Here is a 48,081-nt window from a genome sequence, read left to right as displayed (position 1 = left end):
CACACCCTCCCGGTCGGTGGTGTGGTCGTCCGCGAAACGACGGTCACCCGTCGCGTCCGGCACGTACTTCACACAGACAACGATCCTCAAGCTCATGAGCGGTTCTCCTGATACGGGTGCACTGGTCCATGGCCTCAGGTCATGCCCAGGGTACTGAGTGCCAAGTCCGGCCCGGCCGCGCCGCACGCGGAGCGGGCGCCACCTGGACCGGCATGCCGTGTCGGCTCTCTTCGACTGGCGTCAGAGGCTCGCCTCAGAGAATACGGCACTCAGTACCCCGCGTAAAGGAACTCAGTACCCTTCGCCCGTCGCCGGGGAGCCCCGGGCGCCCGCGAGCATCGTCCAGGACCCCGCGCGGAATCCACCGGACCCTCCGGGCGGGCCTGTCGCCGGGGCCACCCGTCCGGCGGCCCCGACCGGGCCGGGCGCTCGCGGCGCGCTGCGGCCATGGCGACGCTGCTCGCGCTCTCGCCCGTCCTGGTCCTCCCGGTGGTCGCGGCAGTGCTCTCGGTGGTGCTCGGCGGCCTGAGCGCGCGCACGGTGACGGTCGCGCTCCTGGTGACCCTGGCCCTCCCGGTGGTGGCGGCCGCCCGGCTGGTCCGCTCGGCCGCCCGGCTCCGCTAGGGCAGGTCGGACAGGCTCCGGCCGACCAGGGCGACGGCGGCCTCGGCCGTGTAGAGACGGAAGGTCAGCGACTCCTGGAGGTAGAGGTCGACCGAGTCGGCGGTGTGGGAGAGGTAGCCGACCGAGATGTCCTGGCCTAGGACGAGTTCGAAGTCGCCGCCGCGGGCCGACAGCAGGAAGGCGCCCTCGATGGCCGGGGCCCAGATGATCTCGCCGTCGAGGAGCCGGGCGATGTGCGCCGCCACCGGGTAGCCGTGGTCGCTGGTCTCGCTGACCGCGGTGAAGGCGTCGGCGCCGAGCAGCAGCGCGTAGGGCCCGCCGACTCCGGCGAGGCGCAGCGCGGAGAGCGCCCTCGCCACCGCGTTCGGGTATTCGCGGACGTCCGCCGGGAGCTGGATCGCCGGGTTGCTCGCACCGGCGCGGATGCCCTCGATGGCGGCGGCCCGGTACCCCTCGAAGACGGCGCGGTCCTCGGCGAGGGCGATGGTGCGGGCCGCGTCCTTGACCGGCTGCCAGTCGGAGTCGCGGGAGCCGCGCTCGACGTCGTCGACGGCGGCGCGGCTGACGGTGAAGGGCACCCGGAGCTCGACGACGGGCTGGGAGTCGCGGGCGTGGGCGAGCACCCCGTCGGCGGGCGGGGTGATGCCGGTCAGGTGGCCGGTGCCGACGGCGGCGAGGGTGGTGCCCTCGGGGCCGCTCAGGTCCACCACCCGGCGGCCGGCGATGTGGAGCTTGAAGGTCTGCCGGGCCTCCTCCTCGATCTCCTCCCAGGCCGCGGCGGAGACGGGGGCCAGGTCGCGGTGCAGATTGCTCATGACGAAGGGGTCCCTTTCAGGCTGCCGATGCCGAGCGAGCCGTCGGCGGCGGAGGGGGCGGTGGCGGTACTGGCGGTGGCGGCACTGGCGGCGGTGACCTCGGCCGGGGCGCCGGCGGGAGCGGGCGCGGCCGGCGGCCCGTCGAGGAACTCGGCGGTCGGGACGTAGAAGAGCGAGCCGGTCACCGCCGTGGAGAAGTCGAGCAGCCGGTCGTGACTGCCCGGCGGGCGGCCGACGAACATGTTGCGCAGCATCTCCTCCGTCACCTCGGGCGTGCGCGCGTAACCGATGAAGTACGTCCCGAACTCGCCGCCGCCGTCGAAGGATCCGAACGCCATGTTGAAGCGCATGATCTGCCGCTCCTCACCGTCGGGGCCGGTGATCGTGGTGAGGGCGACGTGCGAGTCGGCGGGCTTGGTCGCGTCGTCCAGCTCGATGTCGGTGAGCTTGGTGCGGCCGACGGCCCGTTCCTGCTGCTCCACCGGGAGCGTGTTCCAGGCGGTGAGGTCGTGCAGGTACTTCTGGACGACGACGTAGCTGCCGCCGGCGAACCCCGGGTCCTCCGCGCCGACCACCACGGCCGCCGCGGCCGCCCGCCCCTCGGGGTTCTCGGTACCGTCGACGAAGCCCAACAGGTCGCGGTCGTCGAAGTAGCGGAAGCCGTGGACGGAGTCGACGACGGTGGCGGCACCGGCCAGCCGGCGGGTGAGCTGGCCGGCCAGTTCGAAGCAGAGGTCCAACCGGGTGGCCCGCAGGTGGAGCAGCAGGTCGCCGGGGGTGGCGGGGGCCCGGTGACGGGCGCCCGCCACCTCCCGGAACGGGTGGAGCCCGGCGGGTCTGGGGCCGGCGAAGAGGCGGTCCCAGGCGTCGGAGCCGATGCCGGTGACGCAGGTCAGCCCGGCGTCGGGGGCCCGGAAGCCGACCGAGCGCCGCAGGCCGGCGAGGTCGGGCAGCAGGTCGCGGACGGCCTGCTCCCCGCCGGGGTCGATGGTGAGCACCAGGAAGATCGCGACGTTGGTCAGCGGCGTGAGGACGGCCTGCGGCTCCCCGGCCGGCGCGTTCGGGCTCTCGGGCGGCACGACGGTCTCCACTTCAGGGTTCCCGCGTGCTTCCCCGCCCGGTCCGGCGGTCCGCGACCGGACGGCCGGTGGGGCGGAGCGGCTCCGCGCTCGGAGCATGTCGGAGCGGCAGTGATCTGATCATGTGTACGATTACACCGCATAGTGGACATTCGGGCGCGATCAACACGCACCCGTCCGGCCCAGCGCCACGGCCCGGCGGACGCCCCCGTGAGGGGCGGGCCACCCGGCCCGCCCCTCGTCCCGCTCCGGCTCTCGTCCCGCTCCGGCCGTCGCCCGTTCGTGCCGTCAGGCCCGGAGGGCGGCCAGTTGCTCGGCGAACGGCACCACGGCCGCTGTGTCGGCCGGTGACGGCGCCGCCGTCGGCGGGCGGCCGGCCAGCAGGGTGGCCAGCTCGCCGGCTGCCCGGTCGATCCGGCCCGGCAGGCCGTCGGTGTGCCGGTCCCCCGTCGCGCCCCAGTCGTCCGTCGCCGCGTACACCGCGGTGGGCACGACCACCGAGCGCAGGTAGGCGAAGAGCGGCCGGACGGCGTGCTCCAGGGCGAGCGAGTGCCGGGGAGTGCCGCCGGTGGCGGCGATCAGCACCGGCTTCCCGGCGAGGACGTCGTGGTCGATCACGTCGAAGAAGGACTTGAACAGGCCGCTGTAGGAGGCGGTGAAGATCGGCGTCACGGCGATCAGGCCGTCGGCGCGCGTCACCGCCTCGACCGCCTCGCGCAGGGCCGCGCCCGGGAACCCGGTCACGAAGTTGTGCGCGATGTCGGTCGCGAGGTCCCGCAGTTCGATCACCGTGACGTCCACCGCGCCGCCTGCCGCGCCGAGCTGACGGGCCGTCGCCTCGGTCAGCCGGTCGGCCAGCAGGCGCGTGGAGGACGGCTTGCTCAACCCGGCGGTCACCACCGCCAGTCGGTACGTGCTCACTCGGCCACCTCCGTCGTCTCCTCCTGCGCGGCGAGTGCGGCCGCGACCCGGGCCGCGTGCGTCGGCCCGTCCGGGGCGCCCGCCGGGCGGCCCTTGGCGAACTCCTCGCGCAGCACCGGCACGACCTCCTCTCCCAGCAGGTCCAGCTGCTCCAGCACGGTCTTCAGCGGCAGGCCGGCGTGGTCCATCAGGAACAGCTGGCGCTGGTAGTCGCCGAACGACTCGCGGAAGGTCAGCGTCTTCTCGATGACCTCCTGCGGACTGCCCACGGTGAGCGGGGTCTGCTCGGTGAACTCCTCCAGCGAGGGGCCGTGGCCGTACACCGGCGCGTTGTCGAAGTACGGGCGGAACTCGCGCACCGCGTCCTGCGAGTTCTTCCGCATGAACAGCTGGCCGCCGAGCCCGACGTAGGCCTGCTCCGCCGTGCCGTGCCCGTAGTGGGCGTAGCGCTCGCGGTAGAGGTCGACCAGCTTCTGGAAGTGCTCCTTGGGCCAGAAGATGTTGTTCGCGAAGAAGCCGTCACCGTAGTAGGCGGCCTGCTCGGCGATCTCCGGGCTGCGGATCGAGCCGTGCCAGACGAACGGCGCGACGCCGTCCAGCGGGCGCGGGGTGGAGGTGAACGACTGCAGCGGGGTGCGGAAGCGGCCCGACCAGTCCACCACGTCCTCGCGCCACAGCTGGTGCAGCAGCGCGTAGTTCTCGACCGCCAGCGGGATGCCCTGGCGGATGTCCTTGCCGAACCACGGGTACACCGGGCCGGTGTTGCCGCGGCCCATCATGAGGTCGACCCGGCCGTCCGCGAGGTGCTGGAGCATCGCGAAGTCCTCGGCGATCTTCACCGGGTCGTTCGTGGTGATCAGCGTGGTCGAGGTGGAGAGGATGATGCGTTCGGTCCGCGCGGCTATGTAGCCGAGCATGGTCGTCGGCGAGGACGGCACGAACGGCGGGTTGTGGTGCTCGCCGGTCGCGAAGACGTCCAGGCCGACCTCCTCGGCCTTGCGGGCGATGGCCACCATCGCCTTGATCCGCTCGTGCTCGGTCGGGGTGCGGCCGGTGGTCGGGTCGGGGGTGACGTCGCCGACGGTGAAGATTCCGAACTGCATGCTGCTCACCACACTCCTGGTGAATCCCGGGGCGCGGGATTCGATCGTCAAAGTTTCAACCATCTTAGCACCGGCCGTTCCGCCGGTATTCCCCTGCGCGCCCCGCGGGCCGCCCAGGACCGCACGGGTGCGGGGCCGTACCGGCACACGGGCCGGGCAGGCCTTGAGGGCCCCGGGGCGGACCGGGCGGTTTCCCGGGCCGGCGGGACAATGGGAGGAGCAAGGACGGCCGACCCGGAGTCCCGGAAGGGCGGCGAGCCGATGGCGGCCTACATCGCGGTGAGTGCGCTGAGCCACGAGGGCCTGGTGCGCGAACACAACGAGGACAGCCTGACGGTCGGGCCGTGGACGCTCTGCGCGACCGTGACCGGCAACCCGCAGACCCTGCTCTTCCCGACCGGACCGCCCTGCGTGGTCGCGGTGGCGGACGGGCTCGGCGGGCACCCTGGGGGCGAGGTGGCGAGCGCGCTGGTGGCCCGGCGGCTGGCCGCCGCCGGGCCGGGCCTGGAGGGCGAGGAGACCGTCCGGGAGGCCCTGCAGTCCTGCAACCAGGCGGTGTACGCCGCGGCGGCCGAGGATCCGGAACTCGCCGCGATGGGCACGACGGTGGCGGGCGTGGTGCTGCTCCCCGAGCGGATCGTCGCCTTCAACGTCGGCGACAGCCGGGTCTACCGGGTGGAGCGGGACGGCCTGCGCCGGATCAGCGTGGACGACAGTCCGCCGCCGGCCCCCGGGCGGCGGACCACCTCGCTGATCACCCAGTCGCTCGGCGGCTCGTTCGGCCTGACCTTCGTCGAACCGCATGTGCGCGGCATGCCGCTGGCGGTCGGTGACCGGTACCTGGTGTGCAGCGACGGCCTGACCGATCCGGTGCCGGAGGAGGAGCTGTCGGCGCTGCTGACGGGCTCCGCCGAAGGATCGGAACGGGCCGACGGGCGCGCGGTCTACGACCTCTGGAGGGCGGCGATCGAGGCCGGCGGGCCGGACAACATCACGATGGCCCTGGTCCGGGTCGCCGGGTAGCCCCGGCGCGAGCCGCCGCCGGGGCCACGCGGGAGGCCCCGGCGGAGCGCCGCACGCGCTCCCCCGGGGCCTCCGGTCATCCGGGGCCGATCAGAACTCGGCCTTGATGTTCGCGCCGCCGAAGCCCTGCTGGGCGTAGAGGCTGGCGTAGACGTAACCCGCGGGCGGGTTGTCGATGGTGAGGGTCTCGGTGTTGTTGGAGGCGTTGACCGACCGGGCCGTGTAGGCGTTGGTGTACGCCCACGAGGCGGTGTTGAAGTAGAGGTCGGCGTTGCCGGTGCCGCCGGTGCTGGTCAGCTTCAGCTGCTTCGTCCCGGCCGGGATGTAGAGGTAGAAGTGGGCGTAGTTGCCGGTGGTCGCCGCCAGGTTGCTCCGCCGGCAGTTCCGGTCGAGCAGTCGGGTGTCGGCGGCGGAGCACTCGGGCATCCGCGAGACGGTGACCGCCCGGCTGGTGCTCGCGGTGGCGCCCTTGTCGTCGGTCACGGTCAGGGTGACGGTGTAGGTGCCGTCCGCGCCGTAGGTCTTGGTCGGGTTGGCGGCGGTGGAGGTGGTGCCGTCACCGAAGTTCCACGCGCGGGAGGCGATCGTGCCGTCCTTGTCGGTGGAGCGGTCGACGAAGGTGACGCTCAGCTCGCCGGTCGCGGTCGTGAAGGCCGCCGTGGGCGCCTGGTTGCCGCCCGGGTCGGTGCCGGTGCCGCAGGAGCCGGCCGCGCAGGCGGTCAGCCAGGCGTCGAAGTCGGCGTTGTAGCGGGTGCCGATGGTGGAGGTCAGGTAGCCGCGGGCGCCGTTCCAGTCCCCGGCGCGGTACTTGGCGAGCACCGCGTCCATGTCCGCGCGGTGCTTCTCCAGCATGTAACGGACGGCCAGGTAGCCCCAGTTGTAGACGCGGGTCTGGTCGGCGTTGTCGTACGTGGTGTCGAAGAGCGTGCTCAGGCTGTAGGTGTGCAGGCCGGCGGCGGACATCGCCGCGTCGTACGACACCTTGCGGTACGAGTAGGAGACGTACTCGGCGAAGCCCTCGACCCACCAGACGGTCGGCGTGGTCATCCCGGCGTTGAAGTCGCCGGCCATGTCGAACCGGCCGTCCAGGTAGTGGGTGTACTCGTGGTTGAGGTTCCAGACCTGGAAGTCCGGACGCACCCACTCGGCCTCGTAGGCGAGGAAGCGCGGCTGGTTGCCGACCGCGGCCGGGTCGCCCTCCAGGTACATGCCGCCGTTGTTGGTGTTGATGCCGTAGATGATCGCGGCGAACACGCCGTAGTCGAAGCGGCCGTGGAAGACCACGACCTCGATGGTGGTGTTCCGGTCGTTGGCCACCGGGCCGCCGTCGCGGACGACGGAGTGGAAGTAGGCGTCCTGGCCGGTCAGGCTGGTGCAGGCGGTGGACAGCTGGGTGGAGTCCAGGGCCTGGGCGAGGATCTTGATGCTCGGGCTGCAGGTGTAGCTGACCGTCAGATTGGCCGCCTTGAGGCGGTTGGCGGCGTCGCAGGTGCCGTAGTACGAGCAGTTGGCGGCGTCGTAGGCGGCCGTCATCTCGGCGGCGGCGGCCCACTGGTAGGCGGTGCGGCCGCCGACCGAGGCCTGGTCGACCAGGCCCTTGACCAGCGGGCGGTCCTTGGCCTGCAGCGGGGCGTACTGGAGGAAGCGGCCCATCTCGCGGGTGGCGTTGTAGACCAGGAAGCCGTAGTCACCGCCGAGCAGGGCGTTGTTGGCGCCGGCGAAGCCGTACAGCGAGTCCAGCACGCTCGGGTCGGCCTGGACGGCCGAGACGAACGCGGGGATCTGGTGGCCGCGCCACAGCACGGTGAAGACGCCGTTGAGGGCGTTTCCCATCCCGGCCGGGTTGTGGGTGGCGGCGTTGTAGTCGGCCAGCATGCGCTTGACGACGTACAGGTAGCGGACGTTCTCCTGCGCGCTGTCGATCAGTACGACGGCCTCGCCCAGCGTGCCCGAGTTGTCGGAACTCACGTCACGCGAGTGGGAGTTGGCGAAGAAGGTGTCCAGCGCGCCACGGATCGCGGCCTGCAGGGCGGTGCCGTAGGTGCCGACGTCGGCGGGGTGGTACCACTGCACGAAGTAGCCCGCGCGCAGGAAGAGCACCAACTGTCCGGCGGAGGTGGTGTTGTTGCCCGGGTAGGCGGCGGCGGTGTCGCGCAGGGCGTTGGCCACGGTGACCATCTGCGCCTCGCGGAAGGCCTTGTTGGCGTCGGTGCCGGTGAGCGTGAACAGCTGGTTGACGCAGCCGAGTTCGGCGGACTTGATCTGCTGGACCAGGGCGCTGCCGGTGCGGCTGGTGAAGTCGCCGACGTTGCAGGCCGCGGCGGTCGCGGCGGCGGACTGCTGCCCGGCGGACTTGGCCGACGTGGCGGCCGCCCCCGTCGAGGCGGCGTCCGCGGGCGCGGTGGCCGAGAGCGGGGCGCGGTCACTGGCGGGGACGGACCGGTTCTGGCCGTCGCCCTGCGCGGCGGCGCCGATGCCGGGCTGCGGGGCCGGACCGGCCGCCGTGGCGGACGGGGCGCCGCCGGGCTGCGGCGGGACCGGGGCAGGGGCGGCCTGGCCGCGCGGGGCGAACAGGCCGAGCGCCAGGAGCATCGCCAGGGCGATCGTCACCAGCCTGGCCAACTGAGGCAGTGGTGAAAGAGGTCGTGCGGTTCTCACGTGGGGGCCTCCGGGCCTTCTTCAACCGCGCTGGGGAGACGCGGCCTTGACGGGAGTGAGGACCGTTGCGACGGCGCCGTGGGGCGGCTCCGTCGTGCACACGGTGGGGAGTGTGACATGTACAATGGCATACATCACATGACGTGTGAAGCCCCTGGACACCGGCCTTCGGGCCGGACCCCGGGGCAGGCTCCCCGGACCGGTGACGACGAACGGCCGTTGGGCCGAGGAATCGACTTCCTCGGCCCAACGGCCGTTCTCCTACCGGGAGCTGAGCGGCCGGCAGCCGCGCACGTCACCGTGCGGACCGGACGGCCCCTCGGGTCCGGGCAGGTCAGGCAGGTCGGGCGGATCGGGCGGTCCGCCCCCCGGACCCCGGACCCGGGCGGATCACGTGCGCAGCAGCAGGATGACGCCGGCGGTGACCAGGCCGACCACCACCGCGGCCGCGCCGTACGCGAGCCGGTGCGCGCGCAGGACGGGCAGGAAGCGGTCCACGGCGTACCGGCCGGGCCCGGTCAGGGCGAGCGCGGCGGCGCCGGCGGTGAGCAGCAGCTCGTACTCGCTGCCCTTGGGCGCGAAGAAGCCGCCGCCCCAGGTGACGGCGAGCGCGTTGACCATGGTGCCCAGGATGGCGGCCGCGGCCAGCGGGGTCAGCAGGCCGGCGGCGAGCGCGAGGCCGCCGAAGGTCTCGGTGAGACCGGCGACCACGGCCATGGCGTCGCCGGCCGGGTAGCCGCTCATGGTGAAGAACTGACCGGTGCCGTCGAGGCCACCGCCGCCGAACCAGCCGAACAGCTTCTGACTGCCGTGCGCGGCCATGGTCAGGCCGAGCGCGAGGCGCAGCAGGAGCAGGCCCGCGTCATAGGCGTGCGGCGAGGTCAGCGCGGGCTCGGGGGCTGCCCGGCCCGGGAGGACGGTGGCGGTGGTGGGGGCGGTCGTGCTCGGGCTGGTGCTCGGCATGCGCGTCTCCATCGATCGGGGTCGGTCGAAGCAAAAGGGGTCACGGACGGTTACGAACGAACCGGTCGTTCAAATTCGAACCGCCGCCGTTCGACCGTACCTGGGAGTTCGAATTTGAACAACCGGCGCGAGTGCGGGGAGTGAGCGAACGGGCACGCGGACCGGCCGACCGGTACGTGGCAACCGGTCGCGCCCGGCCGGGCACCGGGGCAGGGTGGAGGCATGGCTCACACGGAATTCCAGCGACCGGCCCGGCCCGGCACCCCGTACGCCGAGGCGCTGGCGGCCTTCGGCGAGCGCGTCCGGCTGGTCGGGCCCGACCGGTGGGACGCGCCCACTCCGTGCACCGACTGGTCGGTGCGGGACCTCGTCAACCACCTCACCGGCGAGCAGCTCTGGGTGCCCGAGCTGCTGATGGGCTCGACCGTCTCCGAGGTCGGCGGCCGGTTCGACGGCGATGTCCTCGGCGCCGACCCGGCGGCCGCCTGGACGGCCGCCGCCGAGGCCGCCCGCACCGCGTTCGAGGTGCCCGGCGCCACCGAGCTGACCGTCCACCTCTCGTTCGGCGACGCCTCCGGCCAGTACTACCTGGACCAGCTCACCGCCGACACCGTCGTCCACACCTGGGACCTCGCCGAGGCGATCGGCCACGGCACCCGGCTGCCGGACGGCCTGGTGGAGTTCGCGCTCGGCGAGCTGGCCGGGTACGGGGACCTCTCCGGCAGCGGAGTGTTCGACCCGCCGCTGCCGGTGCCGGACGGCGCGAGCCCGCAGACCCGGCTGCTCGCCCTCGCCGGCCGCCGCGACCGCCCCTGACCCGTGACACCCAGGGTCCCCGGCCGGTCACCCGGGGTGGTACGACCGGCCCGACCGGTGCCGGACGCCGGATACTGGAGGTGTTCGGGGGGATCACCGGACGAGAGGCGGGCGCGCCATGAGCCGCAGGCCTGACATCCTCGGCGAGTTCACCGCCGACCACCGGGCGGTGACGGAGCTGCTCGCCCGGATCGAGGCCGCGCCGGACGGCGCGCCCGAGCGCGGCGAGCTGGTCGGGCAGCTGACCGACCTGCTGTTCGCCCACTGCGCCGCCGAGGAGGAGTACCTGTTCCCGGTCGTCCAGCACGATGTGCCGGACGGCGGGGCGGTGGTGTTCACGAGCATCCACGAGCACCTCGCGATCGGCCAGTACCTCTCCGACCTGCAAGGGGTCGGACCGGGCGAGCCGGCCTTCGCCACGCTGTACCAGGGCCTCGCCGACGCCGTCCGCCGGCACCTGGCGGTGGAGGAGGAGCAGGTCTTCCCGCTCGCCCGGAAGGCGCTGCCGGCCGCCGCCCGGGCCGAACTCGGCGAGCGGCTGCGGGCCGGGCGGCGGGAGGCCGCCGAGCCGGGGCCGTAGCCGCGCCGGCCGGTCAGGGCCCGCCGCAGGCCCGAGGGCGCCCGGCGGTCCTACGGCGGCGCGGGCCTCAGGCCTTCGGACTGATCACCGCGAAGCGGCCGCCCTCCGGGTCCCGGAGGCGGGCCACCCGCCCGTACGGCGAGTCGAAGGCCGCCCCGAGGGCCGAGCCGCCGAGTTCCTCCGCCCGGGCGAGCGCCGCGTCGGTGTCCGGCACCGAGAACGACACCTCCCAGTGCGGTGACAGCCCGGTCGGGCCGCCCGCCTGCTCCCTGGCGAGGGCCGCCACGCTGTGGCCCTCGGCCCGCAGCACCACCCGGTCGTGCTCCCAGCGCACCTCGAAGTGCTCCGGATCGCGGCCGTCCCAGCGGAACACCTCGCCGTAGAAGAGCGCGGCCGCGAACGGGTCCGGCGTGCGCAGCTCGATCCAGACCGGCGCGCCCGGCAGGTCCAGGCGCCGGGCCCGGCCCAGCGGGCCCTCCCAGATTCCGAACACCGCGCCCGCCGGGTCCGCGGCGAACGCGACCCGCCCGGCGTCGAAGGCCAGCGGGCCCACCGCCAGGGTCGCGCCGCGCTCACGGACGGCGTCGGCGGCGGCATCGGCGCTCTCCGTCCCGAAGTAGCTGGTCCACGCCACGGGCATCTGCCAGGCACCGCCGGCGACCCCCAGACCGGCCACCGCCTCGCCGCCGGCCACCGCGTGCACGTACGGGCCGAAGCGGTCCGGTCCGGGCTCGAACTCCCAGCCCAGCAGCGGCCCGTAGAACGCCTTCGCCGCGTCGAGATCACGCGCCATCAGGCTCACCCAGCACGGAACGGCCGCCACGCAGCGCACCTTGGCGGTCTCACCGCTGCCCATCGCGCACCTCCTCGGCGCCCGGCCGCCGGGCCCCTCCCGACTCCCACGGCCTACCGGCCGCCCGGGCGGGTTCAGCCTAGGCCGACATGCCGACCCGGGCACGCCGCGGCGCGCAGGGACGGCGGCGCTCGCGCCGCCCGCCGGGCGTGCGGCTACCGCCCGGGCACGGGCGGCTACCCGGCGTAGCGGCGCCGCTCGGGTCCTGCGGGCCGGGTCGGCCGGAGGGCGGGTGCGGTCACCGCCACCTCCCCCGCCGGTCGCCGACCGAGCCCTGGAGCCGGGCGACCAGGTGGAGGCGGTCGCCCGCCGCGGTGTCGGCGGGCCGGGCCCCCTCGGTCCAGGGCGGTTCGGTGCGCGGACCGGGCCGGTCGTACAGGTCGAGGACGGTGAAGCCGTGGGCGGCGAGCAGACCGCGCAGCTCCTGCGGGAAGAGCAGCCGCCAGGCCGAGTGCTGCACGACGGCCGGGGCGCCGTCGTCGCTCGTCCAGGTCCGGGTGCGGCGCAGCAGCTGGGCGGCGTGGTCGATCCGGAGCACGGTGTGCGAGGTGTGGGTGACGCCGTCGTGCGTGACGCGGTCGGTGCGCGGGGCGTCGAGGAGGTCGGTGCGGCCGAGGAAGAAGGCACCGTTGCGCAGCTCGGCGACCAGCAGGCCGCCCGGGCGCAGGTGGCGGCGGAGCCGGCCGAACAGCGCGTCGAGGTCCTCGTTGGTGTGGCAGTAAAGGAGGGCGCTGTCCAGGCAGAGGACGGCGTCGAAGCGGCCGGGCAGGCGGAAGGTCCGCATGTCGCCCACGTGGTAGGCGGGCCCGGGGTGGTGGGTGCGGGCGTGCCGGATCATCGCCTCCGAGCTGTCGACGCCGGTCACCGCCCGCCCGGCGGCGCGGTGCAGCCAGCCGGCGTCCCGCCCGGTGCCGCAGCCGAGGTCGAGCACCTCTGGCCCGGCGCGGTGCTCGCGGAGCACCGACTCGGCCCACCGGGCGGCGACGAACCCCGGGTCGGGGAAGCGGAGTTCGTAGAGCTCCGGGGTGTCGGTGAGCAGGTTGTGGCCGGTCATCGGGCCTCGCTGGGGAGTGGGCGGGCGGGGGGCGGGCGGCGTCCGGTGGCGCGTCATCGCCCGGCGGCCGGGGCCGGGCGGACGCCGAGCCCGGCCCGGGCCGGGGTGCGGACGATGCCGTCGCTGCCGCCGATGCCCTGCCAGGGGTCGTGGGCGAGCAGCAGGTGCCCGTCCAGGTCGATCCAGCGGGCCCGGTCGGCGAGGTGGACGGCCGGGGCGATGCCGAGCGAGCTGGCGACGAGGCAGCCGAGCATCAGCTCGGTGCCGCTGCCCCGCAGGGCCGCCCGGATGCGCAGCACCTGGTGCACGCCGCCGCATTTGGCGAGCTTGAGGTTGACCCCGTGGACGCGCCCGGCGAGCCGGCAGGCGTCCTCGTAGCCGACGGCGTCCTCGTCGGCGATCACCGGGACCGGTGAGCGTTCGGCGACGGCGGCCAGCGCGTCCGGACGGCCGGGGGCGATCGGCTGCTCGACGGCCTCGACGCCGGCGGCGGCGAAGTCCGGGAGGAGCCGGTGGGCCTGTTCCTCCGTCCAGGCGCCGTTGGGGTCGAGCAGCAGCCCGGCCCCGGGGGCCGCCTCGCGGACGGCGCGGACCCGGGCGAGGTCGTCCGCGGGATCGGCGGAGCCGGCCTTGACCTTGAGCACGGTGAACCCGGCGGCGGCCAGCCGGGCGGCCCGGTCCGCGGCCCGGTCGGGCGGCTCGATGCCGATGGTGCGGGCGGTGGCGACGGCCACCGGCTCCGGCCGGCCGAGCAGCCGGTGGACGGGCTCACCGGCCCGCCGGCCGGCCAGGTCGAGCAGGGCGGCCTCGACGGCGGCCAGCACCCCGGCCGACAGCTCCTTGAACGGGGCGGCGCCGCGGCGGAGTTCGGCGAGCGCCTGGTCCGGATCCGGCAGGCGCTCCAACGCCGGTCGCAGCTCGTCGAGTTCACGCCGGATGAGCTCGATGGGCCGGCGCAGGTAGCCGCTGGCGACGGCCTCGCCGCGGCCCGTGAGGCCGTCGTACCGCAGGGCGACCAGGACGGCGTCGCGCTCGGCGGTCACCGAGCGGGAGATCCGCAGCGGTTCGGCGAGCCGGAGCCGTACGGTGCGTACGTCGAGCCTCATCGGCCCTCCCCGGGGCGGTCCGTGGGGTCGGGGAGGTCCGGGCGGTCGGGGCGGACGGCCGGGCCGGCCGGGCCGCCGTGCCCGGTGCGCCAGCGCGCCCAGCCGGTGACCTCGACGGCGGCGGGGTGCGGGATCTCGATCGGGCGCGGCGCGGCGTGCTCCGCCCCCAGCCCGTGCCGCCGGCAGAACGCGTCGTCGTAGACGGTGCCCAGGTAGCGGTGCGGACCGTCGGGGAAGACGGTGGCGACGGCGGCGCCCGGCTGCACCCGGGCGGCCCAGGCGGCGACCAGGGCGACGGCGCCGGTGCTCCAGCCCCCGGTGACGAAGGCCCCGCGGGCCAGCCGGCGGCAGGCGTCCACGGCCTCGGCCGGGCCGACCCAGTGGATCTCGTCGAAGGCCTGGTGGGCGACGTTGCGCGGGTGGATCGAGCTGCCGAGTCCGCGCATCAGCCGGGGCCGGGCGGGCTGGCCGAAGATGGTCGAGCCGACCGAGTCGACGCCGATGATCCGCAGGGCCGGCCAGCGGCGGCGGAGCGGTTCGGCCAGCCCGGCGCTGTGGCCGCCGGTGCCGACGCTGCACACCAGCACGTCCAGGTGGTCGAGCTCGGCGGTGATCTCCCGGGCCATCGCCCGGTAGCCGGCCGCGTTGTCGGGGTTGTTGTACTGGTCGGGCCAGTAGGCGCCGGGGAGTTGGTCGAGCAGGGTGCGCAGCCGGGCCAGCCGGGCGGCCTGCCAGCCGCCGTGCCGGGCCGGCCGGTAGACGAGCTCCAGCCGAGCGCCGTAGGAGTGGAGCAACTGGCGCATGGACGGTTCGAGTTCGGCGTCGCCGACCAGGACGACGGGGTGGCCGAGGGCCTGACCGGCGAAGGCGAGGCCGATGCCGAGGGTGCCCGAGGTGGACTCCACCACCGTGGCGCCGGGCCGGAGTTCACCGCGTTCGTGGGCGCCGCGGAGTATGGCGACGGCGGACCGGGCCTTCATCCCGCCGGCGCCGAGGCCCTCCAGCTTGGCCCAGAAGCCGGGGTGGGGGTGCGGCAGCGGGGTGCCGATCCGGGCGAGCGGGGTGCGGCCGAGCAGCGGCAGCAGGTCGGGGTTGCCGAGGGCCGCGGGGGCGAGCAGCGTGGTCACCGGCCACCGCCGTCCGCCCGGCCGGCCGGCGGGTGCCCGCCGTACAGGTGGAGCGGGCTGGGGCCGCCGTCGAGCCAGAAGAAGGGGTAGGGCTCGGCGCTGACGGCGCTCACGCCGTCGCCGAGCAGCCGGGGCAGCACGGCGCTGCCGGTCTGGGCGAAGAGCACCAGCGGCTTGCCGGTGGCGCGGGCGTGCGCGAGCAGCGGGTCGAGCGTGCCGTTGCCGAGGGTCATGCCGGAGGCGAGGATCGCGTCGCACTCGTCGAGCCGGGCGGACGCGTCGGGGTGGACGGTCTCGCCCCACTCGGTGGTGCCGCCGACGAAGTCGCAGGCCAGGTACCCGAGGCCGCGCGAACGAAGCTGCTCCAGCAGGGAGTTGACCACGCCGACGACCAGCACCCGGCCGGTCGTCGCGGCCGGGAGCAGGCCGACGACGGCGCGCGCCCGGGCCCGGGACTTCGCCAGCGAGTCACCGGCCGGAACGGTCACCGGCCGGGCGCCGTGGGCCGGGCCGTGCGGGCGGCAACGCATCAGGTAGGCGTCGAGCGCGGCGACCCGGACCGGTACGAGCGGGTGGTCGAGCAGTTCGGCGACGGACGCGCCGACGCAGTCGGTGAGCGCCTCGGCGGGCAGCTCGCCGGGTTCGACCGCGCAGGAGCCGACGGCCGCGCCGAGGCGCAGGCTGAGCACCTCGTTGCGGTAGCCGCGGGCGCGTCCGGCGTGCCGCACGGCCTGCGCGGTGGTGAAGGCGAGGGCGATCCGCTGCCCGGCCGGGTCGGGCCCGTACGCTCCGGCGCGGGCCCGCCCGGCGATCCGGTCCAGGGCCGTACCGGGGAGGGTGGTGGTCATCCGGACACCGCCGCCCCGGCGGCGCGGTCGGACCGGAGGGGTGCGGGCGGGCCCTTCGACCCGGCGGGCCCCGCGTCCGGGCCGTCGGCGGTGTAGCGGGGGGTCAGCCCGGCGATCAGCCGCTCGGCCTCCCGGCGGGCGCCGGCGCCGGCGGTGTCGGTGGTCATCACATGGCCGAGGTACTCGTTGTTGCTGGTGGCGGGCCGGACGTCGCGCCCGGGGGCGGCGAGGGCCAGCTCGACCACGGCGCCGTCACGCCGGACGGCCGGTTCGCCCTCGAAGCCCTCCAGCAGGCCGGCCTGCCCCTCCCCCGGGACGAGGAAGGCGATCGCGGCGCTGCTGACCCCGGTGCGGTGGACGGTCAGGTCGGGACGGCGGCCGAGCGCGAGGTCCACGCAGGCGGCGGCGAGGTCGACGCCGGTGACCCGGCGGACCAGCTCGGTGATCCGGTTGCCGGCCGGGCGGGGGTTGACCTCCACCACCCGGGGCCCGGTCGGGGTCAGTTTGATCTCGGTGTGCGCGACGACCCGGTCCAGGCCGAGGGCGGCCAGCGCGGCGACGGCCGTCCCGGCCGCGGCGGCCGTGTCTTCGGCGCTCAGCACGGCGGGGAACATGTGGCCGGTCTCGACGAAGGCGGGCGCGCCGCCGACGCTCTTGTCGGTGACCCCGATCACCACGGTGTCGCCGTCGGCGCAGACGGTCTCGACACTGACCTCCGGGCCGGTCAGCAGCTCCTCCAGCAGGACGAGGGGGGCCCGGAGCTGGCCGCGGGCGTTGGCCGGGAAGGCCTCCAGGGCCCGGAGCGCGGAGGCCAGTTCGCGTTCGTCCGCGACCGCGCGGACGAGCATCCCGGCGCAGAGGTCCACCGGCTTGACCACCAGCGGGAAGCCGAGCTCCCGGGCGGCGGCCAGGGCCTGCTCCCGGTCGGCGCAGAGCGCGTACGCGGGCCCGGGGACGCCGGCCGCGGCGAGCGCGCGGCGGGTGAGGTCCTTGCGGCAGGCGGCGGCGACGGCCTCGGGCGCCGGCCCGGGCAGCCCGAGCCGGCGGGCGACCCGGGCGACCAGCGGCAGGTAGTAGTCGCAGGAGGAGATCACCCCGTCGAAGCCGAGCACCCCGTGCAGCCGCTCGACGTGCGGGAGCAGGGCGGCGGGATCGTTGGTGTCGGCGGTGAGCACGTTCTCCGCGGCGAGCAGCGGGTGCGGGCCGTCGGTGGGCGCCTCCCGCAGGTAGTGGTGCAGGTCGCGGGTGAGGAAGGTGAAGCGGTGGCCGCTCTCCCCCAGGGCCCTGGGCAGCAGTCTGCTCATGGAGCCGACCCAGCTTTCGATCACCAGCAGATGCGCCACGGATCTCCCTCTCGACGACGCGCGCGGCAAGCCGGTCCGACGTGCCGAAGGCGACCGTAACGGCATTCGTTTTCATTTTCAACACGCTCGCGCGGCTCTTCCGACAGGGCGTCAGATGACATTCGTTTTCAGGTACGGTGGCGGGGACCCAGCCCCGACCCGACCCGTGGAGCCCTCCGATGGACCGTCCGGATGCCTATGTGATCAGGCACGCCCTGCCCGAGGACGTGCCCGGCGCCCGCCGGCTGATCCTGGACACCTTCTACCGCGAGTTCGGCTACGGCTACGTCCCCGACTGGCACGCCGACGTGGTCGACCTCCAGGCGCACTACCTCGACCACCCCCGGCACGCCCTGCTGGTCGCCACCCGGGACGGCGAGGTGGTCGCCACCACCGCACTGCACTCCCGCGGGCCGGTCCACCCGCCGCACCCGCGCGAGCTGGCCGAGCGCTACCCCGACGGCAGCACCGCCCAGCTGGTCCGGGTCTACGTCCGGACCGAGCACCGCCGGCACGGACTGGCCCGGGAACTGGTGCGCCGGGCATGCGAGTTCGCCGTGGACGAGGGCGGCTACCGGCACCTCTACCTGCACACCAACGCCGCCGTCCCGGGCGCCGAGGCGTTCTGGCGCAGCCTCGCCGAGGAGGTCCACGACGCCCGCCCGAGCGGCGAGCACGGCCCCGGGGTGGCCACCGTCCACTTCGAGATCCCGCTGCGCCGGCCGGCGCGGGTCTGACGCCGCGCTTCCACCCTGCGGGTGGATGCGACGCAGGTCACACCCAGCGGGGAATTTCCGGGGACCGAATCCCCGTTTGCTCCTTCGTAGGCCTAAACGGGGAAAGTTTCCCCGCTATGCTGGGAGGAGCGAGAAGTGAGCAGCACCGTCACCGCGGCGACCCGCACCACGGAGCCCGTCCGCACGCCGAAGCTGCGCGCGGACGCGACTCGCAACCGTGAGCGGATCCTGCTGGCGGCGCGGGACGCCCTCGTCGAGCACGGCGCGGACGCGCCGCTGGACGAGATCGCCAAGCGGGCCGGCGTGGGCAACGCCACGCTGTACCGGAACTTTCCGGACCGCTCGGCGCTGATCCGCGAGGTGGCGCTGCTCATCAAGGGCCGTATCCTGGCCATCGCCGAATCGGCGACGGCGGAGGCTTCCGGCCCGTTCGACGCCCTCCAGCGGTTCGCGCACGCCACGGTCGAGGAGAAGATGGGCGCCCTTTGCCCGATCCTCACCAACCGGGTCGACCCCTTCGATCCGGACCTGACGGACGCGCGCGAGCGACTGGTGACCGCCGTCGACGACCTCATGGCACGCGCCAAGGAGGCCGGCGAACTGCGGCCGGACGTCGACCCCGGTGACCTGTTCATCGCGATGAGCCAGCTCACCCGCCCCCTGCCGGGCACCTCCTGCCAGTTCCTGGACGGCTTCGTCCACCGGCACCTGCAGCTGTTCCTGGACGGCCTGCGGGCGCCCGCCCGCTCGACCCTGCCCGGCCGGGCCGCGACCTTCGAGGACTTCCACCCCGAGCACTGACCCGCAGCGCCGAGCGCTGACCGACGGCCCGCCGGTCCACTGCCGCACCGGCGGCCGGGGCCGACCGTGCCCGCCCGCACGCCCGACTTTCCCCTGATCCGTACGCACCGCACCCCGAAGTGAGTACTCCCATGCCAAAAACCGACGCCCTGCCGGCCACCCAGCCCGATCCGCGGCGCTGGAAGGCCCTGATATTCATCGGCCTCGCCCAGCTGATGGTCGTCCTCGACGCCACCATCGTGAACATCGCCCTGCCCTCGGCCCAGAAGGACCTCGGCATCACCGACGGCAACCGCCAGTGGGTGATCACCGCCTACGCGCTGGCCTTCGGTGGCCTGCTGCTGTTCGGCGGCCGGATCGCCGACCTGTGGGGCCGCAAGCGGACCTTCGTGGTCGGCCTGACCGGCTTCGCCCTCGCCTCCGCGCTGGGCGGCGCCGCCGCCAACACCGCCATGCTGCTCGGCGCCCGCGCCCTGCAGGGCGTGTTCGGGGCCCTGCTCGCGCCGGCCGCGCTCTCGCTGCTGGCCGTGATGTTCACCGAGGCCAAGGAGCGCGCCAAGGCGTTCGGCATCTACGGCGCCATCGCCGGCGGTGGCGGCGCGATCGGCCTGATCCTCGGCGGCCTGCTGACCGAGTACATGAACTGGCGCTGGACCTTCTTCGTCAACATCCCGTTCGCCGTGGTCGCCGCCGTCGGCGCCGTCATGGTGATCCGCGAGCCCGCCCAGGGCCGCAACCGCAACCGCCTGGACATCCCCGGCGTGCTGCTGGTCACCACCGGCCTGGTCGCCCTGGTCTACGCCTTCACCCGCGCCGAGTCGGACGGCTGGAGCTCCGGCATCACGCTGGGCCTGTTCGCCGCCGCCGCCGTGCTGCTGGCCGCGTTCGCCGTGGTCGAGATGAAGGTCAAGGCGCCGCTGCTGCCGCTGCGGGTCATCCTGGACCGCAACCGCGGCGGGGTCTACCTGTCGCTCGGCCTGGCCGTGATCGGCATGTTCGGCCTCTTCCTCTTCCTGACCTACTACCTGCAGATCGTGCTCGGCTACAGCCCGGTGCTCACCGGCGTCGCCTTCCTGCCGATGGTGGCGGGCATGATCACCGGCTCGACCCAGATCGGCGCCCGGCTGATGACCCGCGTGCCGGCCCGCTACCTGATGGCGCCCGGCTTCCTGGTCGCCTCGGTCGGCATGCTGATCCTGACCCAGATCGGCCTGGACACCTCCTACCCGGCGCTGATCCTGCCCGGTCTGATCCTGATGGGCCTCGGCATGGGCACCGCGTTCATGCCCGCGATGAGCCTGGCCACGCACGGTGTCGAGCCCCGCGACGCGGGTGTCGCCTCCGCCATGGTCAACACCTCGCAGCAGGTCGGCGGCGCCATCGGCACCGCACTGCTGAACACCATCGCGGCCAGCGCCACGGCGACCTGGCTGGCCTCCCACGCCACCGCCGTGACCAGCCCGGCCGCGGCCCAGGCGGCGCAGTTCCAGGGCATGGTGCACGGCTTCTCGACCGCGATCTGGTGGTCCTTCGGCATCCTGGTCGCCGCCGCGGCGATCGCCTTCACCCTGATCAACGCCGGTCGCCCCGACCAGGCGGCGACGGGTTCGGGTGCGGTGGAGAGCAACGAGGTGCCGGTGCTGGTGCACTGACCCTCCGGGGTACACACAAAGGGTGCGTAGCGGCCCGTCCGGTGTTTCGACACCGGGCGGGCCGCTCGCCGTTTCCGGGGCGCTCGCCGCTTCCGGGGCGCTCGCCGTTTCCGGGGCGTCGCTTCCGGGCGGCCGTTTCCGGGGCGTCGCTTCCGCGCCCCTCGCCTATTCCGGGTCGCCGTGGAGACGACAGCGGCACCCCGGGTAGAAACGGGGAGCTGGCCCCGTTTACTCTGGTCCCAGCTCGAAGCGGGGAACGATCCCCGCTTCATGGACCGAGGTGCGTGGAAATGACCCGGAATCAGAACCCCGGACGCGGCCGGCGGGCCGCCGACTGGGCGGACGGCCGGCTGGGGGTCTACACCCTGGCCAGGGCGAACGTGCGCAAGATCTTCCCGGACCACTGGTCCTTCATGCTGGGCGAGATCTGCCTCTACACCTTCGTCATCATCATCCTGACCGGCGTCTGGCTCACGCTGTTCTTCAAGCCCGGCATGGGCGAGGTGATCTACGACGGCTCGTACGTCCCGCTCAAGGGCGTGCCGATGTCGGAGGCCTACGCCTCGACGATGGACATCAGCTTCGAGGTCCGCGGCGGGCTGCTGATCCGGCAGATCCACCACTGGGCGGCCGTGGTGTTCGTCGCGGCGATGTTCGTGCACATGATGCGGGTGTTCTTCACCGGGGCGTTCCGCAAGCCCCGCGAGATCAACTGGCTGTTCGGCTTCCTGCTGCTCTTCCTCGGCCTGCTGGACGGCTTCTTCGGCTACTCACTGCCCGACGACCTGCTCTCGGGCACCGGCATCCGCTTCGTCGAGGGCGTGGTCCTGGCCCTCCCGCTGGTGGGCAGCTACGTCCAGATGTTCCTGTTCGGCGGCGAGTTCCCCGGCCACGACATCGTGCCGCGGTTCTTCACCGTCCACGTGCTGCTGATCCCCGGCATCATGCTCGGCCTGCTGGTCGCGCACCTGATCCTGGTCTTCTACCACAAGCACACCCAGTGGGCGGGCCCCGGCCGGACCGAGCAGAACGTCGTCGGCATGCCGCTGATGCCCGTCTACCTGGCCAAGGCCGGCGGGTTCTTCTTCCTGGTCTTCGGGATCATCGCGCTGATGGCGGCCGTCGCCTCGATCAACCCGATCTGGGCCTACGGCCCGTACCGCCCCGACCAGGTGTCCACCGACGCGCAGCCGGACTGGTACATGGGCTTCGCCGAGGGGCTGATCCGGGTGATGCCCGGCTGGGAGGTCGGCCTGTGGGGGCACACCCTCAACCTGGGCGTGCTGATCCCGTTCACGCTCTTCCCGGTGATCCTCGGCGCGATCGCGGTCTACCCCTTCGTCGAGTCCTGGCTGACCGAGGACGCGCGCGAGCACCACCTCCTGGACCGCCCGCGCAACGCCCCCGTGCGCACCGCACTCGGCGCGGCCTGGATCGCGCTCTACCTGGTGATGCTGATCGGCGGCGGCAACGACCTGGTGGCCACCCGTCTGCACCTGTCGCTGAACTCGATCACCTACGCCGTCCGGGTGGGGTTCTTCGTGGTGCCGGTGGTGGTCTTCGTGATCACCAAGCGGTGGTGCCTGGGCCTCCAGCGGCGCGACCGGGACAAGGTGCTGCACGGCCGGGAGACGGGCCTCATCAGGCGGCTGCCGCACGGCGAGTTCACCGAGGCGCACGCCCCGCTCGCGCCGGCGGAACTGCACCGGCTGACCGCCCACGAGCAGCCCCGCCCCCTCGAACTACCGGCCCCGGTGGACGAGAATGGGGTGGCCCACCCGGTCGGCGCGCTCACCCGCGTCCGCGCGAGGCTCTCCCGCGGACTGCACGGCGAGGGCGCCAGGATCCCCCGGCCGACCGCCGAGGAGTACCACGAGATCACCGGCGGCCACGGTCACTGAGCCGCCCGCTCCGGCGCCGCGGCGACGGACCGCGCCCGCGGCGACGGACCGCGCCCGGCCCCTGGACAGGGAGAACATCGTGCACGACCGTACCGACCGGCTGGCCGACACCAGATACCTCCTGCTCACCACCTTCGACGAGGACGGCAGCCGGCTGCGCTCGGCGATCTGGGTGGTGGCGGACGGCACGGCGCTCGGCATCTGGACCCCCGCCCACTCCGGCGAGGCCGAGCGGATCCGCCGCCACCCCCGGGTGCTGGTCGGCCCCTGCGACGCCCACGGGCGCCCGACCGGGCGCCAGCTGCCCGCGCGGGCGACGGTCTGCGACCCGGACGACACCGCGCGCTACCGCACCTCGCTGATCAACAAGTACGGGATGACCGCCCTGATCGCACTGGCCCGCAGCCGGTTCCGGCTCGGCCTGTCCGGGACGGTCGGCATCCGGATCACGCTCAGCCGGGTGGAGCAGCGGCTGGTCGGGCCGGAGTGGCAGCTGCCGACGTCGTACTGCCCGAACTGAGAGGCCGCGAGGCGGGCGCGGCGGTGCCGGGACCGGTCACAGGACCGGTCCCGGCACCGCCGTCGTCCGTGGGTTCGCCTACTCCCCTGGGTTCGCCTGCGCCCGTGGGTTCGCCTACGCCTGCCGGGTCGCCTTCGTCCTCGGGCCGGACGGGCCCGGCTCAGCCCACGTCGTCCGGAGCCGTGGCGAGGTCGCCCGGCTCGCAGGCCTCCCGGCCGGTCCCGGCGTGCACGACACGCACGGCCCGGTCGGGACCACCTGGGACGACCTGCTGCTCCCGCCCGCAGCGCGGACAGATCAGCGGGATGCGGGCCCTTCTGGGCTCCTCGGCCCCGGAGCCGGCACCGACCTGCGGCGCCGTCACGACAGCGGGTGGGACGGGACGGGACTGGCGTCCTGGATCTCGCCGTGGGCCTTGGTGAGAAGCTGCGAGGCGAGATCGTTGAGCGCCCGGGCGGCGGCGACCTCCTCGCCGACCCGCAGCTGCTCCGGGTCCGACGGGTGGCGGCTGGTGTAGCCGTGGGCGCGGATTTCGGTTCCGTCACCGAGTCTCAGCAGGGCGGCGGCGGCCGTCCGCGCCCCCTCCTCACGGAACTCCATCTCGATGTGCCAACCAACGAGTGTCTGCATGGCGGATCACCTCCAGAGATTCCTTCTCCAGAGTGCGCCGCCTGCGGCGCGAGCACCAGGGGAGGCGGCTCCGGCTCGACTTGAACACGTTCAAGTGCGCCGCGTACAGTCACTGGCACAAGGCTTTGAACGTGTTCAAGGAAGGGGTGCGGCCACCATGGGCAGAGGCACCGCGGAGCTGGTCGACCTGCTGGTCCTGCTCGGCATGGGCGCCGTGATCCCGCTCGGCCTGACCCTGATCGACGAGCCCGGGCTGGCCCGCGTCCGCCGGCTCTGGCCCCTGGCCGCCGTCCCCGGCGCACTGTCGCTCTGGCTGCCGCGCGGCGGCCTCGCCACCGGCTGCGCCGCACTCTACGCGCTCGGCACCCTCGCCCTGGCCGCCCACGCACCGGCCCGGCTCGCCCGCACCCGCTCGCTCGCGCCGCGCGAGATCGCCGTGCTCACCGCCCTCGCCACCCCCTCGGTGGCCGGGCTCGCGCTGGTCGCCGAGCGCTCGGGCCACGAACTCCTCGGCTTCGACCTCGACATCCTGGCGCTGACCGTGCCGCACTTCCACTACGCCGGGTTCACCGCCGCCCTGGTCGCCGGGCTGGTCTGCCGGGCCGCGCCGGAGAGCGCCGCCGCCCGCTGGGCCGCGCTCAGCGTGCCGCTCGGCACCCTGCTCGTCCTGGCCGGCTACTTCGTCGACGACTGGGCCGAACTCGCCGGAGCCGTCGTGCTCACCACCGGGATGTGGCTGGTCGGCCTGCTCACCTGGCGGGACCTGCGCACCCGCACCGCCGACCGGCCCGCCGCCGTCCTGCTCGGGACCGCCTCCGCCGTCCTCGCCGCGACCATGCTGCTCGCGCTCTGGTGGGCGCTGGGCGAGGCCTCCGGCGTCCCGCACCCCACCCTCACCTGGATGGCCGCCACCCACGGCGTCGGCAACGCCCTCGGCTTCGCGCTCTGCTCACTGCTCGCCTGGCGCCGCCTCGCCCGACCCCAGGCGCCGACCGCGCGCCTCCCCCACCCGAAGGAAGCCCTGCGATGAACCGCCCCCGGGCCACCGACCTCAACTACCCCGAGACCGGCGCCAGCACCACCCCCGACCGCCCGCTGCCCGGCGGCTACCACCACCTCCGCCACCGCGCCCTGATCGGCCACGGCCGCGCCGCCCTGGAAGCCGCCGGAGCCGCCGTGCTCGACTGGCGGATGCACCGCGCCGCCGGCGTCCGCATCGCCGCCGAAGCCACCCGGGCCACCCCCGGCACCGCCGTCACCTGCGCGATCGGCCTCGGACCGGTGCGCGCCGCCGCCCCCTGCCGGGTGATCTGGAGCGCGGACGGCCCCGACCGCTTCGGCTTCGCGTACGGCACCCGGCGCGGGCACCTCGCGGTCGGCGAGGAGACCTTCCTGGTCGAGATGGGCCCCGACAAGGCCGTCCGGTTCACCGTGAACGCCTTCAGCCGCCCCGACCGCTGGTTCGCCCACCTCGCCGGCCCGCTGCTCCCGCTGGGCCAGCGGCTCTTCGCACGCCGCTGCGCCCGTGCCCTGACCCGGATCGCCGCAGCGGCGGAACAGCGGGCGTCGGCGGGGCGGTAGCCGGGGGCGCGGGCGCGGGTTCGGCGCACGGTCGGCGTTCCGGATCCGCCCGGGTATCCGCAGCCGGCGGGCTCAGGCGAGGCGGTAACCGCAGGTGCCGGCCGCGACGCATGACCGGACCGGAGCGGCAGCGCCCGCCGGGAGCGGCGGACACCGGCCGGCGTTCCGGATCGGCCCGGGGCAGCCGAAGCCCCGGGGGCACGACTCCCGACAATGGGGCGCCGTCCCGAGCGGCAGTGCCCGCCGGGAGCGGCGGACACCGGCCGGCGTTCGGGATCGGCCCGGGGCAGCCGAAGCCCCGGGGGCACGACTCCCGACAACGGGGCGCCGTCCCGAGCGGGGTCCGTCAGACTCGCCCGGTGATCGAGATGCAGCCCGTCCTGGAGACGCCCGGCCGCGACGGCTTCGACCTCTGGCCCGTCGGCCCGTACGAGCCGTGCGGCTTCCTCCCACTGGGCGCCGCGATGAGCCCGGCCGACGTCGGTACGGCGGTGATGCAGATCGCCGACCACAACGAGGCCGAGCCCGGCCCCGGCGAGGAACCGGCCGGATCCGGCGACCCGGCCGGCCGGTTCCTGCACGGCCTGCTGACCTCGGAGTACCCGGCCGCCCCCGGCGCTTCCGGGTCTTCGCCCCGGCCACCGGCACCGTCCTTCGTCCGGGCTGCTGCAACGGGCTGGAGGAGTGGCGGGACTGGTACGAAGTCCTGGACGGCGACGGGTTCGCCCTCTTCGGCCACGGCCCCACTCCGCAGGCCCGGCGCGAGGGCACGCTCGTGCGGCTGACCCCGGACGGCGCCGTCCGGGACGGTCCCGTCATCGAGCTGCCGCTCGACGGACTGCGCCGCCTCGTCACCGGAGCGGCGGACGAGCTCGCCGCCTTCCTGCGGCTGGCCGACGCCTGGGCCGCGGACCACCATCCCGACCCGCCGCTGGCGGCCGCCCTCGCCCGCGCGGTGGGCCTGGGCGCGGACACCGAGGAGGCTTAGCACCGGCCCCCCGACCCCGCCGCCCGCCCGACCGCCGGGCGGACCGACGAGGTCCGTACGGCAGACGGCGGCCGCCCCCGCCCGCCCGGGGGGCCTGGGCGCGGGCACCGGGGAGGCCGCGCCCGGGTCAGGCCGGGTGTACCGGGACGGTGACCAGGACGGTGGCGCCGTCCAGGGTGCGGACCTCGAAGTGGTCGATGTCGGTGGGCTGGAGGCCCGTGCCGCCGGTGGTCCGCAGGGCGGCCGGGGCCGCGCCGGTGGTGCCGTAGCCGGCCGCGGGGACGCTCCAGCTGGTCACCGTCCAGCGCTCCCCGGTGTGCGAGACGGCGACCAGGTCGCAGCTCAACGGGCCCTGGACGTTGGAGAGTTCGAGGCTCACCTGACTGCCCCACCCCTTGCCGTCGACGCCGACGACGGCGTGCGCGCCGGTGGTCGGGTCGGTGGCGGTGAACTGCTGGGCCGCGACGGCGACCACGCCGGGCGTGGAGTCCGCGGTGACCACGACGGCGGTGACGGCCGGACCGGCGACCACCAGGACCGCGGCCGCGGCGACCAGGACCAGCCGCCGCACCCTCCCCCGGCGTCGGCCTGCCGAGACCTCGGCGACCAGCCGGTCCAGCAGTCGCCCGTCCGGCCGGGGCGCCGGCCCTGCCGGATCGATCCCGGCGGCCTCGGCGGAGGCCGCGTACTCGGCCAGCAGCGGCTCCACGAAGCCGAGTTCGGCCACCTCCCGGGTGCACTGCGGGCAGCCGGCCAGGTGCGCCGCGAACGCGTCGCGCTCGGCCGGTTCGAGCAGGCCGAGGAGGTAGGCGCCGACGTCCAGGTGCTCGCCGCCGGCGGTGTGGCCCTGCTCGGAGCCGGTCGGTCCGGGCTCGGACGATGTCACGATGTCACTCCCCGTTCCTCCAGCGCGAGCTTCAGCGAGCGCAGCGCGTAGAACACCCGCGACCGTACGGTACCGGCCGGGATGCCGAGTTCGGCGGCCGCCTCGTTCACCGAGCGGCCCTTGAAGTAGGTCTCGACGACGACCTGCCGGTGCGCCTCCGAGAGGTCCCCGAGCGCCTCCGAGATGGTCATCAGCCGCAGTGCGCGGTCCAGTTCGTCCTCCGCGGGCAGCAGCTCCAGCGGTGCCGGGTCGACCTCGCGCGGGCGGGCCAGGCTGCTGCGGTGGCCGTCGATGACGATCCGCCGGGCGACCGTGACCAGCCAGGGCCGAAGCGAGCCGCCGCCCGGGTCGAGCCGGTCGATGTTGCGCCAGGCCCGGACCAGCGTCTCCTGCACCACGTCCTCGGCCCGCTGGCGGTCCCCCGCGACCAGGTGGAGGACGAAGCCGAAGAGCGGCCCCGCGTGCTCGTGGTACAGGGCTCGCATCAGTTCTTCGTCCGGGGCGGCGGCGCCGCGTGCGGGCGCACCGCCACCGCGGTGCTCGTCGGTCACGACGCCATTTTCGCGCACCCGTACCTCCGGGTCGAGGGTTCCACGTCCGGTCCGGACCGTCGTCGGGGCGGGTCAGTAGCCACCGCCGGGGGCGGCCGGCGTGCTCGGGGCGGAACTCGCGACGCCCGCCTTGCCACCCGCCGGGGTCAGCGCCCACCAGGTGCCGCCGACGCCCTGGCCCTTGGTGTCACCGGGCTGCTTGTCGGGCGCGTAGCGGTAGGCCGGCCAGCCGTTCAGGGTGATCTGCTTGCTGCCGTCGGCCCGGGTGACGGTGCCGACCAGCTTGCTGTCGATGCCCTTGACGGTGACCGAGCCGTCGGCCGGCGCGGGTGGCCAGATCGAGGCGCAGTTGCCGTTGCAGTTGGACATCGGGGGCTGCGCGGTGTCCTGGTCGAAGCGGTAGAGGGTGAAGCCGGCGCTGTCGGTCACGATGGTGCCGAGCCTGGGGTCGGTGGCCGTCTTCAGGGTGGCGTCGGCGGGGGCGGCGGGGCTGCTCGGCGTCGCGGGCGCGGTCGGGGCGGCGCCGGAGCCGGCGGGCGTGGCGGACCCGCCGCTGCCGGAGCCGGACGACCCGCACCCGGCCACCAGGGCGCCCACGGCGATCCCGGACGCGGCGAGCACGGCGATCCGACTGGTACGGGTGGTGCGACTGTTGCTGCGCATGGGTGCTTCTCCCCCGGCTGGACGCGCACGGCCGCTCGGACACGGGCCGCGCTGGTCGTACCGCGCTGACGCGGACACCCACCAGTACGGGCGCCGACGGCGGAGCACTCAACGCCCGGCCGGGAAATCCGCGGGAGGGGGCTCCGGAATAGTGCGCGGACGGTCGCGGTTGTGCCGGGCAGATGGCCTGGACCGCCACCCCCGGAAGGGCAGGAACCGCGAGATGAGCAACACGGTCGAGCTGACCAAGGAGAACTTCGACGACATCGTCCCTGGCCAGGACGGTAAGGACTTCGTCTTCATCGACTTCTGGGCGGCCTGGTGCGGCCCGTGCCGCCAGTTCGCCCCGGTCTACGAGAAGGCGGCCGAGCGCCACTCGGACCTGGTCTTCGCGAAGGTCGACACCGAGGCGCAGCAGGAGCTGGCCGCCGCGTTCGGCATCCAGTCGATCCCGACGCTGGCGATCATCCGCGAGGGCGTGCTGGTGTTCTCGCAGGCGGGCGCGCTGCCGGAGGCCGTGTTCGAGGATCTGATCGGTCAGGCCCGCAAGCTGGACATGGCCGAGGTGAAGCGCAAGGTCGCGGCGGAGCAGGACGGCGGCCCGGAGGCCTGAGCGCGGCCGTCGGGGCGGCCGGTCGGGCGGGCGGAGCCGCCCGGGGCCGGTCGTACGGCGGCGCGGGTGACTCCGCGACGGTAGGCCCGGGTGGCGAGTGCCCCCGGGCCCGTCGCTGTTGCGGGCCCGCCGCCCTTCCAGCCCCGTCGCCGCTGCGGGCCCGTCGCCGTTGCGGGCCCATCGCCGTTGCGGGCCGTCGTCACGCTGTCCGCCGGGACGCCCCGGTCAGGGCGTGGGCAGCCGGGCCGCGAGGCCGTCCAGGAACAGGCGCAGCGCGAGTTCGAAGCCGCGCTCGTCCAGCCCGGGTGCACCGGATCCGGGCCCGCCGCCGCGTTCGGCGGCGGCCTCCAGCGCACCGGCGAGGGCCGGGTAGCGGGGCCGGTACTCGGCCGGCGGGCGGGTGAAGCCCGCGGTGAAGGTCTCCAGCGCGGACCCGAGCACCAGGTAGTCGACCGCGGCGGCGACCTCGGCGGCGTCGGCGGGCGCCAGCCCGGCCCGGCCGAGCGCCCCGAGCAGGGCCTCGTAGCCGAGCAGTTGGAGGTCGGCCCCGACCCGGCGGCGGGCCAGCAGCGCGATGGTGTGGGGATGGCGCAGGAAGGCGGCGCGGTAGCCGCGGACGTAGGCGGTGAGGCCGGTCCGCCACTCCCGGTGATCGGTGCCGTCGAGCGGCCCCAGGTCGATCTCGGCGTTGACGAGCTCGGCCAGCCCGTCGATCAGGTCGTCCTTGCCGCTCACGTGGTTGTAGAGCGAGGCCGCCTTCACGCCCAGCCGGTCGGCCACCGCGCGCATGGTGAGACCGTCGGAGCCCTGCTCGTCGACCACGGCGAGGGCGGCCCTGGCGATGATCTCCCTGCTCAGCAACGCCCTGGTCGGTCGTCCCACGCTCGTCGTCCCTCCCTGCCGGCTGCGTCGGCCCCACGGTATTACAGCCCGGTCTCGACTCTTCCCCTGCCCCGGGTGAGGGGGTTACCGTCCCTGACTAACAAAGTTAGTTTTCTGTGGCGGGCCCGTCCGAGGGGCTCACCACGGGTGACGGCAAGGTGGACGCCCCATGACCGACAACCTCCCGAGAGCCCGCGGCGGCGTGACGCCCGGCAGCCCGGGCACCGCCCCCTCCGGCGGCAGCCCGACCGGCGACAGCGGTGCGGCCCGGTCCGACGCCGAGCGGCTCGCCGCCCTCGGCTACCGCCAGGAGCTGCGCCGCAGCCTGGGCGTGCTCGGCAACATCTCGATGGGCTTCGCCGTCGTCTCCCCGGTGGTCGGCCTCTACGCCGTCGGCCAGGTCGGCCTCGGGGTGGCCGGCGGCGCCTGGGTCTGGGCGCTGCCGGTCTGCCTGCTCGGCCAGATGCTGGTGGTGGCGGTCTACTCCGAACTCGCCTCGCAGTGGCCGCTGGCCGGCGGTGCCTACCAGTGGAGCCGGCGCCTCACCGGGCCGACCTTCGCCTGGCTGACCGGCTGGATGTGGCAGTTCGCGGTGATGTTCGCCAACACCACCGTCGCCTACCTCGCCTCGCCCTGGTTCTTCGCGCTCTTCGGAGTGACCCCGACACCCGCGCAACTGGTGCTGGTGTCGGCCGCGTTCCTGCTCGCCTGCACGCTGGTCAACGCCTACGGCGTCAACGTGCTGCGCCGGTTCGTCTCGCTGGGCATCGCCGCCGAGACGGTCGCCTCCGTGCTGGTGGGGCTCGCGCTGCTGCTGCTCTTCCGGGCGCACGGCTTCGGCCTGGTGACCGACCTCCTGGACGCCCCCGCCACCGCCGGGGTCTCCACCGGAGCGGCCTTCCTGGCCGTGATCGCGGTCGGCGGATGGGCGTTCATCGGCTTCGACGCGTGCGTCTCCACCGCCGAGGAGACCAAGGACGCGAGCCGGCAGGTCCCGCGGGCGATGTGGTGGGCGCTGATGAGCGTCGGCGTCGTGGTGATCCTGAACGCCGTCGCCGTGGAACTCGCCCACCCCGACCCGGCCGCCGTGGTGCGCGGGGAGGACCTCGACCCGGTCACCACCGCCGTCACCTCGGCCTTCGGCGACTGGTCCGCCAAGCCGTTCGTGGTCGTCGTGCTGATCTCGTTCACCGCCTGCCTGCTGGCCTCGCAGGGCGGCGCCGCCCGCGGCCTCTACTCGCTGGCCCGGGACGGCGTCTTCCCCTTCGCCGACCAGGTCCGCAGGGTCAACCGGCACCGGGCGCCGATCGGCGGGCTGGTCGCGGCGACCGTGGTCAGCTCCGCCGCGCTGCCGCTGGGGCTGGAGTCCACCGCGATGGGCAGCCTGATCACCTTCGGCACGGCCGCGACCTTCCTGCCGTTCTTCCTGCTCAGCGTGGCCGCGCTGGTGGCCAGGCTGCGCGGCGTGTGGCGGCCGTCCGGCCAGGTCTCGTACGGGCGCGCCGGCACGGTGATCAACGCCCTGGCGGTGCTGTGGACCGGGCTGGAGGTGGTCAACATCTGCTGGCCGCGCAGCATCCTGGCGCCGCCCGGCGCGCCCTGGTACCAGGTGTGGGCCGCGCTCCTGGGCGTCGGCCTGGTGACCCTGGCGGGCGTCGGCTACCTGCTGGTCCGGCGGCCGCAGCGGCTGATGCGCGGCGGGGCCTCCGAGGACCGGCCGGTCACGGACGAGCTCGCGCCCGCCGTGCACTGATCCGGTGCCCGGGCCCGCTCACCCCTGCTCGGCCCACCCGGCGAGCCGGGCGGCGAGCGCCCGGACCTCCGTGCGCAGCGCGTCCGGGCGCAGGACGGTGAACGGCCGGCCCAGCCCGGCCAGCATCACCGCGAACCCGTCGAGGTTCTGGGCCCGGGCGCGCAGCAGGACGCGGCCGTCGTCCGCCGCGGTGAGCGTCCCGACCACGGGCGGGATCCGCTGCCGGGCCTCGTCGAGGGTGGTCGTGAGGAGCACCTCCACCTCGTGCGTCCACGGCACCGAGGCCAGCGACTCCACCACCCGCTGGACCGGGTCGAAGTCCTCCGGCGGCTCGAAGGGCGTCCCGCTCGGCTCCGCCGTCCCGATCCGGTCCAGCCGGAAGGTCCGCAGCTCGCCGCTGCGGTGGTCCAGCCCGGTGGTGTACCAGCGGCCCGAGTGGAAGACCAGCCCGTACGGGTCGAACTCGCGCTCGCTCGGGACGCCCAGGCGGTCGCGGTAGGCGAGCCGGACGCGGCGCCGGCGGCGGGCCGCCTCGGCGAGCGCGAACAGCGCGGCTCCGGCCGGACTCGGGCCGGCGGCGGGCGCCGAGGTCAGCCCCAGGGTCTGCTCCACCGCCTCGACCCGCTCGCGCAGCTCCGTCGGGAGCACCCGCTGGATCTTGGCCAGCGCCGACTCGGCGGCCTGCTCCCCCACCGACAGCCCCGACCGGCGACCGGCCAGCAGTCCGAGCACCACCGAGGCCGCCTCGTCCGCGGTGAGCATCAGCGGCGGCAGCCGGAATCCGGGGCGCAGCCGGTAACCGCCGTAGCGGCCGCGGTCGGCCTGCACCGGGATGCCGAGGTCGGCCAGCCTGGCGGCGTACCGGCGCACCGTGCGCTCGTCCACCTCCAGGCGGGCGGCCAGCTCCGGGCCGGTGAGGCCGGGCCTGGCCTGGAGCAGCTCCAGCAGGGCCAGGACCCGGCTGACCGGGTGGTACATCGGCTCCCCCTTCGTCGGCCGGCCGGTCCGTGCCGACCCGGCCGGGATCCGGAATCAATCCGGGCGAGATCTGTCCGGCTCCGATCCTAGAGTCGGTCCTGACGGATTCCCCCGGACAAGGAGTGGTCCCATGAGTACCTTCGTTCTCGTTCCCGGTTTCTGGCTGGGCGCCTGGGCGTGGGACGACGTCGCCCGCCCGCTGCGCGAGGCCGGGCACACCGTCCACGCGGTGACCCCGGCCGGGACGGCCGAGCGTGCCGCCGAGCCGGGGCCCGAGGTCGGCGTGGAGGCCCACATCGCCGACCTCACCGACCTGCTGACCCGCGAGGACCTGTGGGACGTCGTCCTCGTCGGCCACAGCGGCGGCAGCACCGCGGTCACCGGTGCGGCCGACCGGATGCCCGAGCGGATCCGGCGGGTGGTCTACCTCGACAGCGGTCCCGTCCCCGACGGCGCCGCGCTGGGCGACCTCTGGGAGCCCGAGCACCGGGCCCACGTGCTGGCCACCCTGGTCGACGGTCGCCACCCGTTGCCGTCCTGGGAGGAACTCGCCGCCGCCGGCAGCAGCGCGGACGGCCTGGACGACGCCGCCCGCGCCGCCGTCCGCGAGCGCGCCACCGACCAGCCGGCCGCCACCTTCACCGAGCCGCTGCGGCTGACCGGCGCCGGGGCGGACCTGCCGAAGGCGCTGATCTCCTGCTCGTTCCCGCTGGAGCAGGTCCGCGCCATGATCGCCTCGGGCCATCCGTACTTCGCGCAGCTCGGCGGCCCGGAGTGGGAGCTGCGGGAGCTGCCGACCGGGCACTGGCCGATGTTCTCCCGGCCGGCGGAGACGGCGGCCGTGCTGGCGGAACTCGCGGAGCGGGTGGGCCCGGAAGGCTCCGCGGCCCGGTGATCGTGGGGCCCGGTGGTCGTAGGGGCCGGTGATCGTAGGGCCCGGTGATCGTGGGGGCCCGGTGATCCGCCGGCCCGGGCGGGGTCGGCGCGCCGCTGTGCGCGGCGGCCCGGCCCGGTGATCCACCCTCTGCGCGCCCGGGTGCTTGCCCCTCAGCGCACTCGCCCGCGTGTTCGGCTGCGCGCGGCGGGCCGGGCGGCGCAGGATGGGCAGGGCGCCCGTGTCCCTCCGGGCGCCCGTGCCACCGAACGAGAGCGAGGCCGCCCGCCATGAGCCAGACCCCGACCAGCACGACCGGCGCCGAGGCGGCCGCGGCGCCGCCGAGGTTCCGGCGGGTCACCACCGCCGAGGTGACCGGCAGCGGCGCCGACGTGCCGTTCCACGTCGACGTGCTGGCCGGCACCCACCCGCTGACCGCCGACGAGCCGGTGCGCCGCGGCGGTTCGGACACCGGGCCGGAGCCGTTCGCGCTGCTGCTCTCCGCACTCGGCTCCTGCACCGCGATCACCCTGCGGATGTACGCGGCGCGCAAGGAGTGGCCGTTGGAGGCCGTCCGGGTCAGGCTCGACTACGAGACGGACGGGCAGCACGGACGGGTCTCGCGCCTCGTCTCGCTCACCGGCGCCCTGGACGACGACCAGCGCGCCCGGCTGCTCGACGTCTGCGAACGCACGCCCGTCACCCTGGCCCTGCGCGCCGGGGTGACCATCGACACGACGGAGGACCGCACGTGACGACCACCCCCGAGGAGTACGACGTCATCGTGGTGGGCGCCGGCCCGACCGGCGAGAACGTCGCCGACCGGACCGCCGCCGCCGGGCTCCGCACGGTGATCGTGGAGGCCGAACTGGTCGGCGGTGAATGCTCCTACTGGGCCTGCATGCCGAGCAAGGCGCTGCTGCGCCCGGTGGCCGCGCTGGCCGGCGCCCGCGCGGTGGCCGGTTCGCGGGAGGCCGTCGGCGACCGGGCGCTGGACGCGGCCGCCGTCCTGGCCCGGCGCGACTCGTTCACCTCGCACTGGCAGGACGACGGCCAGGTCCAGTGGCTCCGTGACACCGGCATCGAGCTGGTCCGCGGGCACGGCCGGCTGGCCGGCGAACGGGCGGTCACGGTCGAGGCGGAGGACGGCACCGAGCGGCTGCTCACCGCCCGGCACGCCGTCGCGGTCTGCACCGGCAGCCGGCCGGTGCTGCCGGAGGGCGTCCCCGGCCTGGCCGAGGCCCGGCCGTGGACCAACCGGGAGGCGACCGGCTCGGCCACCGTGCCCGGGCGGCTGGCGGTGGTCGGCGGCGGCGTGGTCGGCGTGGAGCTGGCCACCGCGTGGCGCGCGCTCGGTTCGGAGGTCGTCCTGCTGGTGCGCGGCGACGCGCTGCTGCCCCGGATGGAGCCGTTCGCGGGCGAGCTGGTCGCGGAGGGCCTGCGGGCCGCCGGGGTGGACCTGCGCTTCGGCGCGGCGGTGGCCTCGCTGGAGCGCGTCGACGGCGCCGGGGTGACGCTGGTGCTGGACGGCGGCGAGCGGCTGACCGCCGACGAGGTGCTCTACGCCACCGGCCGGGCCCCGCGCACGGCGGACGTCGGCCTGGAGCAGGTCGGCCTGAAGCCGGGCACCTGGATGGAGGTGGACGACAGCTGCACCGTGCTCGGCGTCGACGGCGACTGGCTGTACGCGGCCGGGGACGTGAACCACCGGGCGCTGCTCACCCACCAGGGCAAGTACCAGGCCCGGATCGCGGGTGCGGCGATCGTCGCGCGCGCCGAGGGGCGGGCACTGGACACCGCGCGCTGGGGCGCGCACGCTGCGTCGGCCGACAGCGCTGGAGCGCCGCAGGTCGTCTTCACCGAGCCGGAGGTGGCAGCCGTCGGTCTGACGCTGGAGGCGGCCGAGCGGGCCGGGCTTCGGGTCAGGTCGATCGACCACGACCTCGGTGCCGTCGCCGGCGCCTCGCTGTACGGCGACGACTACCGGGGGCGGGCCCGGGTGGTCTTCGACCAGGACCGTCAGGTACTGGTGGGTGCCTCCTTCGTCGGCCCCGGGGTGGCCGAGCTGCTGCACTCGGCCACCGTCGCGGTGGTCGGCGAGGTGCCGATCGACCGGCTCTGGCACGCCGTGCCCGCGTACCCCACGATCAGCGAGGTGTGGCTGCGCCTGCTGGAGGGCTGCCGGGGCTGAGCTCCGGTGCGGCGGCCGGCGCCACCCGGGCGGCGCCGGCCGCCGCACCGCTCCCGGCACCTCGCCGCGTCGGCGTGGCAAGGTGTGGCCCCGGGCGGGTGGCGGGACACTGGCCCGTGGAGGGGTGTCCGGTGGGGGCCGTTGCGCCGAACAGGTGGTGGCCGGTATGACCGAGGTGTTGTTGGCCGTCGGGACGGAGAAGGGCCTCTTTCTCGGCCGCAGCCGATCCCGGGCGGGCTGGGAGTTCAGCGGGCCGCACTTCCCGATGAACGCGATCTACGCCGTCTCGATCGATCGCCGGGGCGGCCGGACCAGGCTGCTGGTCGGTGCGGACAGCAGCCACTGGGGCCCGTCGGTCTGGCGCTCCGACGACCTCGGCGCGAGCTGGTTAGAACCGGCGAAGCCGGCCGTCCGCTTCCCCGAGCACACCGGAGCGTCGCTCACCCGGGTCTGGCAGCTCCAGCCGGCCGGTGAGGAGGCGCCCGGCGTGGTCTACGCGGGCACCGAACCGGCGGCGCTGTTCCGCTCCGAGGACGGCGGCGAGACCTTCGCCCTGGTCGAGCCGCTCTGGAACCATCCGCAGCGGTCCGAATGGGGCGCCGGGTACGGCGGCCAGGGGCTGCACACGATCCTCACCGATCCGCGCGACCCCGGACGCCTGCTCGTCGCCGTCTCCAGCGGCGGCGTCTACCGGAGCAAGGACGGCGGCGCGAGCTGGGGGCCCTCCAACACCGGGCTGCGCGCGGAGTTCTTCCCGGAGGAGAGCCAGTACCCCGAGTTCGGCCAGTGCGTGCACAAGATCGCACCGGACGCCGTCCGGCGGGACCGCCTCTACCTGCAGAACCACGGCGGCGTGTACCGCAGTGACGACGCGGGCGCGAGCTGGCGCTCCGTCACCGACGGCCTGCCCGCCGACTTCGGCTTCGCCGTCGCCGCCCACCCGCGCCGGGCCGACACCGCCTACCTCTTCCCGCTCGGCGGCGCCGGCGACCGGATCCCCCCGGGCCGCCGCTGCCGGGTCTACCGCACCGAGGACGGCGGGGACAGCTGGCAGCCGCTCGCCAACGGCCTGCCGGGCGAGGACCACTACGGCGTCGTCCTGCGCGACGCCCTGCGCACCGACGACGCCGAACCGGCCGGGATCTACTTCGGCAACCGCACCGGCGAGGTCTACGGCAGCCCCGACGAGGGCGAGAGCTGGTCGCTGCTGCTCTCCCACCTGCCGGACGTGCTCTGTGTCAGGGCGGCGACGGTGTCGTGACCGGACCGGGCAGGCAGACCCCGGCCACTTGATCCACGAACGGCCGCCCGACGAGCATGGCGGAGGCAGGACGGCTCTCGGAGATCGGATGGACCGCGTGACAGAGATGGAACCCGACTGGGAGTTCGGGCGCGACGCCGACGGCCTTCCGGTCGTCCGCTACCAGCGCGGCGAGCGGGAGGGCCGGCCCTGGGCCGGTCTGCTGGAGGTCATGGGCCCGGGGACGCCCGGCGGCGAGGCCGTGAGCGCCGTCGACCCGGTGGAGTTCGTGCTGACGGACATGTCGGGCTGGGTCGTCTCCAGCCGGGTGGGCTTCGGCGAGCGGTTGCGGCGCCGCGGGGCCCGCCCGCTCCGGCTCGGGCACACCATGCTGCGCGACCTCGCCGGTGATCCACCGCCGGCCGGATGGCCGGACTGGGCGCGGACCCCGCTGCGGGAGGGGTACCGCAGCGTGCCGTGCGACCGCACCGCCGAGGAGCTCGCCCCGGCGCTGGGCGCCGCGTTCGGCCCCGGCCACCCCGACCACCGCCCCGACCACGACGAGCGGACCTCGCGGGAGGAACTGCGCAGCCTGCTGGCCGGCGGGGTGGTCGGCCCCGTGCTGCCGTCCAGCGCCCTGGTCGTGGACGCGGACGACCGGGTCGTGGCCGGCGCCGTCGTGACCGACTACGAGGGCCTGCCCTGGATCGCCCATGTCTTCCGGCACCCGGAGCTCGGCTACCCGGGGCTCGGCCGCGACCTGATGCGCCGGGTGATGGCCGACCTCGCCGGCCGCGGGAACCCCGGGATGGGGCTGGCCGTCACCGAGGGCAACGGGGCCCGCCGGCTGTACGAGTCGCTCGGATTCCGGCTCACCAGGAGCACGCTGACGGTCATCGTCCCCTGAGCCGCCCGGTGCTCGCCCGGCCGCTACGGACGGGCGAGCTCCAGCACGGCGATCCCGGCCAGGACGGTGGCGCTCGCGGTCATCCGCAGCCGCCCGAGCCGTTCGCGGAAGACCACGGTCGCGATCAGCGCGGCGATCACGATGCTCGTCTCGCGCAGCGCGGCGACGGCCGCCAGACTGCCCCGGGACTGCGCCCAGACCACCAGCCCGTAGGCGGTCAGGGAGAGCACCCCGCCGACGATCCCCACCGGCACCACCGGGCCGGCCCCGACGAGCAGGCCGCGGCCCCGGCGGATCCGGGCGATCAGCGCCAGGCACGGCCCCTGGAGCAGGAAGAGCCAGGCCACGTAGCCGCCGACGGTGCCCGCGTGCCGGACCCCGCTGCCGTCCAGCACGGTGTACGAGGCGATCATCACGCCGGTACCGGCGGCGGCGGTGAGAGCGGGCAGCTGCGCCCGCCCGGGTATCCCCCGGGCGAAGGCCAGCCCGATCAGGCCGCAGGAGATCACCAGCACGCCCAGCAGCTCGCCGCCGCCCAGGGCCTGGCCGAGCACCGTCACGGACAGCACCGCCACCAGCAGCGGCGCCGAACCCCGGGCGATCGGGTACATCTGCCCGAAGTCGCCGAGCTGGTAGGCGCGCAGCAGCAGGAGCTGGGAGGAGACCTGCATCGCCACGGAGGCGAGCAGGTACGGCCAGGCCCCGGCGGCCGGCAGCGGGTTGAGCGCGACCAGGACCACCGCGCAGGCGGTGTAGGTGAGGTTGATCAGGGCGAAGCCGACCAGCTTGTCCCGGATCCGGTGGGCCAGCCCGTTCCAGACGGCGTGCAGGACCGCCGCGGTGAGGACGGCGACCGGCACGGCCGCCGCCGACCCACCGCTCGGCAGCGCGGACGCGATTGCGGGCATGGCGAAGCTCCCCTCCGACGGACTGGAATGGAATTCCACGCTACCCTAGATCCATGGAAGAGCGTTCCGAATTCTCGCCGCTGGAATCCCAGCTGGCCGCCCACATCCGCGCCCGCCTCGGCGAGCTGCGCGGCAGCGAGGCGCGCGTCGCCCAGGTCGTCCTCGACCGGGGGGCCGATCTGGTGCACCTGAGCGTGAGCGACGTCGCCGAACTGGCCGGCACCGCCTCCTCCTCCGTGGTGCGGGCGTGCCAGCGGCTCGGCTTCAAGGGCTACCAGGAGCTGAAGATCGCGGCCGTCCGCCAGACCCCGGCCCCCGCGCCGGACCCCTCGGAGGAGGCGGACCCGGCGGCCCGCGCGCTGACCGACACCGTCCGCGCCGCCCGTGAGGCACTCGACGGGATCGCCACCACGCTGTCCGCGCAGGCCCTGCGGGCGGCGGCCGAGCTGCTGAACGCGGCCGACCGGGTCGTCCTGGTCGGCACCGGCCTCTCCGGCGCGGTCGTCCTGGACGCGGCCTACCGCCTGCGCGCCCTGGGCATCCCGGTCGACGCCCCCGCCGACCCGCTCACCGCGCAGCTGGCCGCCGCCGGGCTCCCGGCCACCGGGGTCTGCCTGGCCGTCAGCCACACCGGCGCGTCTCCGACCGTGGTCGACACCGCCCGCCGGGCGCGCGACGCCGGCGCGAGCGTCGTCGCGCTCACCAGCTACGCCCGCTCGCCGCTGAGCGAGGCCGCCACCCAAACGCTGGTCGCCGGCGGGCAGGACCTCGTCTTCGGCCTGGAGACCACCGCCAGCCGGCTGGTCCACCTGGCGGTGGTCGACGCGCTGACGCTGACCCTGCTGGCCCTGCGGGGGGAGGCGGCGGAACGCGCGCTCAACCTCTCGGCGGACGTGACGGCCGATCACACCTACTAGCGCCGGACGGGCACCCGCGCCGGGGCGGGTGCCCGTTCAGGCGGGTGCACGTGCCGGGCGGGTCAGGCCTCCGAGGCCGGCCCGACCACCGCGCCGCCGCCCTCCGGCCGCGGGAGGCAGGCGGCGGCCGGACGCCCCGGGGAGGGCCGGCGCGTCCGGACTCCGGGCACCGGTCGGTCCGGCGTCTTCGGGCCTGGTCAGCGGTGATGTGTAGGCTCGCGGGCATGGCAAGGGTGACGCGGGACGACGTGGCGCGGGCGGCGGGAACGTCGACGGCGGTGGTCAGCTATGTGATCAACGACGGACCACGACCGGTGGCCGCGGCCACCCGCGCCCGTGTCCTGGCGGCGGTCGAAGAGCTGGGGTACCGGCCGAACCGGGTGGCCCAGGCGATGGCCCGCCGCCGGACCAACCTGATCGGCATGGTCGTGCCGGACGCCCGGCAGCCGTTCTTCGCCGGGCTCGCGCACATGGTCGAGCAGGCGGCGGCCGAGCGCGGCCGACTGCTGCTGATCGGCAACTCCGACTACGCCGACGAGCGGGAGGCGCACTACATCCGGGCCTTCCTCGGCATGCAGGTGGACGGGCTGATCCTGGTCACCCAGGACCCGTCCGTCCCCGGGGTGGCCGGGTTCGAGGCCACCGACGGCACCCCCGTCGTGCTGCTGCACCACCGGGCGGAGACCGAGACCGGCGCGGCCGTGGTCGCCGACGACGACGGCGGCGCCCGCGAGATGGTGCGCCACCTGCTGGCCCACGGGCACGCCGACGTCCACTGCTTCGGCGGGACGTTCGCGCTCAGCCCGAACGACCCGGTGACCTCGCGGACCGCCGGCTGGGCGGCCGCCCTGGCCGAGGCCGGGCTGCCCACCGACGGCCGGCTGACGCCCGCGCCCTTCGACCGCGTCCGGGCCCACGCCGAGGCCCTCGCCCTGCTGGCCCGGCCCGACCGGCCGTCCGCCGTGTTCTGCGCGACCGACGACCAGGCGATCGGACTGCTGCGCGCCGCCGACGACCTCGGCATCCGGGTGCCGGAAGACCTCGCGGTGGCCGCCTTCGACGACATCGCCGAGGCCGTCATCGCCGGGCCGCCGCTCACCACCGTCGCCACCGCACAGGGCGAGATGGCCCGGGCCGCCGTGGACCTGGTGCTGACCGCCAAGGCGAACGAGCAGCCCGTCCCGGCGGGCGCGCACACCTTCCCCGCCCGTCTGGTGATCCGCCGCTCCTGCGGCTGCCCGGGGGCGGCGGCCGCCTGAGCCGGCGAGCCGCCCCCGGAGCCGTCGTTCAGCTCCCCGCGGCCTCCGCGCCGGCGAGGAGGCCGGCGCCGGCGCCCAGGAAGTCGACCAGCAGCGCGTTGACCTCGTCGGGCCGCTCCAGGGCGGGCAGGTGGCCGGCCCAGGACAGGTCGAGGCGGCGGGCACCGGCGATGCGCTCGGCGAGGTGGTCGGCGATCCGGCCGAAGTCGGCGAAGTCGTGCGCGCCGGTGACCAGCAGCGTGGGCGCCGTGACGGCGGCCGGGTCGGTCTCGACCCGGATCTGCGGGAAGTCCTCCTCGGCGGCCAGTTGGACGTCGAAGGCGTGCCGCTGCATCCGGCGCACCTGCTCCCTGACGGCCTCGCCCGCCTCGGGGCCCAGCCAGGTCCGCACGTTGAGCTCGGTCGCTCCGGCGATGTCCCCCGCCTCGATCAGCGCGTCCTCGCGCTCGCCGAAGGCGCGGAGTTCGGCGCTCGGCTCCTGCCCGGCGAGCGCGGTGCAGAGCAGCGCGAGCGCCGTCACCCGGTCCGGCCATCGGGCCGCCAGCGCCAGCGCGACCCGGCCCCCGCCGGACGCCCCGACCAGTGCCGCACGCTCGATCCCGAGCCGGTCCAGGAGGTCGACGACGTCCCGGGCGTTGTCGTACGGCCGGTCCGGGACGGGCGTCCCGCCGAAGCCCCGCAGGTCGCAGCGGACCACCCGGAAGCCCGCTCCGACCAGGGCGGGAACCTGCCCGTCCCACATCCGCCGGTCGCAGACCGTGGAGTGCAGCAGGACCACCGCCGGGCCGCTCCCGGCCGCCTCATGAGAAATGATCATTGCGCCACCCTACGGATCGACCGGGCCCGGCACACCCGATTTCGCCCCCCGCACCGGCGCGCTCCGTCGGCGGCGTGCCCTACGGTGACCCCGTCCGCCCGCCCTGACCCCGGAGGTCCCCCGTGGCCCGGCTCCTCGTCCGCCCCGGCATCGATCCCGACGAGCCCGACGTGCCCGTCGTCGCCCTCCTCGTCGCCCCCGACGGCCCGCCGGCCGAGCGCGCCGTCGCCCGGCTCGGTACCCACAGCTACGAGGGCGACGGCGTGCTCCACCTGGTGCGGACCGACGGTTGGGCCGAGCGCGCCCTGGCCGGTGACCGCCTGGTGGTCGAGGTCGCCGTGTACCCGGCGCCGCTCGACCGGGCCGGCGTGGACCTCGCGGCCTTCACCGGCCGCTCGTCCGTCGACCCGGAGGCCGTGCCGGTGCTCCGGGCCGGGGCCGCGGTGGAGCCGGAGCTGTACGCGCGGGCGGCGCCCGCGACGGTGGTGTTCACGGCGGGCCCGGACGAGACGCTCGACGACCTGCTCGCCGGCGGGGAGGCCTGGCCGATGGTGCTCGCGCCCCCGCCCGAGCACTGAGCGCCGGACACCGGGACGCGGGGCCGTGGGCCGCCCGCCGTCGAAGGCCGCATCGACGCGCAACTCTCCGGTTGCACTTGGCCGATCCACGTGCAACTCTGGGGTTGCACACAGTTGGCAGCGACGAAGGAGTTCCCCATGAGTGAGGACCGGATCGAGCGCGAGACCCTGATCGCGGCATCCCCGGAGCTGGTCTGGACCCTGGTGGCCCAGCCCGGGTTCTGGGTGGCCGAGGAGGCGAGCCTGGCCGGCACGGTGGCCCGCGAGGGCGAGTCGATGGTGGCGAAGAACCCCGAGTACGGGGTCTTCCCGGTGCGGGTCGAGAAGGTCGAGCCGCCGACCTACCTGGCCTACCGCTGGGCCAGCGCCTTCCCCGGCGAGGACCTGCGCGAGGACAACAGCACCCTCGTGGAGTTCACGCTGACCCCGGAGGGCGCGGGGACGCGGCTGTGCGTGGTCGAGAGCGGGTTCGCCGCCCTGGCCGGCTCCGAGGAACTGCGCGGCAAGGCGGTCGAGGACAACTCCGGCGGATGGCCCCAGGTGCTCGATGCGCTCCGCAAGCGCGCCGAACAGCCGCCCGCGTGAACGACGGTGACCGCGGCGGCCCGGCCCGCGCGAGCGACGGGGGCCGCAGCGGCGCCGAGCCGGTCGACGGTGTGCTCGCCGCCCTCGCCGACCCGACGCGGCGTCAGCTGCTGGACCTGCTGGCCGAACGGGGCGAGGCCACCGCGACCACGCTCGCCGAGCGGCTGCCCGTCTCGCGGCAGGCGGTGGTCAAGCACCTGGCCGTCCTGGACGGTGCCGGACTGGTCACCGCCGCCCGGGCCGGCCGCGAGGTGCGGTACGCGGTCCGGCCCGCGGCGCTCGACGCGACGGCCCGGTGGATGGCGGCGCTCGCGACCGACTGGGACCGACGGCTGGCCGCCATCAAGCGCCTCGCCGAAGCGGCCGAGGCCGCCGAGCAGGAGGCCCGGCACGCACCGCGGCCGCCGGACGCGCGGTAGGGCCCGCGGCCGGGGCCCCGGGGCACGGCCCGGAGCTCCGGCCACTACCGGAGTTCGTCGGCCAGCAGGTCCATCAGCAGGTTGTCGTGCCAGCTGCCGTCGGAGCCGCGTTCGTACTGGCGCATGATGCCCACCGGGCGGAAGCCGACCTTCTCGTAGCAGCGGATCGCCGCCGCGTTGTCCGCCGCCGGGTCGATGATCAGGCGGTGGTAGTGGTGGTCGGCGACGAGGTGGCGGGCCAGCGTGCGGACGGCGTCGGTGCCCAGGCCGCGACCGTGGCGGGCCGGGTCGAGGTAGATGTCCATGCCCGCGTGGCGGTACTCGTCGTCGTTCTCGGCGTACCACTGGATGGCGCCGGCCACCTGACCCTCGACCAGGATCGCCAGGGTCTCGGTGCCCGGCTCCTTGAGGTCGGTGGCGACGGCGTCGGCGAGATCGTCGCCACCGCGCCAGCGGGCGAAGACCTCGGGCGTGCCGCGGATGGCCACGAGGGCCGGGATGTCCGCCTCCGCGGCGGGGCGGAGAGTGACCTGGGCGCCGTGCAGAATCGTCCCCATATAGGGCATGTTTGCATGGAAAAGGGTGTTCGGCGAGCCTTTTTCGACGTTGCATTCACCCCCTCCCACCAGGGATGATTCGCCGCCGTGACCCATTTCCTGCTCATTCTCGTGGCCGTTCTCGTCTACTTCGCCGTGAAGAGGTCCCGCGCCACCAAGTCCGTGGAGTGGGCCAGGCACCGGTTCGATCCGGCCGCCTTCGGCCTCGTCCCCCGCGAACGGCTCGACCCGCGCCGGTCCGGGCCGCCGATGCCTGAGGAGCGGCGCCAACGGTCCCAGGCGATAGCCGACGCGGCCTGGGGCGGGGACTGGCGGCCCGCCGCCGCCCACGTCGAGGCGGCCGGCCAGGACTGGGAGGAGCGCTGGTCGCGGCTGGAGCTGCTGGCGAGCATCGCCAACGAGGACGACGCCTGGCTGACGGCCTGGCGCGCCGCGGACCCGAACAGCTGCGACGCGGCCACCCTGGAGGCCAAGCAGATGGTGCACCGCGCCTGGGCGATCCGTGGTTCCAAGTACGCGCACGAGGTGCCCGCCGAGGACATGGCGAAGTTCCGCGAGCTGCTGCCCGCCGCGATCGAGGCGGCCCGCCGCGCCGCGCTGCTGGCACCGCGGGACCCGGCTCCGTGGGTGGTCATGGTGACGACGGCGCGCGGCGCGCAGTACACCCCGGAGCAGTTCGAGCCGCTCTGGGCCGGACTGGCCGAGCGGGCCCCGCACCACTACGAGGCGCACTGGCAGGGCATGCAGTACTGGTGCGCCAAGTGGTTCGGCTCGGACAAGCAGATGCTGGCGTTCGCGGAGCGGGCGATGGACCACGCTCCGGCCGGGAGCCCGCTGCCGGGGATCTACCTGCACGCGCTGTCCGAGCTGGAGAAGCGCAAGACCCTCGGGTCCACGCTGGCCGGGGAGAAGGCCAAGGAGCGGCTGAAGGCGGTCGCGACGGCGCTGGCGGCCGTCCCGGCGGACGACGAGCGGCTGCCGATGCTGCGCCACCTGCTCGCCTACTACTGCGGCAAGGCCGAGTTGCCCGCGGAGGCGCTGGAGCAGTTCCGGCTGATCGGCCGCTGGTGCGGCGCCGAGGTCTGGGCCGACCAGGGCGATCCGGTGACGGCCTTCGACCTCGCGCGCGGGTTGGCCGTGAAGCTCTCGGAGGCGCCCCCGCTGCCGCCCGAGCTGCGGCCCACCAAGGACACGGATCATCACTACAACGGGTAATCATTTCAGTTCGGAGCGTGCTGACCGGCCGTCATTTGGGTGTACCGTGACCGCCAGAAGCGGATCGCCCCCGAAGAATGGGGCGAGCCCGGCAACGTGTTAGCGCACGCGGCCGGGCTCTTCATACGCCGAGTGGTAAGGCCTCCACTGACGATGCTCCTGCATGCTATCGCGCCGTCGCGCGACTTCACCCAGATTGCCAACTCCTTGGTGTGGGACGACGAGTTGTCGGACTCCGCCTTTCGACTCCTTGTACGAGCCCTGGCACTGGGCCCGGCGAAGGCCCGCGCCACCACGGTGACGGCCCTCGCCGCCGGACTCTCCGGCGGGCGCGTCACCACCGATCGCGCCCGCCGCCAACTCGCCCGCGCCGGACTGCTGCACACCACCCGGCGGCGCGGCGCCGCCGGGCAGGTGCGGACCGAATCCCTGCTCTCCAGCGTGCCGTTGGGCGCGGCGGAGGCGGAACGGCTGTTCGACGGGCAGTTCGAGCGGGCGGCGCGGTCCGGCCACGGCGTCCCGCCGGATGCCGGGAAACGTAGCCGCGGGTCGTCGTCCGTCCGGTCCTCCGGCACCGCCCTCCCGGGGGTGACACCCAGGGTGAACACCTCCCCCCCTCCCCCGCCGGCCCTCGAACCCGCTGTCACCTGGGGTGAGTTCACCGAGCACGGGTTCGGCGAGGGCGGGTCCACCGATGCCGAGCGGGCGCTGCTGGAGCTGCGGCGGATCGACCCCCGGCTGACCCTGGGGGCCCGCGAGGTACGGCGGTTGGCGCCCCTGGCCGCCGAGTGGCTGGCCAGGGGCGTGAGTTCGGCCGCCCTGCGCGCCGCGCTGACCAGCGGACTGCCGGACCAGGTCAAGTCTCCTGCCGCCCTGGTGCGTTGGCGCCTGGAGGGCAAGATGCCCGCCCCGCTGGAGCCGAGCACCGTGACGACACCCGTCTGCTGCGACTCCTGTGACCGTGCCTTCCGCCCGGTGAACGGCGAACACCGCTGCGGGGACTGCCGCACCCGCGCCGCCGCCCGCACCGCCTCCTCCACCGCCCGCACCGCGAAGTCCGCTCCCAGCACCTCGCGGCGGGTCGACTGGCGCACCCTGGTCGCCCAGATCGGCGCGGCGACGGGGTAGTGGCGGCAGGTGGAGTGGCGGCAGCTGCGGTGGCGAAGGGTAGTGGCGACGACGGCGGGCCGCTACCGCCGGAGGCCCTCCAGCAGCTCCGCGGCCACCGCCGCGCCGTCGGTGCGGAACGCGTCGGCCACGGCCGCCGCGATCTCGGCCCAGGAGACGACCGCCCGGCGCTCTGCGGTGGCCGCTCCCGGAATCTCCGGAAAGAATTCCGTCGCGGCTGTCGAAACGGCCGCTCCCCGTTCGACGCAGGGGTGAGAGGCGGGGAGAAGCCCCGCCCTCCCGACCGAGGAGTCACCATGCCGCGCTTCATGTCACTGATCCGTATCGACGAGCAGGACGCCCCGGACATGCAGTCGGCGGGTCCGGAGTTCGAGCAGCGGATGGGGGCGCTGTTCGAGGAGATCACCAAGGCCGGGGTGATGCTGGACACCGCCGGGCTGCTGCCGACCGCCGAGGGCACCCGGGTCACCTGGGAGGGCGGGAAGCTGAGCTTCACCGACGGGCCGTTCACCGAGACCAAGGAGGTCGTCGGCGGCTACGCCATCATGCAGTGCAAGGACAAGGCCGAGGCCCTGGAGTGGACCAAGCGGTTCCTGGAGATCCACCCGGAGAGCTGGAAGGTCGGCGCCGAGCTGCGCCAGATCGACGGGAACACCACCCCGCCGGAGGCCTGATCCCCGACCCGCCCGGCCCGCGCCCGGCCGCCGCGCCGCGTTTGCCCCGGTGCCGTCCGGCTGCTCTGATGGGTGGCCGTGACGGAGAGCAGCGCGACCGCGGCGGTCGAGGCCGTGTTCAGGATCGAGTCCCCGCGGATCATCGCCGGTGTCGCCCGCATCGTGCGGGACGTCGGCATCGCCGAGGAGATCGCCCAGGACGCGCTGGTCGCGGCGCTGGAGCAGTGGCCCGGGCAGGGCGTCCCGGACCGGCCGGGCGCGTGGCTGATGACCACCGCCAAGCACCGCGCGATCGACCTGGTCCGCCGCAGGGAGACGTACGCGCGCAAGCTCGCGGAGGTCGGCCGGACGCTGGAGGACGTGGCACCGCCGGAGCCGGCCGAGCCGGACGACATCGACGACGACCTGCTCCGGCTGATCTTCACCGCCTGCCACCCCGTGCTGTCGGCCCAGGCCCGGATCGCGCTCACCCTGCGGCTGCTGGGCGGCCTCACCACCCAGGAGATCGCCCGGGCGTTCCTCAGCACCGAACCGGCCGTCGCCCAGCGGATCGTCCGGGCCAAACGGACGCTCGCCACCGCGCGGGTGCCGTTCGAGGTCCCCCGCGGCGAGGACCGGGCGGCCCGGCTCTCGTCCGTCCTGGAGGTCGTCTACCTGATCTTCAACGAGGGTTACGCGGCCACGGCCGGCGACGACCTGCTCCGGCCGGGGCTCTGCGAGGACGCGCTGCGGCTGGCCCGGGTGCTCGCCGGGCTGGCCCCGCAGGAGCCCGAAGTCCACGGCCTGGCCGCCCTGCTGGAGTTCCAGGCGTCCCGGACGGCGGCCCGCACCGGGCCCGACGGGCAGCCGGTGCTGCTGGCCGACCAGAACCGCGCCCGCTGGGACCGGCTGCTGATCCGGCGCGGCTTCGCGGCCCTGCGGCTGGCCGGCACCGGGCCGTACGCGGTCCAGGCCGCGATCGCCGCCTGTCACGCGCGGGCCGCCCGCTACGAGGACACCGACTGGGCGATGATCGCCACGCTCTACGGGCGGCTCGCGGCGCTGACGCCGTCCCCGGTGGTCGAGCTGAACCGCGCGGTGGCGGTCTCGATGGCCCGGGGCCCGGCGGCCGGACTGGAGCTGGTGGACGCGCTGGCCGCGGAGCCGGCCCTGCGGGCGTACCACCTGCTGCCGAGCGTGCGCGGCGACCTGCTGGCGCGGCTCGGGCGGGCCGAGGAGGCCCGGGCGGAGTTCGAGCGGGCGGCGTCGCTGGCCCGCAACGCGCGGGAGCGCGCCCTGCTGCTGGAGCGGGCCGCGGCCGCCGTCGCCCCCGCTACGCCCCGTCGTCCAGGCGCAGCCGGGCACTGACCTCCCCGAGGCCCTCGGCCAGCACGGCGAGCTGCTCGCGGCTGAGCACGTCGATCAGCAGCTCGCGGACCAGGGCGACGTGGCCGGGCGCCGCCCGGCGCAGCATGTCCCGCCCCTCGTCGGTGAGTTCGGCGAAGACGCCGCGCACGTCGCTGGGGCACGAACGGCGCCCCACCAGGCCCATCCGCTCCAGCTGGGTGACCTGGTAGGTCAGTCCGCTCTTGGAGGTGACGAGCTTCTCCGCCAGTTCGGTCATCCGCAGCGAGCCGGCCGGGGCGGCGGAGAGGTGCACCAGGATCTCGTACTGGGTGTGCGAGAGGCCGGAGTCCTCCTTGAGCTGGCGTTCCAGCCGGCGGTTCAGGAGGTTGCTCGCGGTGACGAAGCCCCGCCAGGCGGCCATCTCGTCGTGGTCCAGC

Annotated in this window: 51 protein-coding genes and 1 pseudogene (1 of these 52 only partly in view); 29 read left to right on the top strand and 23 right to left on the bottom strand. The window is 74.8% G+C overall.

Features of this window, described 5'->3' with window-relative positions; translation table 11 throughout:
- Nucleotides 1–96 (bottom strand): annotated as a pseudogene (locus ACZ34W_RS26855) (electron transfer flavoprotein subunit beta); the annotation flags it as partial.
- 351 nt (nt 97–447) lie between these two features.
- Here ACZ34W_RS26855 and ACZ34W_RS26850 point away from each other — a divergent pair.
- Entirely contained in the window at nt 448–624 is a 177-nt protein-coding gene (locus tag ACZ34W_RS26850) for a hypothetical protein (RefSeq protein WP_465607689.1), read from the top strand.
- Here the strand turns inward: ACZ34W_RS26850 and ACZ34W_RS26845 are convergent.
- The 4 genes from ACZ34W_RS26845 to ACZ34W_RS26830 form a co-directional block, all read right to left on the bottom strand.
- Nucleotides 621–1,439 (bottom strand): family 1 encapsulin nanocompartment shell protein, encoded by an 819-nt coding sequence (locus ACZ34W_RS26845; protein WP_329486974.1) that lies wholly within the window; start codon nt 1,437–1,439, stop codon nt 621–623. The genes ACZ34W_RS26850 and ACZ34W_RS26845 overlap by 4 nt on opposite strands.
- Nucleotides 1,436–2,530 (bottom strand): Dyp-type peroxidase, encoded by a 1,095-nt coding sequence (locus ACZ34W_RS26840; RefSeq protein WP_465607686.1) that lies wholly within the window; start codon nt 2,528–2,530, stop codon nt 1,436–1,438. The genes ACZ34W_RS26845 and ACZ34W_RS26840 overlap by 4 nt, the downstream gene beginning before the upstream one ends.
- Before the next feature lie 276 nt (nt 2,531–2,806).
- Nucleotides 2,807–3,439: an FMN reductase gene (locus ACZ34W_RS26835; protein WP_465607685.1), complete on the bottom strand. Its 633-nt coding sequence runs from the start codon at nt 3,437–3,439 to the stop codon at nt 2,807–2,809.
- A complete protein-coding gene (locus ACZ34W_RS26830; protein ID WP_465607700.1) occupies nt 3,436–4,542 on the bottom strand; it encodes an LLM class flavin-dependent oxidoreductase in 1,107 nt (368 codons plus the stop codon). The genes ACZ34W_RS26835 and ACZ34W_RS26830 overlap by 4 nt, the downstream gene beginning before the upstream one ends.
- 261 nt (nt 4,543–4,803) lie before the next feature.
- Between ACZ34W_RS26830 and ACZ34W_RS26825 the strand changes: the two genes are divergently transcribed.
- A complete protein-coding gene (locus tag ACZ34W_RS26825; protein ID WP_329486978.1) occupies nt 4,804–5,565 on the top strand; it encodes a PP2C family protein-serine/threonine phosphatase in 762 nt (253 codons plus the stop codon).
- A 90-nt stretch (nt 5,566–5,655) separates the two neighbouring features.
- On the opposite strand, the gene ACZ34W_RS26820 is transcribed toward ACZ34W_RS26825, so the two are convergent.
- Both ACZ34W_RS26820 and ACZ34W_RS26815 read right to left on the bottom strand, forming a co-directional pair.
- Nucleotides 5,656–8,157 (bottom strand): collagenase, encoded by a 2,502-nt coding sequence (locus tag ACZ34W_RS26820; RefSeq protein WP_465607698.1) that lies wholly within the window; start codon nt 8,155–8,157, stop codon nt 5,656–5,658.
- A gap of 456 nt (nt 8,158–8,613) precedes the next feature.
- A complete protein-coding gene (locus ACZ34W_RS26815) occupies nt 8,614–9,186 on the bottom strand; it encodes a DoxX family membrane protein (protein WP_465607682.1) in 573 nt (190 codons plus the stop codon).
- A gap of 222 nt (nt 9,187–9,408) precedes the next feature.
- On the opposite strand from ACZ34W_RS26815, the gene ACZ34W_RS26810 reads away from it, so the two are divergent.
- Nucleotides 9,409–10,002 carry a TIGR03086 family metal-binding protein gene (locus ACZ34W_RS26810; RefSeq protein ID WP_380390568.1) on the top strand — a complete coding sequence of 198 codons (594 nt, stop codon included), beginning with the start codon at nt 9,409–9,411 and terminating at the stop codon, nt 10,000–10,002.
- Nucleotides 10,003–10,120: 118 nt separating this feature from the next.
- Nucleotides 10,121–10,582 carry a hemerythrin domain-containing protein gene (locus ACZ34W_RS26805; protein ID WP_329486981.1) on the top strand — a complete coding sequence of 154 codons (462 nt, stop codon included), beginning with the start codon at nt 10,121–10,123 and terminating at the stop codon, nt 10,580–10,582.
- Between the two features lie 67 nt (nt 10,583–10,649).
- On the opposite strand, the gene ACZ34W_RS26800 is transcribed toward ACZ34W_RS26805, so the two are convergent.
- The 6 genes from ACZ34W_RS26800 to ACZ34W_RS26775 form a co-directional block, all read right to left on the bottom strand.
- Nucleotides 10,650–11,438 (bottom strand): VOC family protein, encoded by a 789-nt coding sequence (locus tag ACZ34W_RS26800; protein ID WP_396491655.1) that lies wholly within the window; start codon nt 11,436–11,438, stop codon nt 10,650–10,652.
- Nucleotides 11,439–11,673: 235 nt separating this feature from the next.
- Nucleotides 11,674–12,489 carry a class I SAM-dependent methyltransferase gene (locus ACZ34W_RS26795; protein ID WP_465607679.1) on the bottom strand — a complete coding sequence of 272 codons (816 nt, stop codon included), beginning with the start codon at nt 12,487–12,489 and terminating at the stop codon, nt 11,674–11,676.
- Nucleotides 12,490–12,542: 53 nt separating this feature from the next.
- The gene (locus ACZ34W_RS26790; protein ID WP_465607677.1) at nt 12,543–13,595 is read right to left on the bottom strand and encodes a dipeptide epimerase; all 1,053 of its coding nucleotides are present in this window, start codon (nt 13,593–13,595) and stop codon (nt 12,543–12,545) included.
- On the bottom strand, nt 13,592–14,722 hold the full coding sequence (locus tag ACZ34W_RS26785; protein WP_465607675.1) for a PLP-dependent cysteine synthase family protein: 1,131 nt from the start codon (nt 14,720–14,722) through the stop codon (nt 13,592–13,594). Before ACZ34W_RS26785 ends, ACZ34W_RS26790 begins: the two co-directional genes overlap by 4 nt.
- Nucleotides 14,719–15,570, bottom strand: coding sequence for a Rossmann-like domain-containing protein (locus tag ACZ34W_RS26780; protein WP_465607673.1), 852 nt, complete (start codon nt 15,568–15,570; stop codon nt 14,719–14,721). Before ACZ34W_RS26780 ends, ACZ34W_RS26785 begins: the two co-directional genes overlap by 4 nt.
- Nucleotides 15,567–16,913, bottom strand: a complete 1,347-nt coding sequence (locus ACZ34W_RS26775; protein ID WP_465607671.1) for an ATP-grasp domain-containing protein — start codon at nt 16,911–16,913, stop codon at nt 15,567–15,569. The genes ACZ34W_RS26780 and ACZ34W_RS26775 overlap by 4 nt, the downstream gene beginning before the upstream one ends.
- 179 nt (nt 16,914–17,092) lie before the next feature.
- Here ACZ34W_RS26775 and ACZ34W_RS26770 point away from each other — a divergent pair, with 179 nt between their 5' ends.
- The 5 genes from ACZ34W_RS26770 to ACZ34W_RS26750 all read left to right on the top strand — a co-directional run bounded on the left by ACZ34W_RS26770 (nt 17,093) and on the right by ACZ34W_RS26750 (nt 22,524).
- Nucleotides 17,093–17,650, top strand: coding sequence for a GNAT family N-acetyltransferase (locus tag ACZ34W_RS26770; protein WP_329486988.1), 558 nt, complete (start codon nt 17,093–17,095; stop codon nt 17,648–17,650).
- Between the two features lie 135 nt (nt 17,651–17,785).
- Complete coding sequence (locus ACZ34W_RS26765) at nt 17,786–18,451, top strand: TetR/AcrR family transcriptional regulator (protein WP_329486989.1); 666 nt, start codon at nt 17,786–17,788, stop codon at nt 18,449–18,451.
- Nucleotides 18,452–18,582: 131 nt separating this feature from the next.
- Nucleotides 18,583–20,103 (top strand): MFS transporter, encoded by a 1,521-nt coding sequence (locus tag ACZ34W_RS26760; protein ID WP_465607668.1) that lies wholly within the window; start codon nt 18,583–18,585, stop codon nt 20,101–20,103.
- Between the two features lie 290 nt (nt 20,104–20,393).
- Nucleotides 20,394–22,004 carry a cytochrome bc1 complex cytochrome b subunit gene (qcrB, locus tag ACZ34W_RS26755; RefSeq protein WP_359839376.1) on the top strand — a complete coding sequence of 537 codons (1,611 nt, stop codon included), beginning with the start codon at nt 20,394–20,396 and terminating at the stop codon, nt 22,002–22,004.
- A gap of 79 nt (nt 22,005–22,083) precedes the next feature.
- Nucleotides 22,084–22,524 (top strand): PPOX class F420-dependent oxidoreductase, encoded by a 441-nt coding sequence (locus ACZ34W_RS26750; RefSeq protein WP_352296051.1) that lies wholly within the window; start codon nt 22,084–22,086, stop codon nt 22,522–22,524.
- 360 nt (nt 22,525–22,884) lie between these two features.
- Here the strand turns inward: ACZ34W_RS26750 and ACZ34W_RS26745 are convergent, their stop codons facing one another.
- Entirely contained in the window at nt 22,885–23,154 is a 270-nt protein-coding gene (locus tag ACZ34W_RS26745) for a DUF1876 domain-containing protein (protein ID WP_329486993.1), read from the bottom strand.
- 157 nt (nt 23,155–23,311) lie between these two features.
- Here ACZ34W_RS26745 and ACZ34W_RS26740 point away from each other — a divergent pair, with 157 nt between their 5' ends.
- The 4 genes from ACZ34W_RS26740 to ACZ34W_RS26725 all read left to right on the top strand — a co-directional run bounded on the left by ACZ34W_RS26740 (nt 23,312) and on the right by ACZ34W_RS26725 (nt 25,723).
- A complete protein-coding gene (locus tag ACZ34W_RS26740; RefSeq protein ID WP_329486994.1) occupies nt 23,312–24,184 on the top strand; it encodes a YndJ family protein in 873 nt (290 codons plus the stop codon).
- Nucleotides 24,181–24,735: a DUF1990 family protein gene (locus ACZ34W_RS26735; RefSeq protein ID WP_359810767.1), complete on the top strand. Its 555-nt coding sequence runs from the start codon at nt 24,181–24,183 to the stop codon at nt 24,733–24,735. Before ACZ34W_RS26740 ends, ACZ34W_RS26735 begins: the two co-directional genes overlap by 4 nt.
- A 359-nt stretch (nt 24,736–25,094) precedes the next feature.
- On the top strand, nt 25,095–25,520 hold the full coding sequence (locus tag ACZ34W_RS26730; protein WP_465607664.1) for a hypothetical protein: 426 nt from the start codon (nt 25,095–25,097) through the stop codon (nt 25,518–25,520).
- Nucleotides 25,511–25,723 carry a hypothetical protein gene (locus tag ACZ34W_RS26725; protein WP_465607663.1) on the top strand — a complete coding sequence of 71 codons (213 nt, stop codon included), beginning with the start codon at nt 25,511–25,513 and terminating at the stop codon, nt 25,721–25,723. The genes ACZ34W_RS26730 and ACZ34W_RS26725 overlap by 10 nt, the downstream gene beginning before the upstream one ends.
- Nucleotides 25,724–25,850: 127 nt before the next feature.
- Here the strand turns inward: ACZ34W_RS26725 and ACZ34W_RS26720 are convergent, their stop codons facing one another.
- The 3 genes from ACZ34W_RS26720 to ACZ34W_RS26710 form a co-directional block, all read right to left on the bottom strand.
- Nucleotides 25,851–26,609 (bottom strand): anti-sigma factor family protein, encoded by a 759-nt coding sequence (locus ACZ34W_RS26720; RefSeq protein ID WP_465607661.1) that lies wholly within the window; start codon nt 26,607–26,609, stop codon nt 25,851–25,853.
- Complete coding sequence (locus tag ACZ34W_RS26715) at nt 26,606–27,160, bottom strand: sigma-70 family RNA polymerase sigma factor (RefSeq protein WP_329486997.1); 555 nt, start codon at nt 27,158–27,160, stop codon at nt 26,606–26,608. The genes ACZ34W_RS26720 and ACZ34W_RS26715 overlap by 4 nt, the downstream gene beginning before the upstream one ends.
- 72 nt (nt 27,161–27,232) lie before the next feature.
- Nucleotides 27,233–27,823 carry a hypothetical protein gene (locus ACZ34W_RS26710; protein ID WP_329486998.1) on the bottom strand — a complete coding sequence of 197 codons (591 nt, stop codon included), beginning with the start codon at nt 27,821–27,823 and terminating at the stop codon, nt 27,233–27,235.
- Nucleotides 27,824–28,046: 223 nt separating this feature from the next.
- Here ACZ34W_RS26710 and trxA point away from each other — a divergent pair, with 223 nt between their 5' ends.
- Entirely contained in the window at nt 28,047–28,436 is a 390-nt protein-coding gene (gene trxA, locus ACZ34W_RS26705) for a thioredoxin (protein ID WP_329486999.1), read from the top strand.
- A gap of 225 nt (nt 28,437–28,661) precedes the next feature.
- Here trxA and ACZ34W_RS26700 read toward each other — a convergent pair whose 3' ends face one another.
- Entirely contained in the window at nt 28,662–29,318 is a 657-nt protein-coding gene (locus ACZ34W_RS26700; RefSeq protein ID WP_329487000.1) for a TetR/AcrR family transcriptional regulator, read from the bottom strand.
- A gap of 169 nt (nt 29,319–29,487) precedes the next feature.
- Between ACZ34W_RS26700 and ACZ34W_RS26695 the strand changes: the two genes are divergently transcribed.
- Nucleotides 29,488–31,071: an APC family permease gene (locus ACZ34W_RS26695; RefSeq protein WP_465607658.1), complete on the top strand. Its 1,584-nt coding sequence runs from the start codon at nt 29,488–29,490 to the stop codon at nt 31,069–31,071.
- Nucleotides 31,072–31,089: 18 nt separating this feature from the next.
- Here the strand turns inward: ACZ34W_RS26695 and ACZ34W_RS26690 are convergent, their stop codons facing one another.
- A complete protein-coding gene (locus ACZ34W_RS26690) occupies nt 31,090–32,049 on the bottom strand; it encodes a helix-turn-helix transcriptional regulator (protein WP_465607656.1) in 960 nt (319 codons plus the stop codon).
- 130 nt (nt 32,050–32,179) lie between these two features.
- Here ACZ34W_RS26690 and ACZ34W_RS26685 point away from each other — a divergent pair, with 130 nt between their 5' ends.
- The 5 genes from ACZ34W_RS26685 to ACZ34W_RS26665 all read left to right on the top strand — a co-directional run bounded on the left by ACZ34W_RS26685 (nt 32,180) and on the right by ACZ34W_RS26665 (nt 37,261).
- Nucleotides 32,180–32,944 carry an alpha/beta fold hydrolase gene (locus ACZ34W_RS26685; RefSeq protein WP_465607654.1) on the top strand — a complete coding sequence of 255 codons (765 nt, stop codon included), beginning with the start codon at nt 32,180–32,182 and terminating at the stop codon, nt 32,942–32,944.
- Between the two features lie 269 nt (nt 32,945–33,213).
- The gene (locus ACZ34W_RS26680) at nt 33,214–33,678 is read left to right on the top strand and encodes an OsmC family protein (RefSeq protein ID WP_329487004.1); all 465 of its coding nucleotides are present in this window, start codon (nt 33,214–33,216) and stop codon (nt 33,676–33,678) included.
- The gene (locus ACZ34W_RS26675) at nt 33,675–35,114 is read left to right on the top strand and encodes a dihydrolipoyl dehydrogenase family protein (protein ID WP_465607652.1); all 1,440 of its coding nucleotides are present in this window, start codon (nt 33,675–33,677) and stop codon (nt 35,112–35,114) included. The genes ACZ34W_RS26680 and ACZ34W_RS26675 overlap by 4 nt, the downstream gene beginning before the upstream one ends.
- Before the next feature lie 166 nt (nt 35,115–35,280).
- Nucleotides 35,281–36,375 (top strand): WD40/YVTN/BNR-like repeat-containing protein, encoded by a 1,095-nt coding sequence (locus ACZ34W_RS26670; protein ID WP_465607650.1) that lies wholly within the window; start codon nt 35,281–35,283, stop codon nt 36,373–36,375.
- A 106-nt stretch (nt 36,376–36,481) separates the two neighbouring features.
- A complete protein-coding gene (locus ACZ34W_RS26665) occupies nt 36,482–37,261 on the top strand; it encodes a GNAT family N-acetyltransferase (protein WP_465607696.1) in 780 nt (259 codons plus the stop codon).
- A 23-nt stretch (nt 37,262–37,284) separates the two neighbouring features.
- Here the strand turns inward: ACZ34W_RS26665 and ACZ34W_RS26660 are convergent, their stop codons facing one another.
- Nucleotides 37,285–38,169 (bottom strand): DMT family transporter, encoded by an 885-nt coding sequence (locus tag ACZ34W_RS26660; protein WP_329487007.1) that lies wholly within the window; start codon nt 38,167–38,169, stop codon nt 37,285–37,287.
- A 53-nt stretch (nt 38,170–38,222) separates the two neighbouring features.
- Between ACZ34W_RS26660 and ACZ34W_RS26655 the strand changes: the two genes are divergently transcribed.
- Both ACZ34W_RS26655 and ACZ34W_RS26650 read left to right on the top strand, forming a co-directional pair.
- Complete coding sequence (locus ACZ34W_RS26655) at nt 38,223–39,086, top strand: MurR/RpiR family transcriptional regulator (RefSeq protein WP_465607647.1); 864 nt, start codon at nt 38,223–38,225, stop codon at nt 39,084–39,086.
- A 224-nt stretch (nt 39,087–39,310) separates the two neighbouring features.
- Nucleotides 39,311–40,345 (top strand): LacI family DNA-binding transcriptional regulator, encoded by a 1,035-nt coding sequence (locus ACZ34W_RS26650; protein ID WP_352297176.1) that lies wholly within the window; start codon nt 39,311–39,313, stop codon nt 40,343–40,345.
- A gap of 28 nt (nt 40,346–40,373) precedes the next feature.
- On the opposite strand, the gene ACZ34W_RS26645 is transcribed toward ACZ34W_RS26650, so the two are convergent.
- Nucleotides 40,374–41,162 carry an alpha/beta fold hydrolase gene (locus ACZ34W_RS26645; protein WP_465607645.1) on the bottom strand — a complete coding sequence of 263 codons (789 nt, stop codon included), beginning with the start codon at nt 41,160–41,162 and terminating at the stop codon, nt 40,374–40,376.
- A gap of 122 nt (nt 41,163–41,284) precedes the next feature.
- Here ACZ34W_RS26645 and ACZ34W_RS26640 point away from each other — a divergent pair, with 122 nt between their 5' ends.
- The 3 genes from ACZ34W_RS26640 (at nt 41,285) to ACZ34W_RS26630 (ending at nt 42,744) form a co-directional block, all read left to right on the top strand.
- Nucleotides 41,285–41,740, top strand: coding sequence for a hypothetical protein (locus ACZ34W_RS26640; protein WP_465607643.1), 456 nt, complete (start codon nt 41,285–41,287; stop codon nt 41,738–41,740).
- Between the two features lie 138 nt (nt 41,741–41,878).
- Nucleotides 41,879–42,325: an SRPBCC domain-containing protein gene (locus ACZ34W_RS26635; RefSeq protein ID WP_465607641.1), complete on the top strand. Its 447-nt coding sequence runs from the start codon at nt 41,879–41,881 to the stop codon at nt 42,323–42,325.
- A 71-nt stretch (nt 42,326–42,396) separates the two neighbouring features.
- Nucleotides 42,397–42,744 (top strand): ArsR/SmtB family transcription factor, encoded by a 348-nt coding sequence (locus ACZ34W_RS26630; RefSeq protein ID WP_465607694.1) that lies wholly within the window; start codon nt 42,397–42,399, stop codon nt 42,742–42,744.
- A gap of 44 nt (nt 42,745–42,788) precedes the next feature.
- Here the strand turns inward: ACZ34W_RS26630 and ACZ34W_RS26625 are convergent, their stop codons facing one another.
- Nucleotides 42,789–43,301 (bottom strand): GNAT family N-acetyltransferase, encoded by a 513-nt coding sequence (locus ACZ34W_RS26625; protein WP_465607639.1) that lies wholly within the window; start codon nt 43,299–43,301, stop codon nt 42,789–42,791.
- An 87-nt stretch (nt 43,302–43,388) separates the two neighbouring features.
- Between ACZ34W_RS26625 and ACZ34W_RS26620 the strand changes: the two genes are divergently transcribed.
- The 4 genes from ACZ34W_RS26620 (at nt 43,389) to ACZ34W_RS26605 (ending at nt 47,665) form a co-directional block, all read left to right on the top strand.
- Nucleotides 43,389–44,516 (top strand): hypothetical protein, encoded by a 1,128-nt coding sequence (locus tag ACZ34W_RS26620; protein WP_465607637.1) that lies wholly within the window; start codon nt 43,389–43,391, stop codon nt 44,514–44,516.
- Between the two features lie 153 nt (nt 44,517–44,669).
- Nucleotides 44,670–45,644, top strand: a complete 975-nt coding sequence (locus ACZ34W_RS26615; RefSeq protein WP_465607635.1) for a hypothetical protein — start codon at nt 44,670–44,672, stop codon at nt 45,642–45,644.
- Nucleotides 45,645–45,940: 296 nt separating this feature from the next.
- Complete coding sequence (locus ACZ34W_RS26610) at nt 45,941–46,318, top strand: YciI family protein (RefSeq protein WP_329487023.1); 378 nt, start codon at nt 45,941–45,943, stop codon at nt 46,316–46,318.
- 72 nt (nt 46,319–46,390) lie between these two features.
- The gene (locus ACZ34W_RS26605) at nt 46,391–47,665 is read left to right on the top strand and encodes an RNA polymerase sigma factor (RefSeq protein WP_465607633.1); all 1,275 of its coding nucleotides are present in this window, start codon (nt 46,391–46,393) and stop codon (nt 47,663–47,665) included.
- Here the strand turns inward: ACZ34W_RS26605 and ACZ34W_RS26600 are convergent.
- On the bottom strand, nt 47,631–48,081 hold the 3' portion of the coding sequence (locus ACZ34W_RS26600; protein WP_352297187.1) for a MarR family winged helix-turn-helix transcriptional regulator. 17 nt of this gene lie beyond the right edge of the window; 451 of the gene's 468 nt are visible here — the last part of the coding sequence; the start codon falls outside the window, past its right edge; it ends in the stop codon at nt 47,631–47,633. The two genes, ACZ34W_RS26605 and ACZ34W_RS26600, sit on opposite strands and share 35 nt — an antisense overlap.

The organism is Kitasatospora sp. NPDC022856 (assembly GCF_055561235.1).
Note: the sequence above shows the minus strand (reverse complement) of the source record. Positions and strands in the feature narration are given on the sequence as shown.

Coding starts and splice junctions, on each gene's coding strand:
- ACZ34W_RS26650 (WP_352297176.1), top strand. CDS start 39,311: ATGGCAAGGGTGACGCGGGACGACGTGGCGCGGGCGGCGGGAACGTCG.
- ACZ34W_RS26690 (WP_465607656.1), bottom strand. CDS start 32,049: ATGTACCACCCGGTCAGCCGGGTCCTGGCCCTGCTGGAGCTGCTCCAG.
- ACZ34W_RS26685 (WP_465607654.1), top strand. CDS start 32,180: ATGAGTACCTTCGTTCTCGTTCCCGGTTTCTGGCTGGGCGCCTGGGCG.
- trxA (WP_329486999.1), top strand. CDS start 28,047: ATGAGCAACACGGTCGAGCTGACCAAGGAGAACTTCGACGACATCGTC.
- ACZ34W_RS26660 (WP_329487007.1), bottom strand. CDS start 38,169: ATGCCCGCAATCGCGTCCGCGCTGCCGAGCGGTGGGTCGGCGGCGGCC.
- ACZ34W_RS26810 (WP_380390568.1), top strand. CDS start 9,409: ATGGCTCACACGGAATTCCAGCGACCGGCCCGGCCCGGCACCCCGTAC.
- ACZ34W_RS26635 (WP_465607641.1), top strand. CDS start 41,879: ATGAGTGAGGACCGGATCGAGCGCGAGACCCTGATCGCGGCATCCCCG.
- ACZ34W_RS26670 (WP_465607650.1), top strand. CDS start 35,281: ATGACCGAGGTGTTGTTGGCCGTCGGGACGGAGAAGGGCCTCTTTCTC.
- ACZ34W_RS26820 (WP_465607698.1), bottom strand. CDS start 8,157: ATGCTCCTGGCGCTCGGCCTGTTCGCCCCGCGCGGCCAGGCCGCCCCT.
- ACZ34W_RS26645 (WP_465607645.1), bottom strand. CDS start 41,162: ATGATCATTTCTCATGAGGCGGCCGGGAGCGGCCCGGCGGTGGTCCTG.
- ACZ34W_RS26615 (WP_465607635.1), top strand. CDS start 44,670: ATGCTCCTGCATGCTATCGCGCCGTCGCGCGACTTCACCCAGATTGCC.
- ACZ34W_RS26610 (WP_329487023.1), top strand. CDS start 45,941: ATGCCGCGCTTCATGTCACTGATCCGTATCGACGAGCAGGACGCCCCG.
- ACZ34W_RS26655 (WP_465607647.1), top strand. CDS start 38,223: ATGGAAGAGCGTTCCGAATTCTCGCCGCTGGAATCCCAGCTGGCCGCC.
- ACZ34W_RS26795 (WP_465607679.1), bottom strand. CDS start 12,489: ATGACCGGCCACAACCTGCTCACCGACACCCCGGAGCTCTACGAACTC.
- ACZ34W_RS26665 (WP_465607696.1), top strand. CDS start 36,482: ATGGAACCCGACTGGGAGTTCGGGCGCGACGCCGACGGCCTTCCGGTC.
- ACZ34W_RS26815 (WP_465607682.1), bottom strand. CDS start 9,186: ATGCCGAGCACCAGCCCGAGCACGACCGCCCCCACCACCGCCACCGTC.
- ACZ34W_RS26710 (WP_329486998.1), bottom strand. CDS start 27,823: ATGCGCAGCAACAGTCGCACCACCCGTACCAGTCGGATCGCCGTGCTC.
- ACZ34W_RS26850 (WP_465607689.1), top strand. CDS start 448: ATGGCGACGCTGCTCGCGCTCTCGCCCGTCCTGGTCCTCCCGGTGGTC.
- ACZ34W_RS26845 (WP_329486974.1), bottom strand. CDS start 1,439: ATGAGCAATCTGCACCGCGACCTGGCCCCCGTCTCCGCCGCGGCCTGG.
- ACZ34W_RS26735 (WP_359810767.1), top strand. CDS start 24,181: ATGAACCGCCCCCGGGCCACCGACCTCAACTACCCCGAGACCGGCGCC.
- ACZ34W_RS26800 (WP_396491655.1), bottom strand. CDS start 11,438: ATGGGCAGCGGTGAGACCGCCAAGGTGCGCTGCGTGGCGGCCGTTCCG.
- ACZ34W_RS26790 (WP_465607677.1), bottom strand. CDS start 13,595: ATGAGGCTCGACGTACGCACCGTACGGCTCCGGCTCGCCGAACCGCTG.
- ACZ34W_RS26830 (WP_465607700.1), bottom strand. CDS start 4,542: ATGCAGTTCGGAATCTTCACCGTCGGCGACGTCACCCCCGACCCGACC.
- ACZ34W_RS26780 (WP_465607673.1), bottom strand. CDS start 15,570: ATGACCACCACCCTCCCCGGTACGGCCCTGGACCGGATCGCCGGGCGG.
- ACZ34W_RS26805 (WP_329486981.1), top strand. CDS start 10,121: ATGAGCCGCAGGCCTGACATCCTCGGCGAGTTCACCGCCGACCACCGG.
- ACZ34W_RS26680 (WP_329487004.1), top strand. CDS start 33,214: ATGAGCCAGACCCCGACCAGCACGACCGGCGCCGAGGCGGCCGCGGCG.
- ACZ34W_RS26695 (WP_465607658.1), top strand. CDS start 29,488: ATGACCGACAACCTCCCGAGAGCCCGCGGCGGCGTGACGCCCGGCAGC.
- ACZ34W_RS26740 (WP_329486994.1), top strand. CDS start 23,312: ATGGGCAGAGGCACCGCGGAGCTGGTCGACCTGCTGGTCCTGCTCGGC.
- ACZ34W_RS26625 (WP_465607639.1), bottom strand. CDS start 43,301: ATGGGGACGATTCTGCACGGCGCCCAGGTCACTCTCCGCCCCGCCGCG.
- ACZ34W_RS26825 (WP_329486978.1), top strand. CDS start 4,804: ATGGCGGCCTACATCGCGGTGAGTGCGCTGAGCCACGAGGGCCTGGTG.
- ACZ34W_RS26745 (WP_329486993.1), bottom strand. CDS start 23,154: ATGCAGACACTCGTTGGTTGGCACATCGAGATGGAGTTCCGTGAGGAG.
- ACZ34W_RS26760 (WP_465607668.1), top strand. CDS start 18,583: ATGCCAAAAACCGACGCCCTGCCGGCCACCCAGCCCGATCCGCGGCGC.
- qcrB (WP_359839376.1), top strand. CDS start 20,394: ATGACCCGGAATCAGAACCCCGGACGCGGCCGGCGGGCCGCCGACTGG.
- ACZ34W_RS26770 (WP_329486988.1), top strand. CDS start 17,093: ATGGACCGTCCGGATGCCTATGTGATCAGGCACGCCCTGCCCGAGGAC.